This is a genomic window from Pseudorhodoferax soli, from assembly GCF_003337555.1.
Classification (GTDB): Bacteria; Pseudomonadota; Gammaproteobacteria; order Burkholderiales; family Burkholderiaceae_C; genus Pseudorhodoferax; species Pseudorhodoferax soli.
The window spans coordinates 113,095-168,063 of the sequence record NZ_QPJK01000005.1 but is presented as its reverse complement, the minus strand read 5'-3'; the positions used below and the strand labels follow the sequence as shown (position 1 = coordinate 168,063).

General features: G+C 70.3%; 56 protein-coding genes, 2 tRNA genes and 1 riboswitch (2 of these 59 cut by a window edge). Of the genes, 32 read left to right on the top strand and 26 right to left on the bottom strand.

What is annotated here, in order from left to right; genetic code table 11:
- Window positions 1-548 carry the 5' portion of a sigma-70 family RNA polymerase sigma factor gene (locus DES41_RS18715; protein ID WP_114469179.1) on the bottom strand. 130 nt of this gene lie to the left of the window's left edge, so 548 of the gene's 678 nt are visible here — the first part of the coding sequence; its start codon is at window positions 546-548; its stop codon lies beyond the left edge, outside the window.
- 120 nt (window positions 549-668) lie between these two features.
- Between DES41_RS18715 and DES41_RS18710 the strand changes: the two genes are divergently transcribed.
- The 5 genes from DES41_RS18710 (at window position 669) to DES41_RS18690 (ending at window position 6,756) form a co-directional block, all read left to right on the top strand.
- Window positions 669-2,030 carry an NAD(P)/FAD-dependent oxidoreductase gene (locus tag DES41_RS18710; protein WP_114469178.1) on the top strand — a complete coding sequence of 454 codons (1,362 nt, stop codon included), beginning with the start codon at window positions 669-671 and terminating at the stop codon, window positions 2,028-2,030.
- Window positions 2,027-2,815, top strand: coding sequence for a DUF1365 domain-containing protein (locus DES41_RS18705; RefSeq protein WP_114469177.1), 789 nt, complete (start codon window positions 2,027-2,029; stop codon window positions 2,813-2,815). The genes DES41_RS18710 and DES41_RS18705 overlap by 4 nt, the downstream gene beginning before the upstream one ends.
- Window positions 2,812-4,080 (top strand): SAM-dependent methyltransferase, encoded by a 1,269-nt coding sequence (locus DES41_RS18700; protein ID WP_114469176.1) that lies wholly within the window; start codon window positions 2,812-2,814, stop codon window positions 4,078-4,080. Before DES41_RS18705 ends, DES41_RS18700 begins: the two co-directional genes overlap by 4 nt.
- 158 nt (window positions 4,081-4,238) lie before the next feature.
- Window positions 4,239-6,017, top strand: a complete 1,779-nt coding sequence (locus DES41_RS18695) for a DUF4402 domain-containing protein (protein ID WP_114469175.1) — start codon at window positions 4,239-4,241, stop codon at window positions 6,015-6,017.
- 184 nt (window positions 6,018-6,201) lie between these two features.
- On the top strand, window positions 6,202-6,756 hold the full coding sequence (locus DES41_RS18690) for a fasciclin domain-containing protein (RefSeq protein ID WP_114469174.1): 555 nt from the start codon (window positions 6,202-6,204) through the stop codon (window positions 6,754-6,756).
- A gap of 150 nt (window positions 6,757-6,906) precedes the next feature.
- On the opposite strand, the gene DES41_RS18685 is transcribed toward DES41_RS18690, so the two are convergent.
- From DES41_RS18685 to DES41_RS18630, 13 genes are all read right to left on the bottom strand, one after another.
- The gene (locus DES41_RS18685; RefSeq protein WP_114469173.1) at window positions 6,907-8,115 is read right to left on the bottom strand and encodes a PP2C family protein-serine/threonine phosphatase; all 1,209 of its coding nucleotides are present in this window, start codon (window positions 8,113-8,115) and stop codon (window positions 6,907-6,909) included.
- A complete protein-coding gene (locus tag DES41_RS18680; RefSeq protein ID WP_114469172.1) occupies window positions 8,084-8,965 on the bottom strand; it encodes a patatin-like phospholipase family protein in 882 nt (293 codons plus the stop codon). Before DES41_RS18680 ends, DES41_RS18685 begins: the two co-directional genes overlap by 32 nt.
- On the bottom strand, window positions 8,962-9,306 hold the full coding sequence (locus DES41_RS38450) for an STAS domain-containing protein (RefSeq protein WP_170168218.1): 345 nt from the start codon (window positions 9,304-9,306) through the stop codon (window positions 8,962-8,964). The genes DES41_RS18680 and DES41_RS38450 overlap by 4 nt, the downstream gene beginning before the upstream one ends.
- 11 nt (window positions 9,307-9,317) lie before the next feature.
- Window positions 9,318-9,794 carry an ATP-binding protein gene (locus DES41_RS18670; protein WP_114469171.1) on the bottom strand — a complete coding sequence of 159 codons (477 nt, stop codon included), beginning with the start codon at window positions 9,792-9,794 and terminating at the stop codon, window positions 9,318-9,320.
- On the bottom strand, window positions 9,791-11,209 hold the full coding sequence (locus DES41_RS18665) for an ATP-binding protein (protein ID WP_114469170.1): 1,419 nt from the start codon (window positions 11,207-11,209) through the stop codon (window positions 9,791-9,793). Before DES41_RS18665 ends, DES41_RS18670 begins: the two co-directional genes overlap by 4 nt.
- Window positions 11,206-11,565 carry a response regulator gene (locus tag DES41_RS18660; RefSeq protein WP_114469169.1) on the bottom strand — a complete coding sequence of 120 codons (360 nt, stop codon included), beginning with the start codon at window positions 11,563-11,565 and terminating at the stop codon, window positions 11,206-11,208. The genes DES41_RS18665 and DES41_RS18660 overlap by 4 nt, the downstream gene beginning before the upstream one ends.
- A 1-nt stretch (window position 11,566) precedes the next feature.
- The gene (locus DES41_RS18655; protein WP_170168217.1) at window positions 11,567-13,003 is read right to left on the bottom strand and encodes an ATP-binding protein; all 1,437 of its coding nucleotides are present in this window, start codon (window positions 13,001-13,003) and stop codon (window positions 11,567-11,569) included.
- Window positions 13,004-13,177: 174 nt separating this feature from the next.
- Complete coding sequence (locus DES41_RS18650; RefSeq protein ID WP_211333017.1) at window positions 13,178-14,890, bottom strand: acetyl/propionyl/methylcrotonyl-CoA carboxylase subunit alpha; 1,713 nt, start codon at window positions 14,888-14,890, stop codon at window positions 13,178-13,180.
- Window positions 14,890-15,024 carry a hypothetical protein gene (locus DES41_RS39580; RefSeq protein ID WP_281277216.1) on the bottom strand — a complete coding sequence of 45 codons (135 nt, stop codon included), beginning with the start codon at window positions 15,022-15,024 and terminating at the stop codon, window positions 14,890-14,892. The genes DES41_RS18650 and DES41_RS39580 overlap by 1 nt, the downstream gene beginning before the upstream one ends.
- The gene (locus DES41_RS18645) at window positions 15,021-16,592 is read right to left on the bottom strand and encodes a 5-oxoprolinase subunit B/C family protein (protein ID WP_114469525.1); all 1,572 of its coding nucleotides are present in this window, start codon (window positions 16,590-16,592) and stop codon (window positions 15,021-15,023) included. The genes DES41_RS39580 and DES41_RS18645 overlap by 4 nt, the downstream gene beginning before the upstream one ends.
- A complete protein-coding gene (locus DES41_RS18640) occupies window positions 16,592-17,350 on the bottom strand; it encodes a LamB/YcsF family protein (RefSeq protein WP_114469166.1) in 759 nt (252 codons plus the stop codon). The genes DES41_RS18645 and DES41_RS18640 overlap by 1 nt, the downstream gene beginning before the upstream one ends.
- Before the next feature lie 11 nt (window positions 17,351-17,361).
- Entirely contained in the window at window positions 17,362-18,021 is a 660-nt protein-coding gene (gene pcp, locus DES41_RS18635; RefSeq protein WP_114469165.1) for a pyroglutamyl-peptidase I, read from the bottom strand.
- A 23-nt stretch (window positions 18,022-18,044) separates the two neighbouring features.
- Window positions 18,045-19,016, bottom strand: coding sequence for a Bug family tripartite tricarboxylate transporter substrate binding protein (locus DES41_RS18630; RefSeq protein ID WP_114469164.1), 972 nt, complete (start codon window positions 19,014-19,016; stop codon window positions 18,045-18,047).
- A gap of 186 nt (window positions 19,017-19,202) precedes the next feature.
- Here DES41_RS18630 and DES41_RS18625 point away from each other — a divergent pair, with 186 nt between their 5' ends.
- Both DES41_RS18625 and DES41_RS18620 read left to right on the top strand, forming a co-directional pair.
- On the top strand, window positions 19,203-19,889 hold the full coding sequence (locus DES41_RS18625; RefSeq protein WP_114469163.1) for a GntR family transcriptional regulator: 687 nt from the start codon (window positions 19,203-19,205) through the stop codon (window positions 19,887-19,889).
- Window positions 19,890-19,921: 32 nt separating this feature from the next.
- A complete protein-coding gene (locus DES41_RS18620; RefSeq protein ID WP_114469162.1) occupies window positions 19,922-20,797 on the top strand; it encodes a M23 family metallopeptidase in 876 nt (291 codons plus the stop codon).
- Between the two features lie 100 nt (window positions 20,798-20,897).
- On the opposite strand, the gene DES41_RS18615 is transcribed toward DES41_RS18620, so the two are convergent.
- From DES41_RS18615 to pdxR, 3 genes are all read right to left on the bottom strand, one after another.
- Entirely contained in the window at window positions 20,898-21,404 is a 507-nt protein-coding gene (locus tag DES41_RS18615) for a DUF1993 domain-containing protein (protein ID WP_114469161.1), read from the bottom strand.
- Between the two features lie 74 nt (window positions 21,405-21,478).
- Window positions 21,479-22,894: an aspartate ammonia-lyase gene (aspA, locus tag DES41_RS18610; protein WP_114469160.1), complete on the bottom strand. Its 1,416-nt coding sequence runs from the start codon at window positions 22,892-22,894 to the stop codon at window positions 21,479-21,481.
- A gap of 85 nt (window positions 22,895-22,979) precedes the next feature.
- Window positions 22,980-24,470 carry a MocR-like pyridoxine biosynthesis transcription factor PdxR gene (gene pdxR / locus DES41_RS18605; RefSeq protein ID WP_114469159.1) on the bottom strand — a complete coding sequence of 497 codons (1,491 nt, stop codon included), beginning with the start codon at window positions 24,468-24,470 and terminating at the stop codon, window positions 22,980-22,982.
- 97 nt (window positions 24,471-24,567) lie between these two features.
- Between pdxR and gabT the strand changes: the two genes are divergently transcribed.
- From gabT to DES41_RS18560, 9 genes are all read left to right on the top strand, one after another.
- Entirely contained in the window at window positions 24,568-25,851 is a 1,284-nt protein-coding gene (gabT, locus tag DES41_RS18600; protein ID WP_114469158.1) for a 4-aminobutyrate--2-oxoglutarate transaminase, read from the top strand.
- Window positions 25,852-25,870: 19 nt separating this feature from the next.
- On the top strand, window positions 25,871-27,331 hold the full coding sequence (locus DES41_RS18595) for an NAD-dependent succinate-semialdehyde dehydrogenase (RefSeq protein ID WP_114469157.1): 1,461 nt from the start codon (window positions 25,871-25,873) through the stop codon (window positions 27,329-27,331).
- 28 nt (window positions 27,332-27,359) lie between these two features.
- Window positions 27,360-27,719 carry a dicarboxylate/amino acid:cation symporter gene (locus tag DES41_RS18590; protein ID WP_281277220.1) on the top strand — a complete coding sequence of 120 codons (360 nt, stop codon included), beginning with the start codon at window positions 27,360-27,362 and terminating at the stop codon, window positions 27,717-27,719.
- A gap of 10 nt (window positions 27,720-27,729) precedes the next feature.
- On the top strand, window positions 27,730-28,632 hold the full coding sequence (locus DES41_RS18585) for an amino acid ABC transporter substrate-binding protein (protein ID WP_114469524.1): 903 nt from the start codon (window positions 27,730-27,732) through the stop codon (window positions 28,630-28,632).
- 31 nt (window positions 28,633-28,663) lie between these two features.
- Window positions 28,664-28,770: riboswitch (TPP riboswitch) on the top strand.
- Between the two features lie 87 nt (window positions 28,771-28,857).
- On the top strand, window positions 28,858-30,984 hold the full coding sequence (locus tag DES41_RS18580; RefSeq protein ID WP_114469156.1) for a TonB-dependent siderophore receptor: 2,127 nt from the start codon (window positions 28,858-28,860) through the stop codon (window positions 30,982-30,984).
- 45 nt (window positions 30,985-31,029) lie between these two features.
- Window positions 31,030-31,105, top strand: a tRNA-Asn gene (locus DES41_RS18575).
- Window positions 31,106-31,122: 17 nt separating this feature from the next.
- A tRNA-Asn gene (locus tag DES41_RS18570) sits at window positions 31,123-31,198 on the top strand.
- A 203-nt stretch (window positions 31,199-31,401) separates the two neighbouring features.
- Window positions 31,402-31,632, top strand: a complete 231-nt coding sequence (locus tag DES41_RS18565; RefSeq protein ID WP_342769666.1) for a hypothetical protein — start codon at window positions 31,402-31,404, stop codon at window positions 31,630-31,632.
- A complete protein-coding gene (locus tag DES41_RS18560) occupies window positions 31,619-31,852 on the top strand; it encodes a hypothetical protein (protein ID WP_056673431.1) in 234 nt (77 codons plus the stop codon). The genes DES41_RS18565 and DES41_RS18560 overlap by 14 nt, the downstream gene beginning before the upstream one ends.
- A gap of 30 nt (window positions 31,853-31,882) precedes the next feature.
- Here the strand turns inward: DES41_RS18560 and DES41_RS18555 are convergent, their stop codons facing one another.
- Window positions 31,883-32,425, bottom strand: a complete 543-nt coding sequence (locus DES41_RS18555; RefSeq protein ID WP_114469155.1) for a glycine zipper 2TM domain-containing protein — start codon at window positions 32,423-32,425, stop codon at window positions 31,883-31,885.
- A 99-nt stretch (window positions 32,426-32,524) separates the two neighbouring features.
- On the opposite strand from DES41_RS18555, the gene DES41_RS18550 reads away from it, so the two are divergent.
- Together DES41_RS18550 and DES41_RS18545 are read left to right on the top strand one after the other, a co-directional pair.
- Window positions 32,525-33,535, top strand: a complete 1,011-nt coding sequence (locus DES41_RS18550) for an aldo/keto reductase (protein ID WP_114469154.1) — start codon at window positions 32,525-32,527, stop codon at window positions 33,533-33,535.
- A gap of 278 nt (window positions 33,536-33,813) precedes the next feature.
- Window positions 33,814-34,446: a response regulator gene (locus DES41_RS18545; RefSeq protein ID WP_056673440.1), complete on the top strand. Its 633-nt coding sequence runs from the start codon at window positions 33,814-33,816 to the stop codon at window positions 34,444-34,446.
- A 73-nt stretch (window positions 34,447-34,519) separates the two neighbouring features.
- On the opposite strand, the gene DES41_RS18540 is transcribed toward DES41_RS18545, so the two are convergent.
- The 3 genes from DES41_RS18540 to DES41_RS18530 form a co-directional block, all read right to left on the bottom strand.
- The gene (locus tag DES41_RS18540) at window positions 34,520-35,257 is read right to left on the bottom strand and encodes a hypothetical protein (protein ID WP_147282890.1); all 738 of its coding nucleotides are present in this window, start codon (window positions 35,255-35,257) and stop codon (window positions 34,520-34,522) included.
- A gap of 122 nt (window positions 35,258-35,379) precedes the next feature.
- Window positions 35,380-35,886 carry a disulfide bond formation protein B gene (locus DES41_RS18535; RefSeq protein ID WP_114469152.1) on the bottom strand — a complete coding sequence of 169 codons (507 nt, stop codon included), beginning with the start codon at window positions 35,884-35,886 and terminating at the stop codon, window positions 35,380-35,382.
- A 111-nt stretch (window positions 35,887-35,997) separates the two neighbouring features.
- Complete coding sequence (locus tag DES41_RS18530) at window positions 35,998-36,222, bottom strand: hypothetical protein (RefSeq protein WP_170168209.1); 225 nt, start codon at window positions 36,220-36,222, stop codon at window positions 35,998-36,000.
- 182 nt (window positions 36,223-36,404) lie between these two features.
- On the opposite strand from DES41_RS18530, the gene DES41_RS18525 reads away from it, so the two are divergent.
- Window positions 36,405-37,001, top strand: a complete 597-nt coding sequence (locus DES41_RS18525) for a TetR/AcrR family transcriptional regulator (RefSeq protein WP_114469523.1) — start codon at window positions 36,405-36,407, stop codon at window positions 36,999-37,001.
- Entirely contained in the window at window positions 36,998-38,398 is a 1,401-nt protein-coding gene (locus DES41_RS18520) for an MATE family efflux transporter (RefSeq protein ID WP_114469150.1), read from the top strand. Before DES41_RS18525 ends, DES41_RS18520 begins: the two co-directional genes overlap by 4 nt.
- 4 nt (window positions 38,399-38,402) lie before the next feature.
- Here the strand turns inward: DES41_RS18520 and DES41_RS18515 are convergent, their stop codons facing one another.
- From DES41_RS18515 to DES41_RS18500, 4 genes are read right to left on the bottom strand one after another with little or no spacing between them, the layout of a single operon-like run.
- Entirely contained in the window at window positions 38,403-38,957 is a 555-nt protein-coding gene (locus tag DES41_RS18515) for an NADPH-dependent FMN reductase (protein WP_114469149.1), read from the bottom strand.
- 48 nt (window positions 38,958-39,005) lie between these two features.
- Entirely contained in the window at window positions 39,006-39,794 is a 789-nt protein-coding gene (locus tag DES41_RS18510; RefSeq protein WP_114469148.1) for a MetQ/NlpA family ABC transporter substrate-binding protein, read from the bottom strand.
- A 49-nt stretch (window positions 39,795-39,843) separates the two neighbouring features.
- A complete protein-coding gene (locus DES41_RS18505; RefSeq protein WP_114469147.1) occupies window positions 39,844-40,515 on the bottom strand; it encodes a methionine ABC transporter permease in 672 nt (223 codons plus the stop codon).
- Complete coding sequence (locus DES41_RS18500) at window positions 40,508-41,560, bottom strand: methionine ABC transporter ATP-binding protein (protein ID WP_114469146.1); 1,053 nt, start codon at window positions 41,558-41,560, stop codon at window positions 40,508-40,510. The genes DES41_RS18505 and DES41_RS18500 overlap by 8 nt, the downstream gene beginning before the upstream one ends.
- Window positions 41,561-41,666: 106 nt before the next feature.
- Between DES41_RS18500 and DES41_RS18495 the strand changes: the two genes are divergently transcribed.
- Window positions 41,667-42,632, top strand: a complete 966-nt coding sequence (locus DES41_RS18495; RefSeq protein ID WP_245965773.1) for a DMT family transporter — start codon at window positions 41,667-41,669, stop codon at window positions 42,630-42,632.
- Here the strand turns inward: DES41_RS18495 and DES41_RS18490 are convergent.
- Entirely contained in the window at window positions 42,526-43,662 is a 1,137-nt protein-coding gene (locus DES41_RS18490; protein ID WP_114469145.1) for an MFS transporter, read from the bottom strand. The two genes, DES41_RS18495 and DES41_RS18490, sit on opposite strands and share 107 nt — an antisense overlap.
- A 75-nt stretch (window positions 43,663-43,737) precedes the next feature.
- Here DES41_RS18490 and DES41_RS18485 point away from each other — a divergent pair, with 75 nt between their 5' ends.
- The 11 genes from DES41_RS18485 to DES41_RS18435 all read left to right on the top strand — a co-directional run.
- Window positions 43,738-44,628 (top strand): LysR family transcriptional regulator, encoded by an 891-nt coding sequence (locus DES41_RS18485; RefSeq protein ID WP_114469144.1) that lies wholly within the window; start codon window positions 43,738-43,740, stop codon window positions 44,626-44,628.
- A 189-nt stretch (window positions 44,629-44,817) separates the two neighbouring features.
- The gene (locus DES41_RS18480) at window positions 44,818-46,728 is read left to right on the top strand and encodes an aconitase family protein (protein WP_114469521.1); all 1,911 of its coding nucleotides are present in this window, start codon (window positions 44,818-44,820) and stop codon (window positions 46,726-46,728) included.
- Between the two features lie 32 nt (window positions 46,729-46,760).
- Window positions 46,761-47,729 carry a tripartite tricarboxylate transporter substrate binding protein gene (locus DES41_RS18475; protein ID WP_114469143.1) on the top strand — a complete coding sequence of 323 codons (969 nt, stop codon included), beginning with the start codon at window positions 46,761-46,763 and terminating at the stop codon, window positions 47,727-47,729.
- A gap of 124 nt (window positions 47,730-47,853) precedes the next feature.
- On the top strand, window positions 47,854-49,023 hold the full coding sequence (locus tag DES41_RS18470) for an ABC transporter substrate-binding protein (RefSeq protein ID WP_245965772.1): 1,170 nt from the start codon (window positions 47,854-47,856) through the stop codon (window positions 49,021-49,023).
- A gap of 7 nt (window positions 49,024-49,030) precedes the next feature.
- Window positions 49,031-49,948, top strand: coding sequence for a branched-chain amino acid ABC transporter permease (locus tag DES41_RS18465; protein WP_114469141.1), 918 nt, complete (start codon window positions 49,031-49,033; stop codon window positions 49,946-49,948).
- Window positions 49,949-50,275: 327 nt separating this feature from the next.
- On the top strand, window positions 50,276-51,238 hold the full coding sequence (locus DES41_RS18460; protein ID WP_114469140.1) for a branched-chain amino acid ABC transporter permease: 963 nt from the start codon (window positions 50,276-50,278) through the stop codon (window positions 51,236-51,238).
- Window positions 51,235-51,984 (top strand): ABC transporter ATP-binding protein, encoded by a 750-nt coding sequence (locus tag DES41_RS18455; protein WP_114469139.1) that lies wholly within the window; start codon window positions 51,235-51,237, stop codon window positions 51,982-51,984. The genes DES41_RS18460 and DES41_RS18455 overlap by 4 nt, the downstream gene beginning before the upstream one ends.
- Window positions 51,984-52,694, top strand: a complete 711-nt coding sequence (locus DES41_RS18450; RefSeq protein WP_114469138.1) for an ABC transporter ATP-binding protein — start codon at window positions 51,984-51,986, stop codon at window positions 52,692-52,694. The genes DES41_RS18455 and DES41_RS18450 overlap by 1 nt, the downstream gene beginning before the upstream one ends.
- 93 nt (window positions 52,695-52,787) lie before the next feature.
- The gene (locus DES41_RS18445) at window positions 52,788-54,149 is read left to right on the top strand and encodes an aspartate aminotransferase family protein (RefSeq protein ID WP_114469520.1); all 1,362 of its coding nucleotides are present in this window, start codon (window positions 52,788-52,790) and stop codon (window positions 54,147-54,149) included.
- 2 nt (window positions 54,150-54,151) lie between these two features.
- Window positions 54,152-54,817, top strand: coding sequence for a GntR family transcriptional regulator (locus tag DES41_RS18440; RefSeq protein ID WP_114469137.1), 666 nt, complete (start codon window positions 54,152-54,154; stop codon window positions 54,815-54,817).
- Between the two features lie 11 nt (window positions 54,818-54,828).
- Window positions 54,829-54,969 carry the start of a class II aldolase/adducin family protein gene (locus DES41_RS18435; RefSeq protein ID WP_114469136.1) on the top strand. It continues 537 nt past the right edge of the window, so only the first 141 of its 678 coding nucleotides appear in the window; its start codon is at window positions 54,829-54,831; its stop codon lies beyond the right edge, outside the window.

Genomic DNA, 54,969 nt, shown 5'->3' with positions numbered 1-54,969 from the left:
TAGTAGGACAGCTGCAGCACCAGCGCCTGCTCGGCCGGCAACTGGCGCAGCGCGGCCTGCACCTGGCGTTCCATGCGCTGGGTGTGCAGCTGGGCCGCGGGCTCGGGCGCGGCATGCGCCAGGGCGTCGATGTCGACATCGTCCGCCTGCAGCGCGGCGGCACCGCCCTGGCGGCGGAACCGGTCCACGCGCAGGTTGCGTGCGATCGTGAAGACCCAGGTGGCGGCGCCGGCCTGGGCGCCATCGAACAGCGCGGCCTTGCGCCACACCAGGACCATGGTCTCCTGCGCCAGGTCTTCGGCCAGCGCGTCGTCGGTGCCGGCACGCAGCAGGTAGCTCTTGATGCGCGGCGCGAAGTGGGTGAACAGCTGGCCGAAGGCCTGGCGGTCGCCCGCGTGCGCGACCGCGCGCACCCAGCCGGCCAGGTCCTCGGGGCTGGGCGTTGCGTTGCGGGAACCGGGAGGTGGCACGATGGACAGATGGCTGGGACGCAGCCCGGACACGACGGACTCCGTCGGTGCGGATGAAGAGGGCTGCAGGGGGTGCATGATCGATCTTACGCAGCGGGCCCCGCATCGGATCACTGTGGGCCGCCTGCGCAGATCCAAAAGGGCTGCGGGCGCGTAGAAGCCGCAGAACATGGCCCCAGGCCCCCAAGGATCTTGCGCATGCGCCCAGCACACACCTCGTCACCTGCACCGGCCGCCATGGCCGGCACCCAGCCCCTGCGCGTGGCCGTGGTCGGCAGCGGCATCGCCGGCCTCTCGGCGGCCTGGCTGCTCGGCCAGCGGCACGAAGTCCATGTGTTCGAGGCCGACCGCCGGCCGGGCGGGCACAGCCACACGGTCGATGCGCCGGGCCCGGGCGGAACCGTGCCCGTGGACACCGGCTTCATCGTCTACAACGAACCGGCCTACCCCAACCTCACGGCCCTGTTCGCCCATTTGAACGTGGCGACGCAGGCGACCGACATGTCCTTCGGCGTGAGCCTGGACGGCGGCGCGCTCGAGTACGCGGGCACCAACCTCAACGGCCTGTTCGCCCAGCGCAGCAACCTGCTGCGCCCGCGCTTTTGGCGCATGCTGCGCGAGCTGATGCGCTTTTACCGCGAGGCCCCAGGCCACGCTGCCGCAGCGGGCCTGCAGCCGCTGGACGAATACCTGGACGCGCACGGCTACGGCAGCGCGCTGCGCGAAGACCACCTGTACCCCATGGCCGCGGCGATCTGGTCCACCCCGGCCGCGCAGGTCGGCCGCTACCCGACCGCCGCCTTCGTGCGCTTCTGCGAGAACCACGGCCTGCTGCGCGTGAGCGGCCGGCCGCGCTGGCGCACCGTGCGGGGCGGCAGCCGCAGCTATGTGCGCGCGCTCACGCAGGGTTTCGGCGAGCGCCTGCACCTGGACAGCGCCGTGCTCGAGGTGCAGCGCCATGCCGAAGGCGTGCGCCTGCGCACGCGCGAGGGCTGGCACCCCGGGCGCTTCGACCAGGTGGTGCTGGCCTGCCACGCCGACCAGGCCCTGCGCCTCTTGCCCGACGCCAGCAGCGAGGAACGCCACCTGCTGGGCGCCTTCGGCTACACCCGCAACCTGGCGGTGCTGCACAGCGACCCGGCGCTGATGCCGCGGCGCCGCGCCGTTTGGTCGGCCTGGAACTACCTGGCCGACCGCGCGCGCCCCGATGCGCTGTGCGTGACCTATTGGATGAACCGGCTGCAGGGCATCGCCAAGGACCGTCCGCTGTTCGTCACGCTGAACCCCCCACGGCCGCCGCGGCCCGAACACCTGGTGCGCACCGAGGTCTACGCGCATCCGGTGTTCGATGCCGAGGCGCTGCGTGCGCAGGCCCGGCTGTGGTCGCTGCAGGGCCAGCGGCGCAGCTGGTTCTGCGGCGCCTACTTCGGCGCCGGCTTCCACGAGGACGGGCTGCAGGCCGGCCTGGCCGTGGCCGAGGCCCTGGGCGGCGTGCGCCGCCCCTGGAACGTGGCCAACGAATCCGGCCGCATCGTCCTGTCCGGCGCCGTCGCCGCATGAGCAGCGCGCTGTACACCGGCGTGGTCTCGCACCAGCGGCTGCGCCCGCTGCGCCACCGCCTGCGCTACCGCGTGTTCTCGCTGCTGCTGGACCTGGACGAGCTGCCGGCCCTGGCCGCCCGGCTGCGGCTGTTCTCGCTGGACCGCTTCAACCTGTTCAGCTTCCACCGGCGCGACCACGGCGCCGGCGAGCCCGAGGGCCCGCGCGCCCATGTGGAACGCCAGTTGCGCGCGGCCGGCCTGCCCGTGGGCGGCGCGATCCGCCTGCTGGCGATGCCGCGCATCCTCGGCTATGCCTTCAACCCGCTCGCGGTTTACTTCTGCCACGCGCCGGCGGGTGCGCTGCAGGCCATCCTGTACGAGGTCAACAACACCTTCGGCGAACGGCACAGCTACCTGATTCCGGTCGATCCCGCGCAGGACAGCGCCTGGGTCAACCAGCGCTGCGACAAGCGCATGCACGTCTCGCCGTTCCTGCCGCTGGACATGCACTACCGCTTCCGCGTGCGGCCGCCGGGCGAGCAGCTGTCCATCGGCGTGCAGACCCACGATGCCCAGGGCGCCGTGCTGCTCGCGCGGCTGGACGCGCGGCGACGCCCGCTCACCGACGGCGCGCTGCTGCGCGCCTTCTGCACGCACCCGCTGCTCACGTTCAAGGTGATCGCCGCCATCCACTGGGAGGCGCTGCAGCTGTGGTGCAAGGGTGCGCGCCTACACCCCCGCCCGCCCGCCCCGGCCGAGCCCGTCAGCTTCGCCACCCGCCCTTCGCCCGACCACACCCCATGAAGCCTGCCACCGACCTGCTGCCCCACGCTGCCGCGCCCAGCACGCCTGCAACCTTGCTGCAACGCCTGCTGCGCCAGGCCCTGCGCAGCCAACTGGCCGACCTGGCCTGCGGTGAACTCACGGTGGTGTTGCCGCACGGCGAGCGCCTGCTGGCACGCGGCGCCGCGCCCGGCCCCCACGCCCAGCTCGTGCTGCACCGCTGGCGCCCGCTGCTGCGCTTGGCCGCCGAGGGCGACCTGGGCCTGGCGCGCTCCTGGCGCGATGGCGATTGGTCCACGCCCGACCTGGTGGCGCTGCTGCAGTTCGGCGCGGCCAACGACCAGCAGGCCGGCACGCGGCTGCAGGGCAAGGCCTGGGCGCGCAAGCTGGCCCGGCTGGCCCACCTGCGCCGCGCCAACACGCGGCGCGGCAGCCGCGACAACATCGCCTTCCACTACGACCTGGGCAATGACTTCTACGCCCAGTGGCTGGATGCCAGCATGCTGTACTCCAGCGCGCTGTACCTGCGGCCCGACGCCTCGCTCGAGGAAGCGCAGGCCGCGCGGCTGGACCGCATCGTCGCGCTGGTCGATGCGCCGCCTGGCGGCGGGGTGCTGGAAATCGGCTGCGGCTGGGGCGCGCTCGCGCTCGCCCTGGCGCAGCGCCGCGGTGCGCACGTGACGGGGCTCACGCTGTCGACCGAGCAGCTGGCCTTCGCGCGCCAGCGCGCGGTGTCCGAAGGCTGCGCGCGCCAGCTGGACCTGCGCCTGCAGGACTACCGCGACGTGCAGGGCCGCTACGCGCGCATCGTCTCCATTGAGATGGTCGAGGCCGTGGGCGAGGCCTGGTGGCCCACCTACTTCGCCACGCTGCGCGAGCGCCTGGCGCCGGGTGGCCATGTGGTGCTGCAGGCCATCACGATCGCCGATGCGCACTTCGAGGGCTACCGCAGCGGCGCCGACTTCATCCAGCGCTGCATCTTCCCGGGCGGCATGCTGCCCTCGCCCACCGCGCTGCGCGAACAGGCGGCACGCGCCGGCCTGGTGCTGCAGACCGAACTGCTGTTCGGCGACAGCTACGCGGCCACGCTGGTCGAATGGCGCAGGCGCTTCCTCGCGGCCTGGCCGGCCATCGCCGCCCAGGGCTTCGACCAGCGCTTCAAGCGGCTGTGGGAGTACTACCTCTGCTACTGCGAGGCCGGCTTTCGCAGCGGGCGCGTGGATGTGGGCCTGTACACGCTGCGCCACGCCGCCGATGCGCCCGCCCCGGGCAGCGCTGCGCACTGACCGCACCAGGCGGCAGCCGGGCGCAGCTCCGCCTCCCTGACCTCCTGGCGCGGCGCAGCGGCCTGCGCGGCATGACTCGGGACACTGTCTGCCGGGCGCGGCGCTGCCTATGCTGCATGCGCTTCGGCGTTCGCCGACGGCACCCACACGGAGGTTCCATGCACCATGCCGCCGACGAGGCCCGCACCCGGCCTGCCCACCCTTCCCGCCACGCCTGGCTGCAGCGCGCCGCCATCGGCCTGGCCGTGGCCGTGCTCGCGGCTTGCGGCGGTGGCGGTGGCGGCGACGGGGACGACGGCGCTGCGGCAGAAAGCCCAGGGCCGGGCACCGGCACCGGCACCGGCTCGGCCGCCATCACCGTCGACGCCAACCCGATGCGCGCCACGCTGAGCGCAGACACGGCGCGCACCGTCACCCAGCGCGTGCCGCTGGACGGCGGCACGCTGTCGGTCACCGGTGCCGACGGCGCGGTCTACACGCTCACGGTGCCGGCCAATGCGCTGACGGAGCCCACCGACATCAGCCTCACGCCGCTGGCCAGCCTGGCCGTCGAGGGGCTGGCCAGCGATGCCGCCTACGGTGTGCAGCTCGGCCCGGAGGGGGCCCGGTTCACCAACCACGTGACGCTGGCCATCACGCCGCCACCCGGCGCCAGCGTGCCCATCGAACGCCAGCTGCCGATCGGCTGGAGCGGCGCGGACAACACCGTGGCCCTGGCCGCACTCGACCCGAGCACACGCGAGGTCAACCTCAAGCTGCTGCACTTCAGCGGCTACGCGCTGCTGCTGGCGCGCCAGGGCACCAACGCCACGCTGGAGCCTGCTCGCCACCGCCTGGGCGGCGATGCCGAGTCCCGGCTGCAAAGCCTCACGGCCGAGCGGCTGCTGCAGGAACGCCAGCGCCAGCTGCTGGGCCAGACGCAGGCCCAGCTTAACCTGGACGACATCTTCGCGGCCTACGACGAGGAGGTGCTCAAGCCGCGCATCGCAGCCGCCGGCAGCAGCTGCGCGGCCGGCCGGCTCGCCATCCAGACCGTGCTGGGGCGCAGCCGCCAGCGCCAGCTGCTGGGCTACCCGGACGACGCCTACAGCCAGAGCGCGCTGTACGGCGACCTCATGGCCCAGGCCACCGCCGCCTGCACGCGCGAGGAGTACGCGCTGTGCCGCGACGAGCACATCATCACGCGCATGCTGCCCTACTACCTGGGACTGTCGCGGCAGGCCCAGCTGCTGGGCCTGGCCGGCAGCCCCGGCGTGGCCGACCCGGCCTGGCTGCAGGATGCCGAGGCCGCCACGGCCAAGTGCCTGAACTTCGAACTGCAGATCGATTCGCAGATGGTGCTGAGCGAGGGCTCGGGCGTGGACGCCCACACCGTGCGGGAGAACGTCAGCGCGCGCGTGCTGCTGCCCTTCAACATGGGCATCGCCTTCTACGAGAGCGGTGGCTCCTACGTGGCCACCTCGCCTGCGGCCTTGCCGCTCGTCTCCAGCGGCTACAGCGTGGCCTATCCGCACACCTGCGCCTCGGTCAACAGCACGGCACCGGTCGATGCGACCGTGTGGGGCGCCCTGGGCTTCACCGCGCGCCAGGGCGGCGTGGCGCAGCGCGCCGAGGTGGCCGATTTCTACCTGACGCCTGCGGTGGCGCCCACCGGCCTGGGATCGGGCTACAGCGTGACGCTGCGCGCGCCGCGCGATCCCGCGGGCTGCGACCAGCCTTCCACCTCCAGCGACTACGAGAGCTGGGTCACCGCGGGCTACCCGACCTGGATCGAGCCCTTCGCCGACCCGACGCTGGCCATGGCGATCCGCAACTGGCGCATCGTCGGGGGCGACGTGATGGCCACCAAGGAGTTCACCACGCGCAGCGATCCCGATGCGAGCGAGAACGTGACCGTGAACACGCAGATGGTGCTGTTCCACAAGCCCGCACCGTGAGGGGCCGCGGCAGGATCGAGAGGCCGTGTCCGCCTCTCGACCGGCCCTCCGGCATGTCCCGTTTTGTAGGACGTGATCGCGCATCGCAGTCGATTGCACGGCGCCACCAATCCACGGTGGCGCAGGGCGCGTAAGTGCAGTGCAGCCGCGCATCTCCGCGGCGGCCATTGCAACAGGAGACCCCATGCAACGCTTTTCCAAACTCGCTTCGATCGCTCTTGCGACCGTGCTGTCGGTCGGTGCAGTCAACGCCTTCGCCCAGGTCACCGTCGGCGGCGCACCGATGCTGCCCACCAAGGACATCATCGACAACGCCGTCAACTCCAAGGACCACACCACCCTGGTGGCCGCAGTCAAGGCAGCCGGCCTGGTGGACACCTTGAAGGGCCCGGGCCCGTTCACCGTGTTCGCGCCCACGAACGCCGCATTCGCCGCCCTGCCCGCAGGCACGGTCGACACCCTGCTCAAGCCGGAGAACAAGGGCATGCTGACCGGCATCCTGACCTACCACGTCGTGCCGGGCAAGGTGGACGCCAAGTCGCTGGTGAAGATGATCGAGGACGGCAAGGGCTCGGCTTCGCTCAAGACCGTCGCCGGCGGCACCCTGACGGCCAAGGCCAGCGGCGGCAAGGTGATGGTCACCGACGAGAAGGGCGGGACGGCGACCGTGACCATCGCCGACGTCATGCAGTCCAACGGCGTGATCCACGTCGTCGACAAGGTGCTGTTGCCCAAGTAAGGGCGCTGCCGGTGGCGCGGGTGCACAGACGCACCGCGCCATTGCAGCCGGCAACGCACAAGCCGCTCGCAGGAGCGGCTTTTTTCATTCAAGGGTGCGTGTCGGGCCCGCCTGGTCGGCGACCGTCCTCGCCGGCCGCGCTGCGCTGCTTCATTCGCGCACCAGGCCGAACAGTGTCACGTCGTCGTGCGCCTCGAAGCCGCCGACATGGGCCGCCAATGCCGCGCACACGCCGTCGACCAGTGGCTGGGCGCCGACCGCCGGAGCGGCCAGCGCGCGCACCAGCGCTTCCTCGCCGAAGGTGCCCGACGGGCCACGCGCCTCGGTGGCGCCGTCGGTGTAGAGCAACAGCCGGGCGCCGGGCTCCAGCGAGAGCGAACGCACCGTGCAGCGCTTGCCCGCCATCAGCCCCACGGCCGGCCCGGTGGTGCCGAGCCGCTCCATCTCGCCGCCCGCGTGCTGGCACAGGAACGGCGCCTCGTGGCCGGCGTTGAGGTAGTGCAGCTGCCCGCTGCCCGGCTCCAGCAGCGCGAAGAACAGCGTGGCGAACATGTTCTCGTGGCCATGCACGTTGGCGATGTAGTCGTTGGTGAAGGCCACGCTGCGCACCAGCGTGGCCTGCGGCGTTTCCGCTGCGACGGTGTGGCTGGCCACCGCACGCAGCAGCGTGCGGAACAGCGCCATGTACAGCGCCGCGCCCACGCCCTTGTCGCACACATCGGCCACCAGCATCGCCACCGCGCCCGTGGGCAGCACGTAGGCGTCGTAGAAATCGCCGCCGACCTGGCGCGCCGGCACGCAGCTGGCGCCCAGCGACCAGCCGGCCAACTGCGGCAGCTGCGCCGGCAGGAAGCCCAGCTGGATGCGCTGGCCGATCTGCAGCTCGCGCGAGAGCGCCGCGAGCAGCTGGCTCCTGTGGTCCTGCAGCCGCTTCTTGGCCAGCGAGGATTCGATGCGCGCCTGCAGCACCACCGGGTTGAAGGGCTTGGAGACGTAGTCGTCCGCGCCCAGCTCCAGGCAGCGCACCACGCTGTCGGTCTCGTCGATGGCCGAGACCATCACCACCGGCAGCTGGGCGAGCCGCGCATCGGCGCGGATCTGCTGCAGCGCGGTGTAGCCGTCCATCTCGGGCATGGTGATGTCCAGCAGCACCAGGTCCCAGTCCTGTGCGCGCAGCTGCGCCAGCGCATCGCGGCCGTTGTTGGCGGTGCCGGTGGCATGGCCCAGCCGCGCGAGGCGGCGCACCAACAGGTCGCGGTTGAGTTCGAGGTCGTCGACCACCAGGATGCGCATGGGCCGCTCGGGGCCCGCGCCACCCGCTCCGCCCTCAGGCGACGGCAAGGCGCTGGCGGTCGGCATCGAACAGCGCCTGCAGGTAGGGCAGCTGCTGGCGCGCGGCCGCCTCGCCCTCCTGGATGATGTAGGGCACCTTGTGGGTGTCGAACAGGCGCACGCGTTCCTTGAACTGCGGCACGATGAGGATCATTTCCGAGTGGTGCGTGGCGCTGTGGAAGGCCACGCGCGACTTCTGCAGGTTGTTGGCCAGGATCGCGCTGAGCTGCGACGCGAAGCGGCCGGCGCTGCGGATGTTCTCCTGGTAGGGCGTCTCGAATCCCAGCGCGACGATGACGCGGCTGCCGTTCTTCATCGCCACGCTGACCGGCATGGGATCGGCCAGGTAACCGTCGACCAGCAGGCGCCCGCCCAGGGCCACGGGCTTGAAGGCCAGCGGCAGAGAGGCGCTGGCACGCAGCGCCGAGACCAGGTCGCCGCGCGAGAGCTCGACCAGATCGCCGTTGGCGAAATCGGTGGCCGTGATGTGCAGCGGGATCGGCGCGTCCTCGATGCGCCGGTCGCCGAAGACCTCGCGGAACGCGGCCAGCATCGGCGCATCGTCGCGCAGGCCGAAGGTCTCCGCGCGGAAACCGAACAGCTTGGGCGCCAGCAGGCGCAGCATGCCCATGTGGTTGCGCTTGGAGGTGACCTTGCGCGTCCAGGCGCGCAGCGTGATGTCGGTCATGCGGGCCGCGTCGAAGCCGAAGGCCACGCCGGCCGCGAACAGCGCGCCGCCGCTGCAGCCGACCACCCGGTCGATGCCGATGCCGGCATCGGCCAGCGCCTTGACCACGCCGATGGAGGCCGCGCATTTGACGCTGCCCGAGCCGATCACCAGCGTCACCGTCGGCTGGCGGGCCAGCGCCCCGGTCATGCCGCGCCCCCGAAGCTCGCCACCGCGTCCGGCACGTCCGCGAAGATGTTGAGGATGCTCGTGAACCCGGCGATCTCCAGCACCCGCGCCACCGGCGGCTGCAGCGCCGCCAAACGCAGGTCGCCGCCACCCAGGCGGCAGCGCTTGACGGTGCCGAGCAAGGCGCGCAGGCCGGCGCTGCTGGTGTAGCTGACCTGCGCGAAGTCGGCGACCAGGTGCACGGCGCCCTGGTCGATCGCCTCGGCAAAGCGCTGCGTGAGCGCATCGGCACTGAGGCTGTCGACGCTGCCGGCAATGGCCAGGACGAGGACCGTGTCGTGTTGGGTCGTGGCGATCTGCAAGTGTGTTCTCCTCAAAGTCGATTGGATGGGGCCGGCGCAAGCTGCTTCTCGATGGTCAGGACATTGCCTTGCCGCGGGTCGCGCCGGTAGTGCTGGCGGTCCGACAGCTGGCGCACCAGGTGCACACCCAGGCCACCGGGCGCGCGCGCCTCGGCCGCGGCACGGGTGTCGACCGGCGCCATCGCCAGCGGATCGAAGGGGCGGCCCTGGTCGGTGAGCGTCAGCACGAGGCGGCGCCCGGCTCCGTCCTGCACGGCCTGCACGGCCAAGGCCAGCGGCCCCGGCTGCCCGACCGGATAGGCGTGCCGCATGACATTGACGCACGCCTCCTCGGTGATCAGCTGCAGGTCGTGCAGCGCCTGGGCGTCCAGCCGCAGGTGCTGGCCGGCACGGGCCACCAGGGCCAGCAGCTGCGGCAGGTTCACCATCTCGGCACGGCAGGCGACGCGGTCGGAGTACCCCTGGTCCACGCCGCCGCGGCCTGTCATGGGGCGCGCTCCTGCAGCGGCAGCCAGACCGTGAAGCAGGCGCCCTCGCCGAGCGTGCTGGCCACCTCGATGTCGCCCCCCATCAGCCGGCACATGCGGCGGCTGATGGCCAGCCCCAGGCCCGTGCCGCCGAAGGCCCGCGTGCTGCCCGCATCGGCCTGCAGGAAGGGCTGGAACAGGCGCGCGATCTCGTCGGCATCCAGGCCGATACCGGTGTCCTCCACATCGAAGCGCACCTGCCGCGCGCCGCCCGGCCCGGTGCGCGTGCCGGCGCGCAGGCACACGTCGCCGCCGAAGGTGAACTTGGCGGCGTTGGAGACCAGCGCCACCAGCACCTGGCGCAGGCGCAGGGCATCCACATGCAGCACCGCCAGCCCCGGCGCGACCACGACCTCCATGCGGTTGCTGTTGGCCTGCATCAGCGGCTGCGTGGCCGCCGCCACGGAGGCCAGCAGGCCGCGCAGGTCGCAGTCCTCCGCGTTCAGCTGCACGGTGCCGGCGTCCAGCCGGGTGAGGTCGAGCACCGCGTTGATCATGGCCAGCAGGTCCTTGGCCGAACCCTTGATGCGGCCCAGGTCGGCGCGGGCGCTGGGCGGGACGGTGTCGGCCAGGTCTTCCTCGAGCAGCTCGGTGTAGCCGATCACGGCATTGAGCGGCGTGCGCAGCTCGTGGCTCATGTTGGCCAGGAAGGCGCTCTTGGCCTTGTTGGCGGCCTCCGCCTCGGTGCGCGCCTGCTCCAGGTGGACGGCCTGCGCCTCGATCTCCTGGTTGCGCTGCTGCAGGGCCGAGCGGATGCGGGCCGTGCGCTGCGATTCCGCATGCACCGCATGGCCGAACAGCGTGAGGTACAGCGCCGCGCCCGCGGCCGACAGGGCGACGGTCAGCAGCGAGGTGTCGGGGCGCACCTCGAAGCCGTTCAGGGCGCCGCCCACGGCCACGCCCGCCACCATCAGCGCCAGCCCGCGCAGCGCATGGCGCACCCCGCCCGAACCCAGGTTGGACGCGTGCATGGCACCGCCCAGCGCCACGATGATCCAGGGGTTGAAGCCCGACAGCCCGCCATAGGCCCCCATCAGGAACGAATCCACCAGCAGCGCACGCAACTCGCTGCGCTTGCTGTCCCTGGCGCGCCGGCTCAGCCAGTGGGCCAGGTGCGGCCACACCAGCATCACTACCGCCACCCACCACATCTGGGCCGGCGGACGCATCATGAAGACCGAGCCCAGCAGCAGGCCGCCGGCCAGGTGGGCGCCGATGCGCACGGGGTAGTTCACGCGCACCGAGCCGTGCAGGCGGCGCGCGGCCGGCGCAGCGGTGCCGGCTGCGGGGGCCGCGAGGGCCGCCGTGGATGCCGTGGATGCCGCGGCCGCTGCGCTGGCTCCGGCCGGTGCGGACAGCGGCGGCAGTGCGGTCACAGCAGGCCTTCGATCTTGCCCAACAGGCGTTCGAACTCGATGGGCTTGGTGTCGAAGTCGTCGCAGCCCGCGGCCAGCGCGCGTTCGCGGTCGCCCTCCATGGCGTGCGCGGTGAGCGCGATCACCGGGATCGCGTGCAGCGCCGGATCGGCCTTGAGGCGGCGCGTGGTCTCCCAGCCATCCATGAGCGGCAGGCTCATGTCCATCAACACCAGCGCCGGCCCGGTGCTGGCGGCCATGTCCAGCGCCTGCAGGCCATCGACGGCCATGACCACCTCGTAGCCGCGGCGCGCCAGCCGGCGCGACAGCATGTCGCGGTTGAGCTCGTTGTCCTCGACCAGCAGGATGCGCGGCATGTCAGTCGTCCACCGCGCGTTCGCTCATCGGCAGGTGCGCCAGCACCGACGCGCGGAACTGGCTGCCCGCGCCGGCCTGGCTGGTGGCCGTCACGTCGCCGCCCAGCAAGCGGCACAGCCGCCGGCTGATGGCCAGGCCCAGGCCGGTGCCACCGTAGTGGCGCGCGGTATCGGCATCGGCCTGCACGAAGGGCTGGAACAGCCGGCCCAGCTGCGAGGGCGTCATGCCGATGCCCGTGTCGCGCACCTCGAACACCACGGTCGGCCGGCCGACCGCATCGTGCCCGCGCGTGACCTCGATGCCGATGCGGCCATCGCGCGTGAACTTGGCCGCGTTGGAGATCAGGTTGAACAGCACCTGGCGCAAGCGCATGAGGTCCGACTGCAGCGTGCCCACGCCGGGCGCGCAGCGGATCTCCAGGCGGTTGCCGTTGGCGGCGAGCAGTGGCTGCGTCGTCGAAGCCACCTGGTCCAGCAGGCCGGCGACCTCGAAGCGCTCGACGCTGAGCTCGATGCGGTCGGCCTCGATCTTGGACAGGTCCAGCACGTCGTTGATCATCTGCAGCAGGTGCCGCGCCGCACCCCTGATGCGGTCCAGGTCGCCGTGCGCCTCTGCCAGGTCGCTGCGCGCGGCGAAGTCCTCCTGCAGCATCTCGGTGTAGCCGATCACCGCATTGAGCGGCGTGCGCAGCTCGTGGCTCATGTTGGCCAGGAAGCTGCTCTTGGTGCGGTTGGCGGCCTCGGCCTGCTCGCGTGCGCGCTCGGCCACCATGCGGGCCTCTTCGGCAACGGCGCGGGCCAGCTCCAGGGCGTCCTGGTGCTGCTCGATCACGCGGTTGCGCGCGCGCAGTTCGCGCTTGGCGGCAATCGCCCGCCGCGTCTGGAAATGCGAGACCAGGCCGAAGGCGGCGGTGTAGGTGACGACGGCCAACGCCGTCATGGCCTGCGCCAGGACCGGCACCGGCCAGACTTCGAAGCCCGCCACGAGCCCGGCCGACACCAGGCCGCCGAGGAAGGCGACGACACCGAGCAGCCCCAGCCGCACGCCACCGATGCTGAGATTGGCCGCGTTGATGGCGGTGAACGAGACGGTGCAGATCCACAGGTCGAGCCCCGTCAGCAACGAGAAGGCGCCCATCAGCGCGCTGTCGATCAGCAGGTTGCACTGTTCGGCGCGCTTGCTGTTGCGCACGCGGCTGGCCGCGAGAAAGGCCAGGTGCGGCCACAGCAAGGCCGTGCCGCACATCAGCACCCAGACGCCGAGCGGCACGTCGCGCGCGTGGAACGCCGAGACCGCCACGGCGCCGAAGAACGCATGCCCCACCACGCGCAGCCCGTAGTCCAGCCGCACCGTGGGGTGCGCACGGCGCGGCGGCGCCGGCGGGGGCGGCGCGATGTGCGGAGCGGCGATCAGCGGAAGGTCTTGGGCGGGGTCCATGGAAGGCAGCACCGGCCATCCATGGGCGCGGCGACGCGGCGGACTATGACCGCTCGCACCCTCCATGCGTCAGGTCCGGCGCGGGGCAGAGCCGCAAATGTCCACGATTGGGTGGACAAAGTCTCGTCGCGGCGGGAAAACACCTATAGCGCAGCCCCACCTGGCGAACGCTCCTCAATCGATGCGAGCGAGCAAGGCACCGGCCGCCAGGTAGGCGCCCGGCGCCACGCCACGGACCAGCCGGCCCGCCCGGTGCGCCAGCACCTGGGTTTCCATCTTCATGGCCTCCATGACGGCCAGCAGATCGCCCTCGGCCACGCTGGCGCCATCGTCCACCTTCCAGGCCACCACCGTGCCGGCCACGGGGGCCAGCAGGGCCGTGGCGTCCACCGCGGCTTCGGCCGCCGGTGCGGCCTGCGCGGCCTGCAAGCCACCCAGCAGCGCGGCCGGCAGCCCCAGCTGCACGCGCCGGCCGTCGATCTCGATGGCGGTGCGCAGCAGCGTGGTGTCGGCTGGCGGTGCGGCTGGCACGGCAGCCGCCAGGTCGTTCGCGAAGTCGGTCTCGATCCAGCGGGTGTGCACCGCAAAGCCCTCGCCCGTGAAGTCGGCGTGGTCCATCACGGCGCGGTGGAAGGGCAGCACCGAGGCCAGTCCTTCGATGCGGAACTCCTTGAGCGCGCGGCGCGCCCGTGCGATGGCCTGCTGGCGCGTGGCACCGGTCACGATGAGCTTGGCCATCAGGGAGTCGAAGCTGCCGGGCACGACCGAGCCGGCGACCACGCCGGTGTCCACGCGCACGCCGGGGCCACCGGGCGCCTCGAACACCGTCACCGGGCCGGGCGCGGGCAGGAAGCCGCGGCCCACGTCCTCGGCGTTGATGCGGAACTCGAAGGCGTGGCACTTGGGCACCGGCGTCTCGGTGATGGACAAGCGCAGCCCATCGGCCACGCGCAGCTGCTCGACCACGAGGTCGATGCCGGCCGTCTCCTCGGTCACCGGATGCTCCACCTGCAGCCGCGTGTTGACCTCCAGGAACGAGATCGACCCCGTGGCGCTGAGCAGGAACTCCACCGTGCCCGCGCCCACGTAGCCGGCGCGGGCGCAGATGTCCTTGGCCGATTGGTGGATGCGCGCGCGCTGCGCATCCGTCAGGAACGGCGCGGGGGCCTCTTCCACGAGCTTCTGGTTGCGCCGCTGCAGCGAGCAATCGCGCGTGCCCAGCACCACCACGTTGCCGTGCGTGTCGGCGATGACCTGGGCCTCGACGTGGCGCGGCTTGTCCAGGAACTGCTCGACGAAGCATTCGCCGCGGCCGAACGCGGCCACGGCCTCGCGCAGGGCCGATGCGTACAGGTCGGCCACCTCGTCCATGGCGCGCGCCACCTTGATGCCGCGGCCGCCGCCGCCGAATGCCGCCTTGATGGCGATGGGCAGGCCGTGCTGTTCGGCGAAGGCCAGCACCTCGTCGGCGCCCTGCACCGGGCCGGGCGTGCCGGCCACCAGCGGTGCGCCCACCTCCAGCGCCAGCTTGCGCGCCTGGACCTTGTCGCCCAGCGCGGCGATGGCGGCGGGCGGCGGGCCGATCCAGACGAGCCCGGCGTCGAGCACGGCCTGGGCGAAGCCCGCGTTCTCGGACAGGAAGCCGTAGCCGGGGTGGACAGCGTCGGCGCCGCTCTTCCTGGCGACATCCAGCAGTTTGTCGATCGACAGGTAGGTGTCGGCCGGGCGGCTGCCGGCCAGGCCCCAGGCTTCGTCGGCCACGCGGGTGTGCAGCGCGTCGAGGTCCGGGTCGGCGTAGACGGCGACGGAGCGCACGCCGTAGTCGGCACAGGCGCGGGCGATGCGGACGGCGATTTCGCCCCGGTTGGCGATGAGAACCTTCTGGATCATTGCGCGTCCTTGGGTGTACAGATGGTGGGGCAGGCGATATCGCCGTCGCCTGCTGCGCAGGCACTGCAATGTGGTGAAACGGTCGCTTCGCTCCCGTTTTCCCCACGGTTCGCGATCAGGACTTTTTTCATGGCTCGATGGGCGCGAACGCGCGGATGGGGTTGAAGCGGATGCGTGCACCGATCGGGATCTGCCCGGCCAGGTCGAGGTGGTGCGGCGCAACGGCGGCGATCACCGGGTAGCCGCCGGTGAGCGGGTGGTCGGCCAGGAACAGCACGGGCTGGCCGCTCGCGGGCACCTGGATCGCGCCCAGCGCCGTGCCCTCGCTGGGCAACTCGTCGTGGCGGCTGCGCGCGAGCGGCTGTTCGCCCGCCAGGCGCAGGCCCACGCGGTTGGACTGCGGCGTGACGGTCCAGCTCTGCGCCGCGAGCAGGGCGACGGCGTCGTCGGTGAACCAGTCGGTGCGCGGACCGGGCACCACGTCGAGCACCACGGTCTGCTCCAGTGTCGGCAATGCGGCGGGCAACTCGGGCGCGCCCACCACGCCCTTCGCGGTGGGCTGGATGGCCAGCATTTCGCCCGCGCGCAGGGGCTCGGGCCCCACCTTGGCCAGGGTGTCGGTGGCGCAACTGCCCAGCACCGGCGCGATGGCGAAGCCGCCGCGCACCGCGAGGTAGGAGCGCAGGCCGGCTGCGGGTGTGCCGATCTCCAGGCATTCGCCATCTGCCAGCGCGAGCGCCTGCCCGCGCGCCTGCGGCCAGCGCCGGCCACCGGCGTCGACGCGTGTGAGGGGGCCCTCGGCACCGGCCACGGCCAGCACCGTGTCGCCATGGCTGCGCAGCGCGAAGCCGCCGTCCACGATCTCCAATGCCGCCGCGCCCGCGGCGTTGCCGACCAGCCGGTTGGCAGCACGCAGCGCGCCCTGGTCCAGCGCGCCCGAGGCCGAGACGCCCTGCCCGGCCTGGCCGTGGCGGCCCAGGTCCTGGAACAGCGCCTGCAGTCCGGGGCGCAGGATCTCCAACGCCGGGCCGTCGTGCCGAGGCGCCTGTGCCGGCGGCGGCACGGCGGTGCGCATCGGTGCAGGCCGCCCCGTGGCGTCGACGAAGCGCACGCGGAAGCCGGGCTGCAGCAGTGCCGGCACCGGCCGCGCCAGATCCCACATCGGCGTGTGCGTGACGCCGATCAGCTGCCAGCCGCCGGGGCTCTGCTGCGGATAGACCGCGCTGAAGTCGCCGGCCAGCGCCACGGAACCGGCCGGCACCTGGGTGCGCGGCGTCTTGCGGCGCGGCACCTGCAGGCGCGGGTCGCCGCCGCTCAGGTAGGCGAAGCCCGGCGCGAAGCCGGTGAAGGCCACGGTGTACTCGCTGCCGGTGTGCCAGGCGATGACCTGCTCGCGCGTGGCGCCCAGCAACCGGGCCACTTCGTCCAGGTCTTCGCCGCGGTAGTCGACCGCGATCTCCACCAGCTGGCCCGCGCGTTCGGCGGCGCGGTCCAGCCGGCGGCTGGCGATCGCCGTGGCCAGGGCCTGCGCCGACACCGCGCTGGGCCGGAAGCGGACCAGGATGGTGCGTGCCGCGGGCACCAGTTCCTGCACGCCGGGCAGCGGCTCGGCCTGCAGCGCGGCCAAGAGGGCCAGCGTCTGCGGCAGGTCGTCCAGCTCGACCAGCAGTGCGTCGAGGTTGACAGGCAGGAAACGCATCATGCGGCGAAGGCCTGCACGGCCACGCCGGCGTGCTCCAGCACCGCGCGCACCTGGCGTGCCATGGCCACGGCACCCGGGCTGTCGCCATGCACGCAGATGGAATCGGCCTGCACGCGCACGGTGCTGCCGTCGATGGCCTCCACCACGCCCTCCTGCGCCAGGCGCAGCATGCGCGCGGCCACGGCGTCGGGGTCGTGCAGCACGGAGCCCGGCTCGCGGCGCGAGACCAGCGTGCCCTCGGGCGTGTAGGCGCGGTCGGCGAAGGCCTCGGCCACCACCGTGAGCCCGGCCTCGCGCGCCCAAGCGACGAGGGGCGCGCCCGCCAGTGCGACCAGCACCAAGGTGGGGTCGATGGCGCGGATCGCAGCGATCACGTCGCCCGCCTGGCGCCGGTCGTGCGCGATGGTGTTGTACAGCGCGCCATGCGGCTTGACGTAGCGCACCCGCGTGCCGGCGACTTTGGCCAGGCCCTGCAGCGCGCCGATCTGGTAGACCACATCGGCCTGCAGGTCGGCGCTGGCCACGTCCATGTTGCGCCGGCCGAAGCCGGCCAGGTCGGGGTAGGCCACGTGGGCGCCCACGGCCACCCCGCGCTCGGCGGCGGCACGCAGTGTCTTGAGGATGCCGGCCGCGTCGCCGGCATGGAAGCCGCAGGCCACGTTGGCGCTGGAGACGATGGACAGCATGGCGGCGTCGTCGCCCATGGTCCAGGCGCCCAGGCTCTCGCCGAGGTCGCTGTTGAGGTCGATGTGCATGGAGCTTCCTTTCAATGCAGTTGTCCGCCGCCGGCGACGATGTCGTTCTCGAAGGCCAGCGCCGTGCGCAGGGTCACGCGCAGGGCTTCGACCTGCGTCGCCAGCGCCATGCTGGGCGCACCCGGATGCCGGGCCGCGTGCTCGGGCAGGCAAGGCACGTGCACGAAGCCGCCACGCACGCCAGGCAGGCCCGCGAGCCGGAGCATCAGCGCATAGAAGACATGGTTGCAGACGAAGGTGCCGGCCGTGTTGGAGACCGAGGCCGGCAGGCCCGCCGCACGCAGCGCCTGCACGATGGCCTTGATGGGCAGCGTGGAGAAGTAGGCGGCGGGGCCGCCCGGGACCACGGCCGTGTCCACGGGCTGGCGGCCGGCGTTGTCGGGGATGCGCGCATCGTCGCAATTGATCGCCACGCGCTCGGGCTGCCACTCGGTGCGCCCGCCTGCAAGGCCCAGGCCCACGACCAGCCGCGGCCGCCACCGCGCCAGGGCCTCGTCGAGCCGCTCGGCCGCCAGGCCGAACACGCAGGGCAGTTGCACGGCGCGCACGGTGGCGCCGCCGCAATCCCAACCCTCCAGCGCACGCGCGACCTCCCAGGACGGGTTGAGCGGGTCGTTGTCGAAGGGCTCGAAGCCGGTCACGAGAACGGTGGGCGTGGCGTTGGGCGTCATCGGTGTCCTGGGGTTGAAGACGATCAGTCGACCTTGATGCCGGCGTCGTCGATCACCTTCTTCCACCGGGCCGCATCGGACTTGATCAGGGCGGTCAATTGTGCGGGCGCGCCGCCCACCACATCGAGGTTCATCTCGGCCAGCTTGGCCTGCACGTCCTTCTCGGCCAGGATCTGGTTGATGGTCTGGTTGAGCTTGGCCACGATGGCTGGCGGCGTGCCCGTCGGCGCGACGAAGCCGTACCAGAAGGTCACGTCCAGGTCCTGCCCGCCGGATTCGGCGACGGTGGGCAGGTCCGGGTAGCTGGCCAGGCGCTTGTTGCTGGTGACGGCCAATGCACGCAGGCGGCCACCCTTGACCATGGGCATCGCCTCGGGCACGAGCGCGATCATCAGCTGCACCTGCCCGCCCATGACCTCCTGCAGCGCTGGCGCGCCGCCCTTGTAGGGCACGTGCACCGGGTCGACGCCGTTGGCGCGCTTGTAGTACTCCATGCCCAGGTGGCTGGGCGTGCCGGCGCCGGCCGAGGCGTAGCTGACGCTGCCGGGCTTGCCCTTGAGGTAGGTGCCCAGCTCGGCCATGGTCTTCACCGGCACCGAGGAATGCACGACCACCACGCTGGGCACGGTGGCGGCGAGCACGATGGGCACCAGGTCCTTCTGCACGTCGTAGGGCAGCTTGGGGTAGAGCCCGGGGTTCACCGCCAGGCCGCTCAGCGTGGACAGCAGCAGCGTGTAGCCGTCCGGCGCCGACTTGGCCACGTGCGTGATCGCGATCTGCTCGCTGGCACCGGGCCGGTTGTCCACCACCACCGGCTGGCCCAGTTGCTTGCCCAGCCGCTCGGCCACCAGCCGGGCCAGCGTGTCGGTGGACCCGCCCGCCGCATAGGGCACGACGATGCGGATGGGCTTGGCCGGATAGTCGGCAGCCATGGCGGACAGTGGCAACCAGGCCAGCAGGGCAGCGGCGGCAAGCAGGGGACGGCGGTTGAACATCGGTGGCTCCAGGCGGGACGAAGGCTCGAGAAGTGACAACAATCGCATCAGAATGAGAGAACAATGAAATTGTGATTGTTGAACAATCGTAATTTGATTGGTGAGCGAATTCAAGATGGGCACGCCAGAAATATTCAGGGGTGTTCCACATTCCTGCCAGCGGTGGTTTCTGCTAAAAGGCCTGCCATGCCGACCCCTGCCCTCACCGCCCCGTCCGACCAGAACCTTGCAGAACGCCTGGCCGCCCAGCTGCGCCAGCAGATCGCCGAGGGCGCGCTCGCCCCCGGCCAGCGCCTGCCCGAGCAAAGCCTGAGCGAGAACCTGGGCGTCTCGCGCAACACGCTGCGCGAGGCCTTCCGCATGCTCACGCGCGACGGCCTGGTGACGCACGCTCCCAACCGTGGTGTCTGCGTGGCCGTGCCAAGCATCGCGTCCATCATCGACATCTACCGCGTGCGCCGGCTCATCGAGTGCCAGGCGCTGGCCCAGGCCTATCCACGGCACCCGGCGAAGAAGCGCATGCGTGCGGCGGTCCAGGCCGGCCTGGCGCACCGCGACGCCGCCGACTGGGCGGGCGTGGGCACGGCCAACATGGCATTCCACATGGCCGTCGTGGAACTGGCCGACAGCGAGCGCCTGAACAGCATGTTCACCCCCATCCTGGCCGAGCTGCGGCTGGCCTTCGGCATGCTGCAGGACGCCGAGTTCCTGCATGCGCCCTATGTGGACATGAACGTGAAGATCCTGGAACTGACCGAGGCCGGCCGCTACGCGGAGGCGGCCGCGGCACTGCAGGACTACCTCGTGCATTCGGAGCGCATCGTGCTGGCGGTCTATGCGCGGCGGCTGGCGGAGACCGGCGCCCCGGGCTGAGAGGGCATTGGCGCGCCGGCCACAATCGGTCCATGCCTTCCCGCACCTCCCGCCCTACCCGCCGAACCGCCCTGCTCTGCGCCGCCGGCCTGCTCGCCCTGCCGCGCCTGCAGGCCGCACCGGCCAAGAAGCCCCTGCCACCGCCGCCGGATGTCTGGCCGCGGCCAGCGCTCGTCCCTGGCGGCGTGGCCCGGCTGTCGCTCGGGCCGTCCGCCACCCGCCCGCAAGCCCATTCCGGAGAGCTACCGCTGTTGGTCGTCGGCGATGCCATCGAGTGGACCGCGCTGGTCGGCATCGCGCTGGCGGCACCGCCCGGCGAAGCCGCGATCACGGTGGCCGCGCCGGGCGAAGCGGCGCGCCGCGTGCCTTACCGCATCGTGGCCAAGAAGTACCAGGAGCAGCGGCTGACGGTCTCGCCGCGCACCGTGGACCTCTCGTCCGAAGACCAGGCCCGCTACGAGCGCGAGCGTGAGCACCTGGCCGGCGTGATGGCCACCTTCAGCCCGGCGGTGCCGGCGCAACTGCACATGCAGGTGCCCGTGCCGGGCCGGCGCTCCAGTTCGTTCGGCCTGCGCCGCATCTTCAACGGCCAGGCGCGCAATCCGCACAGCGGCATGGACATCGCGGCCGCCACCGGCACGCCCGTGCGGGCGCCGCTGGACGGCCGCGTGGTCGACGTCGGCGACTATTTCTTCAACGGCGGCACCGTCTGGCTGGACCACGGCGCGGGGCTGCTCAGCATGTACTGCCACCTGAGCGCGATGGACGTGAAGCCGGGCGACCAGCTGCGCGCGGGCGACGCGTTCTGCAAGGTGGGCGCCACCGGCCGCGTGACCGGGCCGCACCTGCACTGGTCGGTGATGCTGAACCGGGCCATGGTGGACCCAGCGCTGTTCATCGACGCCTGAGCGCGCTGGCGCCCAGATCGGCGGCGTAAAAAAACCCGCCGGAGCGGGTTGGACGACGCGCACGCCGTAGTTGCGTTCAAGCCGCTGCGCGCGGCCCGGCTCAGGGCTGGCCGAGGTAGTCGCGCTTGCCGATCTCCACGCCGTTGTGGCGCAGGATGTTGTAGGTGGTCGTGACATGGAAATAGAAGTTGGGCACAGCGTGGCCCAGCAGGAACTGCATGCCCACGTAGTGGGTTTCCTTCTCGCCGCGCCGCGTGACGATGGGCTTGTCTTCCGTGCCGTCGATCTTGTCGGCCGGGACGCTCTGCAGGTAGGCAATGGTCTTGGCGATGCGCTCCTTCAGCTCGGCCAGCGTCTTCTCGTTGTCCTCGAACACGGGCGCGTCCACGCCGGACAGCCGGGCGATGACACCCTTGACCGTGTCACAGGCGATCTGCACCTGGCTGGTCAGCGGCAGCATGTCGGGGAACAGGCGGTAGCCGGTCAGCGTGCCATCGGCGATCTTCTTGGCGTCGATGTGGGCCTGCGTCTTGTCCAGGATCTTCGACAGGTTGCCAAGGATGTTGACGAAGCGCGGCACGCTGGCCTGGTACATGGAAATGGTCATGGGGGGAGTGTCTCGGGTGGTTCCTGGCACGAGCGCCGGGGCGGGCGCATCTTATGCCGAGGCTTGCATCCGGATCAGGGCCGGGTCAACGGCGTGGGCCGCGTGAGCACCTCGGGCCGCAGGATCTCGTCGAGCTGCTGCTTGGTCAGCAGGCCCTTGGCCAGCACGATGGCGTAGACGCTGCCGCCGGTGGCGTGCGCCTCCTGCGCCACGGCCGTGGCGTTGGCGTAGCCGATGTAGGGGTTCAGTGCGGTCACGATGCCGATGGAGTTGGCCACCAGGCCGCGCAGGTGCTCCACGTTGGCCGTGATGCCGTCCACACAGCGCGTGGCCAGCGTGACGCAGGCGCTGCGCAGGTGCGCCACGCTCTTGAACAGGCTGTGCGCGATGATGGGTTCGAAGGCGTTGAGCTGCAGCTGCCCGGCCTCGGCCGCGAAGCTGACCGTGATGTCGTTGCCGATCACCTCGAACGCCACCTGGTTCACCACCTCCGGGATCACCGGGTTGACCTTGCCCGGCATGATGCTGGACCCGGCCTGCATGGCCGGCAGGTTGATCTCGTTCAGCCCCGCGCGCGGGCCGCTGGACAGCAGCCGCAGGTCGTTGCAGATCTTCGAGAGCTTGACCGCCACGCGCTTGAGCACACCCGACAGCTGCACGAAGGCGCCGCAGTCCTGCGTGGCCTCGATCAAATTGGGCGCCGTGACGAGCGGGATGCCGGTGATGCGCTGCAGGTGCTTGAGCACCAGCGGCGCGTAGTCTGGGTGCGCCGTGATGCCGGTGCCGATGGCGGTGGCGCCCATGTTGATCTCGCAGATCAGCAGCACGGCCTCGCGCAGGCGCTGCTGGTCCTCCTCGATCATCACGGCGTAGGTGCCGAACTCCTGGCCCAGTGTCATGGGCACGGCGTCCTGCAGCTGGGTGCGGCCCATCTTCAAGACGTCCTTGAACTCCTCGGCCTTGCGCGCGAACGACACGCGCAGCACCTCCATCGCATCGACCAGGCCGGCGATGCCGAACCAGGTGGCGATCTTGAGCGACGAGGGGTAGACATCGTTGGTGCTCTGGCCGATGTTGACCTGCTCGTTCGGGTGCAGGTGCTGGTACTGGCCCTTGGCGTGGCCCAGCAGTTCCAGCGCCCGGTTGGCGATGACCTCGTTGGCGTTCATGTTGGTCGAGGTGCCGGCGCCGCCCTGGATCACGTCGACCACGAACTGGTCGTGCAGCTGGCCGGCCAGCAGCTCATCGCAGGCGGCGGAAATGGCGTCGCAGCGCGGCGCGTCGAGCAGTCCCAGCTCGTGGTTGGCGTGGGCGGCAGCCTGCTTGACGCACGCCAGGGCCTTGATGAGTTCGGGGTAGATCGAAATGGTGGTGCCGGTGATCGGGAAGTTCTCGACGGCGCGCAAAGTGTGCACGCCGTAATAGACGTCGGCAGGCACCTCGCGGTCGCCCAACAGGTCGTGCTCGATGCGAAACGCGGGGGTGCTCATCAGGGGCTCCTTGGTGGTGGTGGCCGCAGTGTAGGAGCGCGCCTACGGCCATGGCATGCCGAGTTTGCATGCCGAGCTACGAGCCTCAGACATGCCGCGCGAGCACGGCCGCGAGGCGATCGAAGGCGGCGCGGATCTCCGGCTCGGTCACGGCGCCGTAGCCCAGCACCAGGCCTTTGTGCGGCGCGGGGCGGCGCAGGCTGTACATCGACAGCGGCCGCGTCATCACGCCGGCGGCCAGGGCCTCGTCCGCCACGGCGGCGTCATCGGCCGCGTCGGGCAGGCCCAGCACGAGGTGCAGCCCGGCATCGCTGCCCAGCAGCGGCAGGCGCGTGCCGAAGCGCGCCGTCACAGCCTCGATCAGCGCGGCCCGGCGTGCGGCATAGACGCCGCGCATGCGCCGGATGTGGCGCGCGTAATGCCCCTCGCGCAGGAAGCGCGCCAGCACCACCTGCTGCAGCGTCTGGCCCTCACGGTAGAGCTCGTTCAGCGCCCGCGTGAAGCTCTCGACCAGGTCGCGCGGCAGCACCAGGTAGGCCAGCCGCAGTGAGGGATACAGGGTCTTGGAGAAGGTGCCCAGGTAGAGCACGCGGCCCTGCTCGTCCAGGCCCTGCAGCGCGGGCAGCGGCCGCGCGGCGAAGCGGAACTCGCTGTCGTAGTCGTCCTCGACGATCCAGACGCGGTGGCGCGCGGCGTAGTCCAGCAGCTGGCGGCGCCGGCCGTGGCTCATCAGCACGCCGGTGGGGTACTGGTGCGCGGGCGACAGGAACATCAGCCGCGGCGGCTTCTCCAGTTGCTGCGCGCTCGGCGCCAGGCCTTCGGCGTCCAGGTCCACGGGCTCCAGCGCGAGGCCGGCCGCACGGAACATGGCGCGCGCTCCCCAGTAGCCCGGGTCTTCGAGCCAGACCCGGTCGCCGCTGTCGGCCAGCAGATGCGCGACGAGGTGCAGCGCCTGCTGCGTGCCGCTGGTCACCACCACCTGCGCGGCATCGCAGGCCACACCGCGCGTGCCGCCCAGGTAGTCGGCAATGGCCTCGCGCAGGGCCGGGTGGCCCGCGCCCGTGGCGTAGCTCAGGTGCGCGGGCGTGACTTCGCGCCAGGCCTGGCTCTGCAGGCGGCTCCAGACCTTGGCCGGGAACATGCGCACCTCGGGCACGCCGGGCGTGAAGGCCCCCCATTGCATGGGGCTGGCCAGCGCGCCCTGCACGAGGTCGGCGCCGCGCTGCGAGAGCGGCGATGCGACCGGGCCGCCACCGCGCAGCGCGGCGCGCACGCGGCCGACGAAGCCCGGCGCAGCCTCGGCCACGTAGGTGCCGCGGCCGACGCCGGCCTGCGCCAGGCCCTCCAGCACCAGCTGTTCGTAGACCTGCACGACCGTGTTGCGCGCGATGCCGAGGGCTTCTGCCATGGCCCGCGTGGGCGGCAGCTTGTGCCCCGCGGGCAGGGCCGACTGGCGGATGCCGCCCTGCAGGATGCGGTACAGCTGCTGGTGGTTGTACTCGCCGTTGCCGGGCGCGAACTGCTGCAGCACGAAGTCCGGCAGCGCCTGCGCCTCCTGGCCTGAAATTGGCTCCATTGGATTTTAATAAATTGGTTCTTTCAATGGAATCAATGTATTCGTAGACTGGGCTCGTGTCCAGCCAACCCCAGGCCTTGCAGGCCAGCACCCCGTCATGACCACCGCCCTTGAGACCAGCACCAACCAGCAGATCGACGCGCGCCGCGTCGCCGCCACACCGCGCGGCGTGGGCATCGGCTTCCAGATTTACGCCGAGCGCGCCGAGAACGCGCAGATCTGGGATGTGGAGGGCCGCCGCTACATCGACTTTGGCGCCGGCATCGCGGTGCTCAACACCGGCCACCGCCATCCGCGCGTGATGCAGGCGGTGAAGGACCAGCTCGAGCGCTTCACGCACACGGCCTACCAGGTGGTGCCCTACGAAAGCTCGGTCGCGCTCGCGGAGCGCCTGAACGCGCTGACGCCCGGCCAGCATGCCAAGAAGACCGCCTTCTTCACCACCGGCGCCGAGGCCGTGGAAAACGCCATCAAGATCGCGCGCGCCCACACGCGCCGCCCCGGCGTGATCGCGCTGACCGGCGCCTTCCACGGCCGCACCTTCATGGGCATGGCGCTGACCGGCAAGGTGGTGCCGTACAAGACCGGTTTCGGCCCGTTTCCGGGCAGCATCTACCACGTGCCCGCGCCGGTGGCGCTGCACGGCACCACGGTCAAGCAGTCGCTGGCCGCGTTGACCCAGCTGTTCAAGGCCGACATCGATCCCGAACAGGTCGCGGCCATCATCCTGGAGCCGATCCAGGGCGAAGGGGGCTTCTACGTGCAGCCGCCCGAGTTCATGCAGGCGCTGCGCGAGGTCTGCGACCGCCATGGCATCGTGCTGATCGCCGACGAGATCCAGACCGGCTTCGCGCGGACCGGCAAGCTGTTCGCGATGGAGCACTACGACGTGCTGCCCGACCTCATGACCGTGGCCAAGAGCCTGGCGGGCGGCCTGCCGCTGTCGGGCGTGGTCGGCCGCGCCGAGATCATGGACGCACCGGCGCCCGGCGGCCTGGGCGGCACCTACGCCGGCAACGCGCTGGCCATCGCAGCGGCCCATGCCGTGCTGGACGTGATCGAGGACGAGCAGCTGTGCGCGCGCGCCGAGCGCCTGGGCCAGCGCCTGAAGTCGCGCCTGGCCGCGCTGCGCAAGACGGTGCCGCAGATCAGCGACGTGCGCGGCCTGGGCTCCATGGTGGCGATGGAATTCGCCCAGCCCGACGGCACGCCCGACCCGGCCTTCACCAAGCTGGTGCAGGACCGCGCCCGCGATGCCGGCCTGCTCCTACTGACCTGCGGCGTGCACGCCAACGTGATCCGCTTCCTGTTCCCGCTGACCATCGAGGATGCGCTGCTCGACGAAGGCTTGGACATCCTGGCCGCCGCGCTGCAAGCCTGATCGCAAGGAGCACACCACCATGCTGAAACTCAAGGACCCCAGCCTGCTGCGCCAGCAGGCCTTCATCGCCGGTGAATGGGCCGACGCCGACAGCGGCAAAACCACGGCCGTGACCAACCCGGCCAATGGCGAGCAGATCGGCACCATCCCGATGTGCGGCACGGCCGAGACCGAACGCGCCATCGCTGCCGCGGCCGTGGCCCAGCGCGCCTGGCGCGACGTGCCGGCCAAGGAGCGCGCGGCCGTGCTGCGCAAGCTCAACGACCTGATGCTGGCCAACCAGGACGACCTGGCGCTGATCATGACCACCGAGCAGGGCAAGCCGCTGACCGAGTCCAAGGGCGAGATCGCCTACGCGGCCTCGTTCATCGAGTGGTTCGCCGACGAGGCGCGCCGCGTGTATGGCGACGCCATTCCCGCCACCAGCGGCGACAAGCGCATCTTCGCGCTCAAGCAGCCGATCGGCGTCACGGCCGCCATCACGCCCTGGAACTTTCCGACCGCCATGCTCACGCGCAAGGCCGGACCGGCGCTGGCGGCAGGTTGCTCGATGGTAGTGAAGCCGGCCACGCAGACGCCCTACTCGGCCCTCGCCTTCGCCGAGCTGGCCGCACGCGCGGGTGTTCCGAAGGGCCTGCTGTCGGTGCTGACCGGCTCGGCCTCGGAGATCGGCGGCGAGATGACGCGCAGCCCCGTGGTGCGCAAGCTGACCTTCACGGGTTCGACCGAAGTGGGCCGCACGCTGATGCGCCAGTCGGCCGACACCATCAAGAAGCTCTCGCTGGAACTGGGCGGCAACGCGCCCTTCATCGTGTTCGACGACGCCGACATCGACGCTGCGGTCGAGGGCGCGATGGTGTCCAAGTACCGCAACACCGGCCAGACCTGCGTTTGCGCCAACCGGCTGTACGTGCAGCGTGGTGTGCTGGAGCAGTTCACGCAGAAGCTGGTGGTCAAGGTGCAGGCGCTCCAGGTCGGCGACGGCCTGCAAGCCGGCGTCACCCAGGGCCCGCTGATCGACGCCAAGGCCGTCGCCAAGATCGAGGAACATGTGGCCGATGCGGTGGCCAAGGGCGGCAAGGTGTTGACCGGCGGCAAGCCGCATGCGCTGGGCGGCCTGTTCTACGAACCCACCGTGGTCGGCGGCGCCACGGCCGACATGCTGTTCGCCAAGGAAGAGACCTTCGGCCCGCTGGCGCCGATCTTCGCGTTCGACACCGAGGCCGAGGTGCTGGAGCTGGCCAACGACACCGAGTTCGGCCTGGCCGCGTATTTCTACAGCCGCGACATCGGCCGCGTGATGCGCGTGGCAGAGCGGCTGGAGTCGGGCATGGTGGGTGTCAACACCGGCCTCATCTCCACGGCCGAAGCGCCGTTCGGCGGCGTCAAGCAATCGGGCCTGGGCCGCGAAGGCTCCAAGTACGGCATCGAGGAATTCCTCGAGACCAAGTACGTCTGCCTCGGCGGGCTCGACAAGTAAGTTCGCACACCACGCCGCCGCACCCGCGCTGCACGGGGCGGCGGCGCGCAGTCTCTACAGCATCGAGCTGCCGCTGGGCACGCAGATCACGATGCTGTTGATCCTGATGCTGACCTCCAAGGGCATGGCCGGCGTGCCGCGGGCCTCGCTCGTGGTGATCGCCGCCACGCTGAACCAGTTCAACATCCCCGAGGCTGGCCTGTTGCTGATCCTGGGCGTGGACACCTTCCTGGACATGGGCCGCTCGGCGACCAACGCCGTGGGCAACTCCATCGCCACGGCCGTCGTCGCCAAGTGGGAAGGCGAGCTGCTGCCCGAGGCCGAGGCCAATGCGAAGGCCCTGGACCGCGAAGCCGCCGCCACGCTCGCCCAGCCCGCCCATGCCTGAGGCCGACCACATGCACACCGCAAGAACGGCATGGGGCGCGGCCTGCCTCAGCATCGCGCTGGCAGGCAGTGCGCTTGCGCAGGAGGTCCAGTTGAGCGGCACCCTCGCCAAGGTGCGTGCCAGCGGGACCATCGCGCTCGCGCACCGCGATTCCTCGGTACCGTTCTCCTATCTCAATGCGCGCCAGGAGCCCATCGGCTACTCGGTCGAGCTGTGCAAGGCGCTCGTGGACTCCATCGCCGATGCCGTGAACAAGACGCTGACGATCACCTGGGTGCCGGTGACCTCCGCGTCGCGCTTCGATGCGATCGCGAGCGGCAAGGCCGACCTGGAGTGCGGCTCCACCACGAGCAACCTGGAGCGGCAACAGCGCGTGGCCTTCTCGCCCGTCATCTTCGTCTCCGGCACCAAGCTCATGGTCAAGGCGGGCTCGCCCGTGCGCTCGTTCCGCGATCTTGCAGGCAAGAAGGTCGCGGTCACGGCCGGCACCACGAACGAGAAGTCGCTGCGCGACCTGGTGCAGAAGTTCAAGCTCGACACGCAGATCATGGTGCAGCCCGACCATGCCGCCGGCTTCGCCCAGGTGGCCAGCGGCGCGGCCGATGCCTTTGCGACCGACGACGTGCTGCTCTACGGCCTGATGGCCGAACAGGCAGCCAAGGGCGGCAAGTACCAGGTGGTCGGCGAATTCCTCTCCTACGACCCCTACGGCATCATGTTCCGCAAGGACGATCCGCAGCTGGCCCGCGTGGTCCAGGAGAGCTTCCAGCGCCTGGCCGAGGACGGCGAGATCGAGCGCCAGTACACGCGCTGGTTCCTGCGCCGCCTGCCGTCCGGCGCCAGCATCAACCTGCCGATGAGCCCGCAACTCGAGGCCATTCTGGAGACCATGGCCGTCAACAGGCCGAAGTAGCTGGCCTAGAATCCAGCCCGCGCCCGCAAGGGCGCCTCGCTAGGGGTGTCGTGCGCTGCCAAGGCAGCGTGTGACTGAGAAAGTCCCTTTGAACCTGATTGAGGTAATCCTCGCGCAGGGAAGCATTGACCAGATTTGGGCCGCGCCCCCGCCACGGTGGCATCTCGCACGGCCGTCAGAAGATCCGGCAGGCCGACCTGCTATGACGTCGAAAGCGTTGTGGCAATGAACCGTTTTTCCTTCAGACCGCACGCCCTGGCAGGTGCCGTGGCGGTGCTGTTCGCCTCGGCAACGGGTGCGCAAACCACCGCTCCCACGCTGCCCACGGTGAGCGTGGAAGCCAGCAAGCAGGCCCCGCAGGCCGACGTGACCGGCTTCGGCGACCAGCCGCTCAGCGAGCTGCCGATTTCCGCCGTCGTCATCGATGCCGCAGCGCTGCAGGCCAGCGGCGCCCGCCGGTTAGCCGACCTGACCAGCTTCGACGCTTCGGTCACCGACGCCTACAACTCGCCCGGCTACTGGGACTATCTGAGCATCCGCGGCTTCACGCTGGACAACCGCTTCAACTACCGCCGCGAGGGACTGCCGATCAGCGCGGAGACCTCGATCCCGTTGGACAACAAGGAGCGCGTCGAGATCCTCAAGGGCACCAGTGGCATCCAGGCCGGCACCAGCGCGCCGGGCGGGCTGGTCAACTATGTGGTCAAGCGGCCGACCGAGGCCGACCTGCGCAGCGCGACGGTGGAAGTCTCCGGACGCGGCGGCGTTCTCGGCGCCATCGACCTGGGCGGCCGCTTCGGCGTCGATCGCGTGTTCGGCTACCGCTTCAACGTGGCGCACGAGACGCTGCGCCCGCGCATCGAGGACCTGGATGGCCGTCGCAGCCTGGTCGCGCTGGCGGCCGACTGGCGCGTGGGCCGCGACACGCTGGTCGAAGCGGAGGTCGAATGGAGCCGCAAGTCTCAGCCCAGCCAGGCCGGCTACAGCCTGTTGGGCAACCGGCTGGCGCCAGTGCCCAGCCCGCACCTGAACCTGAACAACCAGCCCTGGTCGCAGCCTTCGGTGTTCGGAGCGCTGACGGGCACGCTGCGCGTCGAGCAGGCGCTGAATGCGGACTGGCGCTGGTCGGCACAGATCGGGCAGCAGCGCTTGAAGACGGACGACCGGCTGGCGTACGCGTTCGGCTGCGATGCCGAGGGCGACTACACGCGCTATTGCAGCGACGGCACCTACGACATGTACGACTTCCGCAGCGAGAACGAGCAGCGCCGCCTCACTGCTGCGCAGGTGAAGCTCAAGGGCAAGTTCACGACGAGCAGCGTCGCGCATGACGTGTCGGTGGGCCTGCTCTCCTCGCGCGTGCGCAACCGCTTCCAGGACCAGGCTTACAACTACGTGGGTACAGGCAATGTGGACGGTTCGGCCATCACGTCGCCCGATCCGACATTGACCGACCCCAGCACCAACCGCGACGAGCGCTCGCTGGAGTTGTCTCTGCAGGACACCATCCGCTGGTCACGGCAATGGACCACCTGGTTGGGGCTGCGCTACACACACCTGGACCGCACAAGCATGCGGACCGACGGCTCGGGGCCGCCTCCCTACGACAGCAGCCTCACAACGCCCTGGCTGGCGTTGGGCTACCAAATCGAAGGAGGCCCCTTGCTCTACGCCAGCTATGGCCAGGGCGTCGAGTCCGTGCAGGTGCCAGACCGGGAGGCGTACCGCAACAGGGGCGTTGTGCTCCCGGTGCGCAAGTCGCATCAGCAGGAAGTCGGCGCCAAGGGCGGAGATGCCGCGTGGAACTGGCAACTCGCCTGGTTCCGCATCGTCCGTCCGATGACGAACATCGACGCCTGCGGCAACCAGTGCACCGGCGCCTACGACGGCGAAGCCGTTCACCAAGGCCTGGAAGGCGCGCTGGGCTGGCGCGGCGGTCCCTGGCGGTTGGACGGTGGCGCCACCGTGCTCGACGCCAAGCGCCGCGGCAGCACCGAGACGCCGGCCTTCAACGGCACCCGGCCCGTCAACGTTCCCAAGCTGGTGCTGCGCGGCCGGGCGTCGTACGCCGTTGCCAGCATGCCCGGCCTCGCGCTGGACGGCACGGTGGTGCACGAAGGACGCCGCTCGGTGCTCCCCGATGCGTCGATCGAGTTGCCATCGTGGACCCGCTTCGATGCCGCGTTGCGCTATGCGACCAAGCTCGGCGGCACCGACACGCATTGGACGCTGGGCGTCGAGAACCTGCTCGACCGCCGCTACTACAAGGAATCGCCGACCCAGTTCGGCCACGTCTACCTGTTCACGGGCACACCGAGGACTTTGCGGCTTGCGATGCAGGCAGCGTTCTAGGCACCGGAGAGTCCAAAAAAAGACGCTATAATCGTGGGCTACCGTTCCTCAATAGCTCAGTTGGTAGAGCGCCGGACTGTTAATCCGTAGGTCCCTGGTTCGAGCCCAGGTTGAGGAGCCAAAAATTCACCGATCTTTTCCTCAATAGCTCAGTTGGTAGAGCGCCGGACTGTTAATCCGTAGGTCCCTGGTTCGAGCCCAGGTTGAGGAGCCAGAAAAGCCAAGGCCCCGTATCGCAAGATGCGGGGCCTTTTGCTTTGCCGCTTGCATTGGCGGCCTGCGGCGCCATCTACCGTGACATGAAGACACACACCTCAGCCCTAACCGAACTCGCCCCCGTCCGCGTTCTGGCCGCGCTGCTGGAACGGCTGGAGCACAGCCGCGTCGCCGTCGATCCTGCGCAGTACCCAGGCCGTCGTGGCGCGCCTGGAAACGGCGTTGCGAGATGTGAAACCGAGCGATGCACTGCGGGATTTGCTGGCCGAACATCCAGCAGCCTCCGAGTTGTACGAAAATACGCTCTACGAGGTCGCTGGCCTGTGCCGTTCGCCATTGGATGCATCCGTGGCGGCCGAGCAGCAGGCAAGGGCCGTGATCCAGCGCGCAATGCAAACACCCAGGGAGAGTTCCGCCAATGGCCAAAGCTGAAGTGAAAACCGCAATCTTGGCTGACGGGCTACGCTACAAGACCAAGGTCTCCGGTTCGCCCTTCACCGCAGGTACATCGATGGGCGGCTCCACGATGTCATGCTTTCTGTGCGGCAAGCACCGCCTGCGTTCCCAATTGGGCACGCGCAAGGTCATCGGCAAGTCGCAAGCCGTCTGCGCACCGTCGTGCAAGGAACTGGACGAACTGCTCGCCCGCTGAGCCCGGCAGCGCCTGCGCTGCCTGTTCGTTTCAATGTTCGAAATTGCTTTCGCCACCGCTTGGTGACGCGGTTTGCTGCGTCCGCGCCCCGGGCTGCATGGAGTTGCTGGGCGTGACCTGCACTGACAGCGTCGGCCCGGGGTCCTGCGGCAACTGAACGCTGTATTGCCGGCCGGCGTACTGGTAGTGCACGTCGTAGGCCACCACCTGCGGCTGCATCACGCCCTGCAGCGTGCAATGCCGTACCTGCTGCATCTGTGGCACGGGCCGGTCTTCGATGCGCTCGCTCCACAGGGCACCCAGCACGACACCGAACAAGGTCGCCAATGCGCGGCCCTCACCGCTGCCGAAGCGGTTGCCGACGACACCACCTGCCACCGTGCCCAACAACGCGCCGGTGCCGGTGTCAACTTGCGGCGCCACCTCCTGCGCGATGCGGCACACCTGCTGCGCGACGGTGCGCTGCTGCACCACAGGCACCGCTGACAGCACCAGGGCCTGCTCCTGCGCCACGGCGGGCACAGCCGCCCCGGCCGAGGCCGCCAGTACCATGCGGATCCATCGCTTGTTCATCGCGGCAACTCCAAGGCCAGACCCGCTGGGGACGGAAGCGTCATTATGGTGACGGCCCGGCGAGCATGCGCCATCCACCTGCGTGACACCGGAGCACCCATGCACTACCGCCCCCTCGGCAAGAGTCCCCTGCGCGTTTCCACCCTGTGCCTCGGCACGATGATGTTCGGCGACCAGACAGCGCTGGCAGAGGCCAGCGACATCGTTGCCCACGCCCAGGAGCATGGCGTCAACTTCCTCGACACGGCCGACGTCTACAAGCAGGGTGCCTCCGAGGAGATGCTGGGCCAGATCCTGGCCGGACGGCGCCAGCATTGGATCGTCGCAACCAAGCTGGGCAACAAGATGGCCGATGCGCCCAACCACAGCCACTACTCGCGCCACTGGGTGATGACCGAGGTGGAGAACAGCCTGCGCCGGTTGCGCACCGACCACATCGACATCTACTACCTGCACCGCGACTACGACGGGCTGGATCTGGAAGAGCCGCTGCGCGCCATCGACACCTTGCTGCGCGCCGGCAAGATCCGCTACTGGGGGCTGTCGAACTTCCGCGGCTGGCGCATCGCCGAAGCCGCGCACCTCGCACAACGCCTGAACATGCCTGGCCCCGCGGTCTGCCAGCCCTACTACAACCTGCTCAACCGCATGCCCGAGGTCGAGATCCTGCCGGCTTGCCGCCAATACGGGCTGGGCGTCGTGCCCTACAGCCCGATCGCGCGCGGCATCCTGTCGGGCAAATACTTGCCAGGCGCCGCGCCGGCCGCTGACAGCCGCGTGGGCCGCGGTGAGAAGCGCGTGATGGAGACCGAGTTCCGCGACGAATCGCTGCAGGTCGCGCAGGCGCTGCAGGCCCATGTGCAGGGCCGTGGCATCACGCTCGCACAGTTCGCGACGGCCTGGGTGCTGGGCAGCGGCGCAGTCTCCTCGGTCATCGCCGGGCCGCGCACGCTGGCGCAGTGGAAGGACTACCTGCCCGCCCTGGACCATGCGCTGACCGCCGAGGACGAGGCCACCGTGGACCGGCTCGTGCCGCCCGGCCACCCCTCCACACCCGGCTACACCGACCCCTCCTATCCCGTGATCGGCCGGCAAGCACGCGCCGGTTGAGCTCGCAACAGGCGAACACGACAAATGTCACGCCCGGTCCGACGGACTGCCGCGCGATGTCTTGTGGCTGCCATGGGCGCCGCCTACAGTCACGGCGACGGCGGTGCGGCCAGTGCCCGCACCAGACAGATCGGCAGTCCAACGTGCCGGCGCCGTCGCCACATTTCCATTGCGCGCCAGCCGCGCAGCCTGATTTGGCCGCTGTCCTACAGACGCTCCAGAGCGGCCAAAGTACAACTCCCCCCACAGCAACAACACGCTTCACCGGAAGGAGCCAGATGATCAAAGTCGGCATCGTGGATGACCACGCCATCGTGCGTTCAGGTCTGCGGCAGTTCTTCTCGGACCACGTGGATCTCCGCGTGGTCGGCGAAGCTGCCAGCGGTCGCGAAGCCATCGACCTGGTCCGCAACACAGAGATGGATGTGCTGCTGATGGACCTTTCCATGCCCGGACAAACCGGCATCGACGTGCTCGCCATGATCCGCGCCAAGGCGCCGGATCTCGGCATCCTCATCCTCTCGGGCTATCCGGAGGAGCACTACGCCATGAACCTGATCCGCCAGGGCGCCAGCGGCTACCTCAACAAGGAATGCGACCCGATGGAGATCGTGAACGCGATCCGCACCGTCGCCATGGGGCGGCGCTACATCACCCCTGCGGTGGCCGAACTGCTGGCCCAGCAGATCAACCGCAAGGGCGATGAGGCGCCGCACGAGCAGTTGTCCGAACGCGAGTTCCAGGTGTTCCTGAAGCTGGCCAAGGGCGAGACCGCAGGCGACATCGCCAAGACCCTGTCGCTGAGCGTGAAGACCGTCAGTACGTACCGCACGCGGTTGATGGAAAAGCTCAACCTGAGCTCCAACAGCGACCTGACCTACTACGCGCTCAAGAACAAGCTGATCGATTGATCGGTTTCATCAAGCCAAAAGAAAAGGGGCTCGTACATCGAGCCCCTTTTTCATTCCACGGCAAACCGTGGGATCAGGCCCAACGCACGTCCGCATCCTGCGCGGCCGTCAGCACGTCGAACTGCAAGCGCACGGTCTGCGGGCCCAATTGCAGGCGCACGCCCTCGGCTCGCGCCAGCGCCTCGACGTCCGACCAGGTCAGCGGCCGGTAGGCCTTGGCGCGCTGGGCCGGACCTTCCGCTTCGGGCGTGGGTTGCAGCGACATCGACAGGTTCACCACCTTGCCATCGACACCCGCCTCGATGCGCACCTGGGCGGGCGTGTCCGTGGCATCGGTCAGCGCCATCAGGCAGGCCGGGACCAGCGTGCGCAAGCCCAGGCGCGCGACGCGCGCGTCCTCGGCCTGGGTTGCGTCCAGCACCGTGAAACCGCGGAACGACAGCTCGGTGGTCAACAGGTGCAGGCAGTCGGCCACACCTTCGTTCAGCGCCACCTGCTCGCCCTCGTGCGGCGCCAGCCAGCCCATCAAGGCCACGCCTTCGCTGCTGGCAGAGCGGGCCAGCGTGTTCATCTCGCTGCAGTTGCGACGCAAGGCCTCCAGGTTAGGCGCCGGCGCCTGCACGCGCCGCTCCACCAGTGAGGCAATCATGCTGACAGGCTGCAACGCTCCCGCGATCTGATGCCGGATGGCGGAACCCATCCGGCGCAGCACCGCGTAGCGGGCTGCCTCGTTGGCCAGGGACAGCGCGTCGTCGTTCGCCAGGCTGGCTGGCGGTACCGCTTCGAAAGCATGCAACGCGGCTGATGACATGAACCGACACTCCCCATTTGAATCGATGCGGCTACGGTAGCGCACGACCCGTGAGTTGCGGTCAGGTTTGGGCACAAGCCTCTGTAGGCCGGCGCCGACACTTCTTGCAACAGATGTGCTGGTCAGCGGGCCGCGCTGCGGCGCCACAGAAGCGCCAGCATCGCAAGGCCGATGCCGACGAAGCACAGGAAAGACCAGTTGGCGATGGAGCCGCCGAGGAAGGTCCAATCGATCGCCGCGCAATCGCCGCCGCCGGCGAAGATCATGGGCACGGCGCGCTTGAGCGGGAAGGTTTCGATCATGCCGTAGAAGTCGCGACCGCAGCTTGCGATCTCCGGCGGGTACCACTGCAGCCAGCTCTGCCGCGCCGCGACGAAAGCGCCGAAACCGGCAATCAGCAAGGTCAGCATGCCGCCGGCCAGGTGGGCACCGCGCGACCGCAGCATGGCGGTGAGCCCCGCCACGACGGCCACGAGCACGAGCGCGTAGCGTTGCACGATGCACATGGGACAGGGCTCCAGGCCCACGCCATGCTGCAGGTACAGGCCAAAGGCCAGCAAGGCGATACAGAACAGACTCACCAGGGCCAGCACCGTACGCGGTGACTGGTCCAACATTCGCAGCAGCATTCCCACCCTTTCTTGCGACGCTTCTTGTAGCGCGTGTCCTCCGGCGGAGGGCATCACGGTATTGTCGGCGATGGGATTGCTGCGGCCGGGCTTTGGTTCCCGGCATGAACCTCAATCGTCGCGGCGCCAGCGCCGGCCGTGGCCATAGCCGCGGTCGTCGTCATAGCGGGGCCGGCCCTCGTAGCCAGGGCGCACGATCACCACCGGCGGACCGACAACCGGGGGAGCCACCACCACCGGGCGGCGGTAGCCGTAATAGCCGGGGCCGACCGGCGCCACCACGCAGCCGCTCAGCGCAGCAACGGCCAGCACGGCAAGCAGGGACAGACGTTTCATGCAGATCTCCAACGAAGCAAACCAGATGTGCATTCAACGGCCTGGCGACCGCCCGGACGACATCCGGCGCATGAACTTCTGTAAAGACCGGTAGCCATGCGTTCGAACGAAAACATGATGGCCAACATTTATTCACGCAATCCATTTATGATGAACGTCATTTATCAATGACGGAGCGGCGCATGCCACGCGTATCCCAGCAACAGACCGACCAGAACCGCATCGCGATCGAGAAGGCCTCCGCGCGCCTGTTCCGCGAGAAGGGCCTGCACGGCGTCAGCGTCGCCGAAGTGATGGCCGCTGCCGGCCTCACCCATGGCGGCTTCTACGGGCACTTCTCGTCCAAGGACGGCCTGGCCGCCGTGGCCTGCGCAAACGCCTTCGCGCATTCCAGTGCGCGCTGGGACCAGCGCTTCACCGAACTGCCCGAACGCGAAGATCGCAGGCGGGCCTATGTCGAGGGCTACCTGGCAACGGCCACGCGCGACCGCCCCGGCAGCAGCTGCACGGCCGCCGCACTGGCCGGTGACGTGGCCCGCACCGATGCCGACGCGCCCGTGCGCGCGGCCTACCTGGACGGCGTGAAGTCCATGGTCGCCCGCCTGGCCAGCGTGCAGCCCGACGCCGGCTCGCCCGCGGCAGAACAGCGCGCGCTGGCCGACGTGGCCACGCTCGTCGGCGCGCTGCTGCTGTCCCGCGCCACCAAGGGCGACCCGATCTCCGAAGCCCTGCTGGCCAGCGCACGCGCGCGCCTGCTGCAAGAGGGCCTGGCGCCATGAGCGCGGTTGCCACCCCCACGGCTGCCGCGCCAGGCAAGGCCGTGCTCGCCGCCCACGCCCGCTCCCAGCGCCTGCTGCATGGCCCGGTGCTGGCCACCTTGCTCCTGCTGGCCGCGCCCAACCTCATCGTGATGCTGGCGCAGGCCGCCGCCAACTTCCTGGAGAGCTACTTCGTCGGCCTGCTGGGCGTGGACGCACTGGCCGGGGCCGCGCTGGTGTTCCCGCTGATCATGCTGATGCAGACCATGTCGGCCGGCGGCATGGGCGGCGGCATCTCCTCGGCCATCGCCCGCGCCACCGGCGCTGGCGACACCGAGAAGGCGCAGGCGCTGGCGCTGCACGCCCTTGTCATCGCGCTGGCCTTCGGCGTGGCCTGCATGCTGGGCGGGCTGCTGGGCGGGCCGCTGCTGTACCGCGCCATGGGCGCCACGCCGGTGGTGCAGGAGGCCGCCCTCGCCTACTCCAACGCGATCTTCATCGGCGCCGTGTTCCTGTGGCTGGCCAACGGCATGGCCAGCGTGCTGCGCGGCAGCGGCAACATGGCGCTGCCGGCGATGGTGCTGTCCGGCGGCGTGCTGCTCTTGCTGCTGGCCTCGCCGGTGCTGATCTTCGGCTGGGGCCCGGTGCCGGCCATGGGCATCACCGGGGCGGGGCTGGCGCTGGTCGTCTACTACGTCGTCGCCGCCGCGGTGATGCTGGTCTCGGTGCTGCGCGGCAACGGCGGCGTGCAGCTGCGCCTGCACCACAAGCTGCGCTGGGCGCTGTTCCGCGACATCCTGGGCGTGGGCGCGCCGGCCATCGTCAACAACGTCACGCTGAACCTGTCGGTGCTGACGGCCACGGCACTGGTCAGCCCGCTCGGCAGCGAAGCGCTGGCCGGCTTCGGGCTGGGCATCCGGCTCGAGTACCTGCAGATTCCTATCGTGTTCGGCTTCGGCGCCGCCATGGTCGCCATGGTCGGCATGAACACCGGCGCGGGCCAACTGGTGCGCGCACGCCGTGTGGCCTGGACAGGCGCGTTGCTCGCCGCCGCCGTCACCTCGCTCGTGGGCCTGGCAGCGGCGCTGTTCCCGGCCGCCTGGCTCGGGCTGTTCACGCACGACCAGGAGGCCATCCGCGTCGGCACCCAGTACCTGCAGGTGGTCGGGCCGGCGTACGGGCTGTTCGGACTGGGACTGTCGCTCTACTTCGCCTCGCAGGGCGCGCGGCGCATGGGCTGGAGCATCGTCGCGGGGGCTGCGCGGCTGCTGGTGGTCTACCTGGCCGGGCACCTGGCGCTGCGGCTGGGGGCCGGCCTGCCCACGCTGCTGGTGATCATGGTGGCGGCCCTGGCGTTCTATGCCTTGCTGAACGCCTGGCCCTGGTTCGCGCGGCCGCAGGACCGGCCGCGCGCCTGAGGGATCAGCCCGCGGTGTGCAGCCGCACCCAGGCCAGGTACTTGTCGAGCCAGCCCTGCAGGAATGCGCGGCTGGCCTCGCCGACGCTGCCGTCGGCGTTGAACAAGCCGTCCTTGGCCTGCACGAAGGCCTCGGGCTGGCCGAGGGTGGGCACGTCCAGGTAGGCCAGCACATTGCGCAGGTGCTGTTGCGCCAGCGCCGTGCCGATGGCGCCGACCGACACGCCGATCACGCCCGCGGGCTTGCCCGGAAACGCACTCTTGCCATAGGGGCGCGAGGCGTGGTCGATGGCGTTCTTCAGCACGCCCGGAATCGAGCGGTTGTACTCGGGCGTGATGAACAGCAGGCCCTGCGCCGACTGGATCTCCGACTTCAGCCGCGTGACGCTGGCGGCAGGGTTGCCGTCGTCGTCCTGGTTGTACAGCGGCAAGTCGTCGATGCGCAGCTGCTCGAACGTCACATCGCCGGGCGCGAGCTTGGCCAGCGCGACGGCCAGCTTGCGGTTGAACGAGTCCTTGCGCAGGCTACCGACGACGACGGCGATCTTGATCTGGGCCATGGGGCTGTCCTTTCAGAGTGTGTGAAGGGCGCCCACCTTAGCCGAGATTCAGAAACCCGCCAGCACCGCACCCTTGAATTCGGTCTGGATGAACTTGCGCACCTCGTCGGAGTGGTAGGCCTTCACCAGCTTGCCGACCCAGGGCTTGTCCTTGTCCTGCTCGCGCACCACCAGCACGTTGACGTAGGGCGACTTGGCGCTCTCTTGCGCGATCGCGTCCTTGCCCGGGTTCAGGCCGGCCGACAGCGCGAAGTTGGTGTTGACGGCCGCGGCGTCCAGGTCGTCCAGCGAGCGCGCCAGCTGCGCGGCCTCGAGCTCGACGAAGCGCAGCTTCTTGGGGTTCTCGATCACGTCCAGCGGCGTGGCCTTGAGGCCGGCCGAGGGCTTGATCTTGATCAGGCCCTTGTCCTGCAGCACCAGCAGCACACGGCCGCCGTTGGTCGGGTCGTTCGGAATGCCGAAACGCGCGCCTTCCTTCAGGTCCTTCAGGTCCTTGACCTTCTTGGAGTACAGGCCGATCGGGTAGTTGACGGTCTGCGCGACGGAGACCAGCTTGTAGCCGCGGTCCTTGACCTGCAGGTCCAGGAAGGGCTGGTGCTGGTAGCTGTTGGCGTCCAGGTCGCCAGCGGCCAGCGCGGCATTGGGCTGGATGTAGTCGCTGAACTCGACGATCTGGACCTTCAGTCCGTCCTTCTCGGCGATGCGCTTGACCTGGTCGAAGATCTGCGCGTGCGGGCCGGCGGTGACGCCGATCTTGAGCGGCTTGTCCTGCGCGATGGCGGTGGTGGAGGCCAGCAGCGCGAGGGCGATGGTGGAGATGAATGTACGTTTTTGCATGAGAAGCTCCCTGAAGAAAAGAATCAATGCCGGATGCGGCGCAAGAACATCAATGCCGGATGCGTCGCACCAGCCAGTCGCCGGCGCTCTGCACCAGCTGCACGAAGACGATCAGCACGAGGACCACGGCGGCCATGACCTCGGGCAGGAAGCGCTGGTAGCCGTAGCGGATGCCCAGGTCACCCAGCCCGCCGCCGCCGATGGCGCCGGCCATGGCCGAGAAGCCCGTCAGGCTGACCAGCGTGATCGTCAGCGCGGCCACGATGCCGGGCAGCGCCTCGGGCAGCAGCACCTTCCAGACGATCTGCGACGTGGTCGCGCCCATCGCCTGGGCGGCTTCCACGAGGCCGTGGTCGACCTCGCGCAGCGCCGTCTCCACCAGCCGCGCGACGAAGGGCGCTGCTGCCAGCGTGAGCGGCACCACGGCCGCGGCCGTGCCGATGGACGAACCCGTCACGAAGCGCGTGAACGGGATGATGGCCACCAGCAGGATGATGAAGGGCGTGGAACGCACCGCATTGACGATGCCGCCGACGATGCGGTTGACGGGCGCGTTCTCGCGCACGCCGCCGCGGTCGGTCAGGCGCAGCAGCACACCCAGCGGCACGCCGATCAGCCCACCGGCCAGGCCCGAGATGCCGACCATCACCAGCGTCTCCCACATCGAGGTGGCGAACATGTCCAGCAGCGGGCCGTTGAAGGTCTCGAGGAAATCAAACATGGGCAGCCTCCTGCACCAGGGGTTGGACGTTCACACCGGCCTGGCGCAGGTGTGCGATGCCCGCCTGCAGCTGGTCGGCCGCGCCGCGCGCAAACACCGCCAGCGTGCCGAAGGGCTGGCCCTGCACCTCGTCGATCTGGCCGTGCAGGATCGACAAGTCCAGCCCGAAGCGGCGCACCAGCTCGCTCAGCAGCGGCTGGTCCGCACCATCGCCGGCAAAGGCCAGGCGCAGGCCCTGCCCTTCGCCGGCCGGGCTCGCGCCCATCAGCGTGCGCAGGCGTGCCAGCACCGAGTCGGGCAGTTCCTGCGGCACGATTTCCTCGATCAGGCTGCGCGTGGTGGCGTGCTGCGGCTTGGAGAACACGTCGATCACGCGGCCCTGCTCGACGATGCGGCCCGCGTCGATCACGGCCACGCGCTCGGCCACCTGCTTGATGACCTGCATCTGGTGCGTGATCAGCACGATGGTCAGGCCGAATTCCTGGTTGATCTGGCGCAGCAGCCCGAGGATGGAGCGCGTGGTCTCCGGGTCGAGCGCCGAGGTGGCCTCGTCGGACAGCAGCACCTTGGGCCGGTTCGCGAGCGCCCGGGCGATGCCCACGCGCTGCTTCTGCCCGCCGCTGATCTGCGAGGGATGGCGCCTGGCCAGTGCCGACAGGCCCACCAGGTCCAGCAGGGGCTCCACCCGCTTCTTGATCTCGCCATCGGACAGGCCCGCGATCTCCAGCGGCAGCGCCACGTTGTCGTAGACGGTGCGCGAACTCAGCACATTGAAATGCTGGAACACGATGCCGATCTCGCGCCGCGCCACGCGCAGCGCAGCTTCGGGCAGCGTCGTCATCTCGCGGCCGTCGACCAGCACCTGCCCGGCCGTGGGCCGGTTCAGCAGGTTGATCACGCGCACCAGAGAACTCTTGCCCGCGCCGCTGCGGCCGATGATGCCGAACACCTCGCCGGCGGCCACCTCCAGGTCGATGCCGCGCAGCGCCTGCACCGGCCCACTGCTACCCTGGTAGGTCTGGGTGATACCCCTCAACTCGATCATTGCTTGCGATGGTCTCCACAACCGTGGAAACCCTTATTCACTGGAAGGGGCGTGAATCTACGCTCTTTTCTATAAAACTCATAAGAATAGAAAGTTCGTTGCTTATATGAGATCGAACGGAATCCTGCTCCACGTGCTCGGCCTGTGGGTGCTGTCGGGGCTGGATGCGAGCGGCAAGTACCTCGCGCTGCTGGGGGTGCCGGTGCTACTGGTGGCTTGGGTGCGCTATGCCGTGCACACGGCGCTGTCCAGCGCCATCCTGCTGCCGCGGCGCGGGCTCGGCCTGCTGCGCACCGGCTCGCTGCGTGGCCAGCTGCTGCGCGGCGTGCTGATGATTGGCTCCACGCTGCTGTTCTTCTCGGTCCTGAAGCGCGTGCCGCTGGCCGAGGCCACGGCCATGAACTTCATGGCGCCGATCTTCCTGATGGCGCTGGCACCCTGGCTGCTGCGCGAGCCGCACCGCCTGCACCGCTGGCTGGGCGTGGCGCTGGGCTTTGCCGGCATGCTGCTGGTGGTGCGGCCGGGCGCGGGGCTCGACACCATCGGCGTGCTGCTGGGCGTGGCCACGGCGCTGACCTTCGCGGCCTTCCAGATCGCCACGCGCCGCCTGGCAGGCGACGATCCGCTGACGACCAACTACTACGGCGGCCTGGTGGGTACGGTGGCGTTGACGCCACTGCTGCCCTGGATCTGGGAGCTGCCGCCGCTCAGCGGCTGGCAATGGGCGCTGCTGCTGTCCACCGGCATCACCGGCGCCATCGGCCACGGCCTGCAGTCTGCTGCCTACGCCCGCACCCCGGCCACGCTGCTCGCCCCCTACAGCTACCTGCAGATCCTGTCGGCCGTGGGGCTGGGCTGGGCCGTGTTCGGCCAGCTGCCGGACGCCACCTCGGCCTTGGGCATCGCGTGCATCTGCGGCGCCGGCATCGCCGTGGCGCTGGTCGAACGCCGGCTCAACCGCCGTCTCAAGCACCCAATGCGCGCCGCGCCAGTGCCGCCTGCAACAGCGCACAGCCCACCACCAGGCCCAGGGCCAGCGTCAGCGAACTGCCATGGGCCACGAAGCCGATGATGGACGGCCCGACCATGAAGCCGCAGTAGCCCAACGACGCCACCGCCGAAATGCCCTGCGCGGGCGCCACGCCCGGCACCTGCGCCGCCGCGCTGAACAGCACCGGCACCACGTTGGCCAGGCCCACGCCCACCAGCGCGAAGCCGGCCAGGGCCAGCGGCACGCTGTTGGACAGCAGCACCAGCGCCAGCGCCACGGCCGCCAGGCAGGCGCTGGCGCGCAGCAGCCCCACGGAGGACCAGCGCGCGCGCAGCCGGTCTCCCACGAAGCGCGTGGCCGCCATGGCGGCCGAGAAGCTGGCATAGGCCAGCGCGGCCTGCTGCTGCGGCGCGCCGCGCTCGCTGGCCAGGAACAGCACGCTCCAGTCGTAGATGGCGCCCTCCACCACGAAGCCCAGCGCCGCCAGCAGCCCCACCAGCGCCAAGCGCCCGCGCGACAGCGCGAAGCGCCCATGCGCTTCTTCTGCAAGGGCCTGGCCCGGCGGCATCTGCCGCACGCTCCAGGCCACCAGCGCCATGCTGAACGCCGCCACGCCGAGCAGTTGCAGGTTCGGCGCCACGCCGGCCGTGAACAGCAGCCCGCCCACGCCCGCCCCCACCATGCCGCCCAGGCTGAACATGCCGTGGAAGGCGCTCATGAGCGGCCGGCCGGCCTGGCGTTCGAGTTCCGAGGCATCGGCGTTCATGGCCACGTCGAGCAGGCCCGTGGCCAGGCCGAACAGGCCCAGTAGCGCCCAGAGCAGCACCAGGTGGGGCATGTGCAGCAACAGCATCAGGGCCAGCGCAGACAGCAGCGCGCCCCACCAGGCCACGCGGCGCGCGCCATGGCGCGCAATGAGCCAGCCGGCCTGCGTGAGCCCCAGCACCGAACCCACGCCAGCCGCCAGCACCAGCCCGCCGATGGCGCCCACACCCAGCCCGTAGACGGTCTTCACCGTAGGGATCTGCACGCCCCAGGTGGCGAACATGCAACCGGCCGCAAAGAACAGGAAGCGCGCAGCCCAGTGCGCGCGCACAGTCGAGGAAGTCATGGCGCCAACGATAGCCGAGCGCCATGACCGGCCCCGTGTCCGGCGCCGGCCGGTGCCCCTACACTGCCGCTCGCCATGGCCACCCGCCGCCTCGACCCCTACAGCCTGCGCCTGTTCGCCAGCGCCGCCGAGGAAGGCTCGATCGCGCGCGCCGCTGCACGCGAGCACCTGTCCGCCTCGGCGCTGTCGCGCCGCATCGCCGACCTCGAACATGCCTTCGGCGTGCCGCTGCTGGTGCGCTCGCCGCTGGGCATCCGGCTCACCGATGCCGGCCGGCTCGTGCACGAGCGCGGCCTGCAACTGGAGGCCGGGCTGGACGCCTTGCTGCGCGAGGTGCAGTCGCACGACGGCCGCGTCAGCGGCCTGGTGCGGCTGTGCGCCAACGAATCCTCAGTGATCGGCTTTCTGCCCGAGCGGCTGCAGCGCTTTCGCCAGGCCTATCCGCTGGTCTCCATCGCACTGCAGGAGCGGCTCAGCGACGAGGTGCTGCGCGCCTGCCTGGACGATGCGACCGATGTCGGCGTGGCCGTCGCCCACGCGGTGCCGGCCGGGCTCAACGCCTGGGACTTCGCCGACGACCCGCTCGCCGTGCTGCTGCCCACCGCCCACCCGCTGGCCACCGCCGACAGCCTGCGCTTCACCGAGGTGGCCCAGCACCCGCTGGTCTGCGTGCAGAGCGGCGGCGCGCTGGACCGCCAGTTGCGCGAGCGCGCCAGCGCCGCCGGCCTGCAGCTGCAGGTGGCCGTGGCCGTGCACAGCTTCGACGGCGTGGCCCGCATGGTCGAGGCCGGCCTGGGCCTGGCCATCCTGCCGCGCAGCGCGGCGCGTGCCTATGCCGGCGCGCCGCAGTTCGCGCGGCGGCCCTTGGCCGAAGACTGGGCGCCGCGCATGCTGCGGCTCTATGCGCTGCACAAGACGCCGCGGCCGGCGGCCGTGGCCGCGCTGATCGACGCGCTGCGCGCCTGAGGCCGCCCACCGGGGGTTGGCCCGGACATGCGCGCAGCGCATGCCCCCCGGCGCAAATGCGCACTTGGTCGGGTGCGCCGCGCGCTCCTACAGTCCGCGCCACCACCACCACGGTGGGCGACGGAGACCCAGCGTTTGAAACCCGATCTTGCAGGCCGCGTGCTGTACCTCGCACGCAACCCGGCCGCCATGGCCGACCAGATGGCCGGCCGCCCCATGACGCTGGCCCAGGCCGGACCCTTGCGCGACGAGGTCTCGACCGACGAGATCACGCCGGTCGCCATCCTGGCCCACTACGACGACGCGCTGGGCCGCTACCCCTACACCGGCTTCACGGTCGATGGCCAGCAGCCCATTGCCGCCGGCGCCGTGCGCGCCGGGGGCTTCTCGGTCACGGTGGCCGGCGCGCGCTACGGCAAGGGCTCCTCGCGCGAGCACAGCCCCGCCGCCGAGAAGCTGGCCGGCATCCGGCTCGTGGTGGCCGAGAGCTTCGAGCGCATCTACCGCCAGAACGCCGACAACATCGGCCTGTTCACGTCCACCGACCTCGGCCTCATTCCGCGCATCGAGCGCGGCGAGGCCATCGCCATCGACGAACTCGTGACCGGGCGCGACGCGCTCGCCGCGGCCATCCTGCGCGCGGGCGGGCTGCTGCGCTTCGGCCAGCTGCACATGCAAGGCATCCGGCCAGCCGCCGATGCAGGGGGCACCGGGCCGCGCACGCTGTTCGAGAAGATCGTCGCGCGCCACGCACTGGCCACGCCGGTCACGCCGGCGCACCCGGCCGCTGGCGACGGCGCCTTCGTGCGCGCGGACCGCCGCTTCATCCACGAGTACTACACCGGCATGTGCGCCCACATGCTGCAGGCCAGCTTCGGCCCTGCGCTGCAGCTGGCCGACCCGTCCACCATCGTGGTGTTCGAGGACCACACCGCCTACGTGGCGCAGAGCCCCGCGCACCTGCGCATGGGCCTGGTGCCCAACATCCGCGCCATGGTGCAGGCGCAGCGCGACTTCGCGCAGGCCCACGGCCTGACCCTGCACCGCACGCTGACCGACGAGGAGGCCGCCGCGCCCGGCGCGCAGCACAACGAGGCCGGCATCTCGCACGCCATGGTGGCCGAGCGCTATGCGTTGCCGGGCGAGCTCGTGGTGGGCACCGATTCGCACACGCCGCACAGCGGCGCGCTCGGCTGCGTGGCTTTCGGCGTGGGCACGACCGACATGGCCAACGCCTTCGTGACGGGCGCGGTGCGGCTGACCGTGCCGCAGTGCCTGCGCGTGGAACTGCAGGGCCCGCTGGCCGCCGGCACCACGGCCAAGGACGTGCTGCTGCACCTGCTGGCCCAGCCCGGCATCCGTGCCGGCGCCGGGGTGGGCAAGGTGTTCGAGTTCTGCGGCAGCGCGGTGGCCGCCATGTCCATCGACGAGCGCGCCACGCTGACCAACATGGTGGCCGAGCTCGGCGGCTTCACGGGCATCGTCGCGCCCGATGCCGAGACCGTGCGCTTCCTCCAGGAGCGCCGCGGCGTGGACTTCGTGCTGCAGGACTGGATGGCGAGCGACGCGGACGCCGCCTACGCCGGCCACATCGTGCTGGACTGCAGCGCGCTCTCGCCCATGGTGGCCCGCCCGGGCGACCCGGGCAACGGCGTGCCGCTGGCCGCGCTGGACGCGCCCGTGCGGCTGGACATCGCCTACGGCGGCTCGTGCACAGCAGGCAAACGCGAGGACTTCGACCACTACCACGCCGTGCTGTCCTGGGCCGCCGCGCGCGGCCTGCGCGTGGCCGAGGGCGTGCAGCTGTACCTGCAGTTCGGCACCACGGCCGTGCGCGACTACTGCACCGCGCAGGGCTACCTCGCGGCCTTCGCGCAGGTCGGCGCGCAGATCCTGCAGCCTTCCTGCGGCGCCTGCGCCAACTGCGGCCCGGGTTCGTCCACCGATGCCGGCCAGATCACGGTCAGCGCCATCAACCGCAACTTTCCGGGGCGTTCGGGCCCCGGCAGCGTCTGGCTGGCAAGCCCCCCCACGGTGGCGGCCAGTGCCATCGCGGGGCGCCTGCTGTCCTTCGCCGACCTGCAGGCCGCGCAAGGCTGAGCACTGCTTTCGCAACCACAACGGAGACAACGATGAAACACCCCGCGATCGCGCGGCGTGGCGCCCTGGCGCTGCTCGCCGCCAGCCTGGCCGCGCCCGCCTGGGCCCAGGGCGACAAGCCCATCCGCCTCGTCGTGCCGCTGACCACCGGCTCCACCGTGGACACCATGGCCCGCGCCATGGGGCCCGCGCTGGCCAGGCGCACAGGCCACCCCGTGGTGGTGGAGAACCTGCCCGGCGCGGGCGGCATGACCGGCACGCTGCAGGTGGTCAACGGCGCCAAGGACGGCTCGGTGCTCGCCATGGTCTCGTCCAACCACGTGATCAACCCGGGCATCTACAAGAAGCAGCTGTTCGATGCGATCGCCGACATCACGCCGATCCGCGTGATCGGCAGCGTGCCGCTGGTGCTGGTCGTGCATCCCTCCGTGCCGGCGAAGAACACGCCCGAACTCATCGCGCTCATGAAGGCCAAACCCGGCCAGCTGAACCTGGGCTCGGCCGGCAACGGCAGCACGCTGCACCTGGCCGGCGAACTGTTCGGCCAGGAGGCCGGCGTGCAGATCAAGCACATCCCTTACCGCGGCACCGGCCCCTTGACCACCGACCTGCTGGGCGGCCAGGTCGACATGGCCTTCGTCTCGGTCACGGCCGTGGCGCCGCACATCAAGGCCGGCAAGCTGCGCGCCATCGCCATGTCGAGCACGGCGCGCTCGGCCCTGCTGCCGGAGGTGCCCACGCTCGCCGAGTCCGGCCTGCCGCGCTATGGCTTCGACGCCTGGATCGCCGTGGTCGGCCCGGCCGGCATGGCACCGGCCGTGGTGCAGAAGACCGCTGCCGACCTGCAGGCCGTGCTGGCCAGCAAGGAGGTGGCCGATGCGCTCGCGGCCCAGGGCATCGTGACCGTGCAGAGCTCGCCCGAGCAGGCCTTGCCCTTCTTCCAGGCCGAGCTCGACAAGCACCTGCGCCTGGTCAAGCTTTCGGGGGCGTCCGTCGACTGAGATCCCGCGGCGCTCTGCGGGTTAGCCACCAAGGTGGCTGCACTCTTTTGGTGAACAATGCGGCCCGCCGATGGCGCGCCGGGCGCTCCAGTCCGTCGGCCAGACCAACGACCAGGAGATCGACTTGAAACCAACGCTTCTCGCCAGCGCGCTCGCGTCCGTGGCGCTGACCTTCTCGGCGCCGGGCCAGGCCCAGACCCCCGTCAAGATCGGCTTCATGGCCGAACTCTCGGGCCCGCAGGCCGCGCTGGGCCAGGACATGCTGGACGCCTTCATGCTGGTGGTGGAGCAGAACGGCGGCAAGCTCGGCGACGTGCCGGTCAACGTGCTGCGCCGCGACAGCCAGTTGAAGCCCGAGGTCGCCAACCAGATCGCCGACGAGCTGATCGAGAAGGAAAAGGTGCCCATCGTCGCCGGAATCACCTTCTCCAACATCATGATGGCCGTGAGCAAGAAGCTGACCTCGGCCGGCGTCGTCGTGGTGGGCGGCAACGCCGGGCCGGCGCCGTTGGCGGGCGCGCAGTGCGCCCCCAACCTGTTCGTCGTCTCCAAGCAGAACGACCAGTTCGCCGAGGCCATGGGCAAGTACGCCACCGACAAGGGCTACAAGCGCATCATCGCGATGACGCCCAACTACCAGGCCGGCAAGGACTACGTGAGCGGCTTCAAGCGCGTCTACAAGACGCCGCTGGCCGACGAGATCTACACGCCTTTGAGCCAGCTGGACTTCTCCGCCGAGCTCTCGCGCATCGCGGCCGAGAAGCCCGATGCGGTCTACGCCTTCTACCCCGGCGGCTTGGGCGTGGCCTTCGTGCGCGCCTACCAGCAGGCCGGGCTCACGGCCAAGATCCCGCTGCTGAGCGTGTCCACCACCGACGGCACCACGCTACCCGCCCTCAAGGACAGCGCGCTCGGCGTGATGCACGCCTCGGCCTGGGGCCCGGACCTGCCGATCCCGGCCAACCAGAAGTTCGTGTCCGACTTCGAGGCCAAGTACAAGCGCACACCGAGCGAGTACGCAGCCCAGTCCTACGACGCGGCGCTGCTGATCGACTCGGCCCTGCGCAAGACCAAGGGCAGCACCGAGAGGGCCGCGCTGCAGACGGCCCTCAAGGCGGCGGACTTCAAGTCGGTGCGCGGCACGTTCAGCTTCGGCCCCAACAACTTCCCGGTGCAGGATTTCTACGTGTTCGAGGTGGCCAAGGATGCCAAGGGCAACGCCAACCTCAAGACGGTCAGCAAGCAGCTCACGGCGCACAAGGACGCCTACGTCGGCGAATGCCCCATGAAGTGAGCCGGGCTTGATCTGGAGCCTGTTCTTCTCCCAGCTGCTGAACGGGGTGCAGCTCGGGATGCTGCTGTTCCTGCTGTCGGCCGGCCTCACGCTGGTGTTCGGCATCATGAACTTCATCAACCTGGCGCACGGTTCGTTCTACATGCTGGGCGCCTACTTCGCGGCGGCCGCGCTGGCGCGCACGGATTCGTTCCTGTTGGCGGGCCTGGCCGGCATCGGCGGCGCCATGCTGCTGGCCTTCGCCATCGAGCGGCTGGCGCTGCGCCGGCTCTACACGCGCGACCACCTGGACCAGGTGCTGGCCACGCTGGGCCTGATCATGTTCTTCAACGAGGCCGTGCGCATGGTCTGGGGTGCGCAGCCCGTGTTCACGGCGCAGCCGGACTGGCTCAACGGCTCGCTGCAGTTCGGTGACTTCAGCTACCCGGCCTACCGCGCCATGATCATCGTGGCCGGGCTGCTGGTGGCCGGCGGCATCCATCTCTTGATCCACAAGACGCGCGTCGGCATGCTGGTGCGCGCCAGTTCCACGCACCCCGACACCGTGGCCGCGCTGGGCGTCAACGCGCGGCTGCTCAACACGCTGCTGTTCTCGGTCGGCGCGGGCCTGGCGGCGCTGGCGGGCTGGCTGGTCGGCCCCATCGTCTCGGTGCAGTCGGGCATGGGCGACAACGTGCTGATCCTGGCGCTGGTGGTCATCGTGATCGGCGGCATCGGCTCCATCCGCGGTGCCTTCTACGCGGCGCTGCTCGTCGGGCTGGTCGACACCATGGGCCGGGCCTACATGCCGCAGATCACGCGCCAGTTCTTCGAGCGCAGCGTGGCGGATGCGGCTGGGCCGGCGCTGGCCTCGATGCTGATCTACCTGTTCATGGCGGTGATCCTGGCGGTCAAGCCGGCGGGCTTGTTTCCGGTGCGGCGATGAGCGTACGGTCGCTGGTTGCGGTCGCGCGAGACCCCGTCGACGGTGTACTCCACTCTGCGAATGTCCCCCGCCCCGGGCCGCAGGCGGCCCGGGGCTCCTCCTTGATTTCGCTGCGTGGAGCACACCATCGGCGTGGTCATGAAGCGTCACGTCGCACCAGCTCGCACGACGCGACGTGCCCAGGGCCGAGGGCATCGGGTGGCCTCTGCAGCGAAATCAAGGAGGAGCCTGGGCCGCCTGCGGCCCAGGCGGGGGACATTCGCGAAAGAGGCCACCCGGTGGCCGCGGCCCCTGCACCACGCCCAATCCAGCTCCACGCAAGGCAAGATGTTTCCTGAACCCCTCTCCTGGCGCACGCCACGCGCCTGGCTGGCCTGCGCCATCGTGCTGCTGATGCTGCTGGTGCCGGTGTTCGCGCAATGGGCCGGCTCCAGCTTCTACCTCGGCTTTGCCACGCGCATCGTGGTGTTCGCCATCGCGGCCAGCGGCCTCAACCTGGTGCTGGGCTATGGCGGCATGGTCAGCCTGGGCCATGCGCTGTACGTGGGCCTGGGCGCGTACGTGGTCGGCATCGCGGCTTTCCACGGCATAACCAACGGCTGGGCCCAGCTGGCCATCGCGCTGGCGCTGGCGGCGTGCGTGGCAGCGGTCACTGGGCTGGTGTCGCTGCGCACACGCGGCATCGGCTTCATCATGATCACGCTGGCTTTCGGCCAGATGTTTTACTTCCTCGCCGTCAGCCTCAAGACCTACGGTGGCGACGACGGCCTGCCGCTGGGCGAGCGCAGCCAGCTCGCGCCGCTGCCCGCGCTGGACGGCAAGCTCGCGCTGTACTACCTGGCGCTCGGGCTGCTGTTCCTGGTGATGTTCGCGGTCTGGCGTGCGGTGCACAGCCGCTTCGGCATGGTGCTGCGCGGCTTCCACGCCAACGAGCGCCGCATGCTGGCGGCCGGCTTTCCGCGGCTGCGCTACCAGCTCACGGCCTATGTGCTCTCGGCCCTGGTCTGCACGCTGGCCGGCTTCCTGCAGGGCAACCTCACGGCCTTCGCCTCGCCGTCCTACCTCTCGTGGCAGGCCTCGGGCGAACTGATCCTCATCGTGGTGCTGGGCGGCATGGGCACGGTCATGGGGCCGCTGGTCGGCGCCGTGGTGCTGCTCGTGCTCGAGGAACTGCTGTCGGGCTGGACGCAGCACTGGATGGCCATCCTCGGGCCGCTGATCCTGCTGGTCGCGCTGGTGTCGCGGCGCGGCATCTGGGGCGCGGTGCTGCAGTGGGAGAAGCGGCGATGAGCCGGCCACTGCTGGCCATCGAAGGCCTGGTCAAGCGCTTCGGCGGCCTCACCGCCACCGACCAGTTGCAGCTCAGCATCGCCCCGGGCGAAACCCATGCGCTGATCGGCCCCAACGGCGCCGGCAAGACCACCGTGATGGGCCAGCTGACCGGCGAACTGCTGCCCGATGCCGGCCGCGTGCTCTACGACGGGCAGGACATCACGCACTGGCCCGTGCCGCAGCGCGCCTTGGCCGGCATTGCACGCAGCTACCAGATCACGCAGCTGCTGCACGGCTTCTCGGTGCTGGAGAACGTGATGCTCGTGGTGCAGGCGCGCAGCGGCCATTCCTTCGGCGCCTGGACGCCCGTGCACCGCCAGCCTGCGCTGACCGGCCCGGCGCTGCAGGCCCTGGAACTGGCCGGCCTGGCCGGGCGCGCGCACGACGACGTGATGGCCCTGGCCCACGGCGAGCACCGCCAGTTGGAACTGGCCATGGCCCTGGCCATGCAGCCGCGCCTGCTGCTGCTGGACGAACCGCTGGCCGGCATGAGCCAGGGCGAGTCGGCGCGCATGGTCGAACTGCTGCAGGGCCTCAAGGGCCGCTACACCATGCTGCTCGTGGAGCACGACATGCAGGCCGTATTCAGCCTCGCCGACCGCGTGAGCGTGCTTGTCTACGGCCGTGCGATCGCCTGCGGCACGCCGGCCGAGGTGCAGGCCGACCCGGCGGTGCGCAGCGCTTACCTCGGAGACGAGCACTGATGCCCGCCCTGCTCCAGATCCAGGGCCTGCAGGCCGGCTATGGCGCCAGCCGCGTGCTGCACGGCATCGACCTCACGGTGGGCGATGGCCGCATCGTCACCTTGCTGGGCAAGAACGGCATGGGCAAGACCACCACGCTCAAGAGCGTGATCGGCTTGCAGCCCAAGCAGTCGGGCAGCGTGCAGTTCGGTGGGCGCGACATCACGCGCATGGCCGCCTTCGAGGCCGCGCGCCTGGGGCTGGGCTGGGTGCCAGAGGGCCGCCAGGTCTTTCCCACGCTCACGGTGCAGGAGAACCTCGTCGCCACGGCCGCCAACCGCCATGGTGCGGCCGAGCCGTTCACGCTGCAGCGCGTCTACGACTTCTTCCCGCGGCTGGCGGAGCGCGCCGGCAACCTGGGCAACCAGCTCTCGGGCGGCGAGCAGCAGATGCTGGCCATCGGCCGCGCGCTGATGACCAACCCCAGGCTGCTGATCCTGGACGAGGCCACCGAGGGCCTGGCCCCGCTCGTGCGCGACCAGATCTGGCGCGTGCTGGGCACGCTGCGCGCCACCGGCATGGCCATGCTGGTGGTGGACAAGAACCTGGGCGCGCTGCTCGATCTGGCCGACCAGCATGTGGTGCTGGAGAAAGGCCGCGTCGTCTGGCAGGGCGACGGCGCCGCGCTGCAGGCCGACCGCGCCACCGTGCAGGGGCACCTGGGCATCTGAAACGCTTGATCACAATGGCGCATGCACCATCAGCGCCATAGCGCCGGATGACTGCTTATGATCAAAAGCACCGCCACCATCCCCCAGGCCAGCATGTCCAGCAGCGCCATCTCCGCCGACCGCATTGCCCAGCTCACCGCGCGCGAACGTGCCCGCTTCGCCACTGCACGCCCGCGCAGCGCCGCGCTCGCCGCCCGCAGTGCCGAGCACCTGCTGTTCGGCGTGCCGCTGCACTGGATGAGCGACTGGGGCACACCGTTCGCGCTGCACGTCGCGCACGCGCGCGGCGCGCACCTGACCGATGTGGACGGCCACCAGCTGGCGGACTTCTGCCTGGGCGACACCGGCGCCATGTTCGGCCACTCCCCGGCCCCGGTGGTCGCGGCCCTGCAGGCCCAGGCCGCGCGCGGGCTGACGGCCATGCTGGCCAGCGAGGACGCCGCCGCCGTCGGCGAACTGCTGGCCGCGCGCTTCGGCCTGCCGCGCTGGCAGTTCGCGATGACGGCCAGCGACGCCAACCGCTTCCTGCTGCGCTGGCTGCGCGCGGTCACCGGCCGCCCCGTGCTGCTGGTGTTCAACGGCTGCTACCACGGCACCGTGGACGACGTGTTCGTCGACCTCGTCGACGGCCGGCCCGTGCAGCGTCCCAGCCTGCTGGGCCAGGTGCACGCGCTGACCCAAACGACGCGCGTGGTCGAGTTCAACGACCTGGCCGGGCTGCAGGCCGCGCTCGCGCCCGGCGACGTGGCCTGCGTGCTGGCCGAGCCGGTGATGACCAACATCGGCATGGTGCTGCCCGAGCCCGGTTTCTGGCCGGCCGCGGCAGACCTGATCCGCCGCCACGGCAGCCTGCTGGTGCTGGACGAGACCCACACCATCAGCAGCGGCCCGGGCGGCTATGCGCGCGCCCACGGCCTGGCGCCCGACGCGCTGGTGCTCGGCAAGCCGCTGGGCGGCGGCATGCCCTGCGCGGCCTACGGATTCACGGCCGAGCTGGCGGCCCGCTGCGAGGCCGCCAAGCGCGCCGCGCCGCCCGGCCACTCGGGCATCGGCACCACGCTCACGGCCAACCTGCTGGCCATGGCGGCGATGCGCGCCACGCTGTCCAGCTTGATGACGGACGCCGTCTACCAGCCCATGCTGGCGCTGGCCGGCCAGTTGGCCGACGGCCTGCGCGGCGCCATTGCACGCCACGGCCTGCCCTGGTGCGTGAGCCAGGTCGGCGCGCGCGCCGAGTTCCAGTTCTGCGCCCGGCCACCGCGCAACGGCAGCGAGGCCGCCGCCGCCATGGACGATGCGCTGGAGCACCTGCTGCACCTGGCGCTGCTGAACCGCGGCGTGCTGATCACGCCCTTCCACAACATGATGCTGGTCTGCCCCGAGACCACGCCTGCCGACGTCGATCGCCTCGTCGAGGCTTTCGACGCCGTGTTGGCCGAACTCACCCACGCCTGACGATGCCCCCAGAGCCCGCCGCCGCTTCCGCCACCCAACAGGACGCCATCTACGCGCAGCTGCGCCAATGGGTCACGGTGGGCCGCTTCCAGCCCGGCGAGCGGCTCAAGATCCGCGATCTGGCCGAGCGCCTGGGCTGCGGCCTGATGCCGGTGCGCGCCGCGTTGCAGCGCCTGGCGGCCGAGGGCGCGCTGCGCAATGTGCCCAATGCCGGCGTGGTCGTGCCCAAGCTCTCGCCGGCCGAGTTCGACGACCTGGTGCAGATGCGCATGCTGCTCGAAGGCGAGGCCGCCGAGCGCGGCGCCCTGCGCATCGACGAGCCTGGCCGCGCCGCGCTCGTGGTCCTCGGTGGGCGCATGCGCGAGGCGCTGGGCCAGGGCGACGCCGCTGGCTACCTCGCGGCCAACGAGGACTTCCAGGTGCGCCTGTACCGTGCGGCCGGCTCGCCGCTGCTGTTCGACCTCATCGCGGCGCTGTGGCTCAAGGCCGGCCCGGTGTCCAATCGCCTGTTCGAGGCGCCCGAAGCCGCCGCCGCGCTCAAGGACGCGCACGAGCCCACGCTGGCCGCGCTCGCGCGCCACGACCCTGTGGGCGTGCGCCTGGCCGTGGAGCGCGACCTGTTCATCGCCAGCCAGTTCATCCGCCGGCGCCTGCGCGCCATCCGTTGAAAGGAACCGCCATGGAACCCGATGCCCTCGAACCTGCGCAACTGCTGGTGCGCCGCGCCGCCCGCGCACTGTCGCGCCACGGCCTGCTGCACGCCTACGGCCACTGCAGCATGCGGCTCGATGCCGACCACTTCCTGGTCTGCGCCAGCCAG

Bases quoted from the DNA above. Each gene is read 5' to 3' on its own strand.
- DES41_RS39580 (WP_281277216.1), bottom strand. From the start codon at position 15,024: ATGAAAAAAGTCCTGATCGCGAACCGTGGGGAAAACGGGAGCGAAGCG.
- DES41_RS18700 (WP_114469176.1), top strand. From the start codon at position 2,812: ATGAAGCCTGCCACCGACCTGCTGCCCCACGCTGCCGCGCCCAGCACG.
- gabT (WP_114469158.1), top strand. From the start codon at position 24,568: ATGACCACCGCCCTTGAGACCAGCACCAACCAGCAGATCGACGCGCGC.
- DES41_RS18620 (WP_114469162.1), top strand. From the start codon at position 19,922: ATGCCTTCCCGCACCTCCCGCCCTACCCGCCGAACCGCCCTGCTCTGC.
- DES41_RS18440 (WP_114469137.1), top strand. From the start codon at position 54,152: ATGCCCCCAGAGCCCGCCGCCGCTTCCGCCACCCAACAGGACGCCATC.
- DES41_RS18450 (WP_114469138.1), top strand. From the start codon at position 51,984: ATGCCCGCCCTGCTCCAGATCCAGGGCCTGCAGGCCGGCTATGGCGCC.
- DES41_RS18495 (WP_245965773.1), top strand. From the start codon at position 41,667: ATGAGATCGAACGGAATCCTGCTCCACGTGCTCGGCCTGTGGGTGCTG.
- DES41_RS18695 (WP_114469175.1), top strand. From the start codon at position 4,239: ATGCACCATGCCGCCGACGAGGCCCGCACCCGGCCTGCCCACCCTTCC.
- pdxR (WP_114469159.1), bottom strand. From the start codon at position 24,470: ATGGAGCCAATTTCAGGCCAGGAGGCGCAGGCGCTGCCGGACTTCGTG.
- DES41_RS18485 (WP_114469144.1), top strand. From the start codon at position 43,738: ATGGCCACCCGCCGCCTCGACCCCTACAGCCTGCGCCTGTTCGCCAGC.
- DES41_RS18510 (WP_114469148.1), bottom strand. From the start codon at position 39,794: ATGCAAAAACGTACATTCATCTCCACCATCGCCCTCGCGCTGCTGGCC.
- DES41_RS18630 (WP_114469164.1), bottom strand. From the start codon at position 19,016: ATGTTCAACCGCCGTCCCCTGCTTGCCGCCGCTGCCCTGCTGGCCTGG.
- DES41_RS18580 (WP_114469156.1), top strand. From the start codon at position 28,858: ATGAACCGTTTTTCCTTCAGACCGCACGCCCTGGCAGGTGCCGTGGCG.
- DES41_RS18680 (WP_114469172.1), bottom strand. From the start codon at position 8,965: ATGACCGGGGCGCTGGCCCGCCAGCCGACGGTGACGCTGGTGATCGGC.
- aspA (WP_114469160.1), bottom strand. From the start codon at position 22,894: ATGAGCACCCCCGCGTTTCGCATCGAGCACGACCTGTTGGGCGACCGC.
- DES41_RS18595 (WP_114469157.1), top strand. From the start codon at position 25,871: ATGCTGAAACTCAAGGACCCCAGCCTGCTGCGCCAGCAGGCCTTCATC.
- DES41_RS18670 (WP_114469171.1), bottom strand. From the start codon at position 9,794: ATGACAGGCCGCGGCGGCGTGGACCAGGGGTACTCCGACCGCGTCGCC.
- DES41_RS18655 (WP_170168217.1), bottom strand. From the start codon at position 13,003: ATGGACCCCGCCCAAGACCTTCCGCTGATCGCCGCTCCGCACATCGCG.
- DES41_RS18645 (WP_114469525.1), bottom strand. From the start codon at position 16,592: ATGCGTTTCCTGCCTGTCAACCTCGACGCACTGCTGGTCGAGCTGGAC.
- DES41_RS18515 (WP_114469149.1), bottom strand. From the start codon at position 38,957: ATGGCCCAGATCAAGATCGCCGTCGTCGTCGGTAGCCTGCGCAAGGAC.
- DES41_RS18455 (WP_114469139.1), top strand. From the start codon at position 51,235: ATGAGCCGGCCACTGCTGGCCATCGAAGGCCTGGTCAAGCGCTTCGGC.
- DES41_RS18625 (WP_114469163.1), top strand. From the start codon at position 19,203: ATGCCGACCCCTGCCCTCACCGCCCCGTCCGACCAGAACCTTGCAGAA.
- DES41_RS18585 (WP_114469524.1), top strand. From the start codon at position 27,730: ATGCACACCGCAAGAACGGCATGGGGCGCGGCCTGCCTCAGCATCGCG.
- DES41_RS18480 (WP_114469521.1), top strand. From the start codon at position 44,818: ATGGCCGACCAGATGGCCGGCCGCCCCATGACGCTGGCCCAGGCCGGA.
- DES41_RS18640 (WP_114469166.1), bottom strand. From the start codon at position 17,350: ATGCACATCGACCTCAACAGCGACCTCGGCGAGAGCCTGGGCGCCTGG.
- DES41_RS18705 (WP_114469177.1), top strand. From the start codon at position 2,027: ATGAGCAGCGCGCTGTACACCGGCGTGGTCTCGCACCAGCGGCTGCGC.
- DES41_RS18550 (WP_114469154.1), top strand. From the start codon at position 32,525: ATGCACTACCGCCCCCTCGGCAAGAGTCCCCTGCGCGTTTCCACCCTG.
- DES41_RS18520 (WP_114469150.1), top strand. From the start codon at position 36,998: ATGAGCGCGGTTGCCACCCCCACGGCTGCCGCGCCAGGCAAGGCCGTG.
- DES41_RS18545 (WP_056673440.1), top strand. From the start codon at position 33,814: ATGATCAAAGTCGGCATCGTGGATGACCACGCCATCGTGCGTTCAGGT.
- DES41_RS18710 (WP_114469178.1), top strand. From the start codon at position 669: ATGCGCCCAGCACACACCTCGTCACCTGCACCGGCCGCCATGGCCGGC.
- DES41_RS18540 (WP_147282890.1), bottom strand. From the start codon at position 35,257: ATGTCATCAGCCGCGTTGCATGCTTTCGAAGCGGTACCGCCAGCCAGC.
- DES41_RS18660 (WP_114469169.1), bottom strand. From the start codon at position 11,565: ATGCCGCGCATCCTGCTGGTCGAGGACAACGAGCTCAACCGCGACATG.
- DES41_RS18615 (WP_114469161.1), bottom strand. From the start codon at position 21,404: ATGACCATTTCCATGTACCAGGCCAGCGTGCCGCGCTTCGTCAACATC.
- DES41_RS18445 (WP_114469520.1), top strand. From the start codon at position 52,788: ATGTCCAGCAGCGCCATCTCCGCCGACCGCATTGCCCAGCTCACCGCG.
- DES41_RS18500 (WP_114469146.1), bottom strand. From the start codon at position 41,560: ATGATCGAGTTGAGGGGTATCACCCAGACCTACCAGGGTAGCAGTGGG.
- DES41_RS18490 (WP_114469145.1), bottom strand. From the start codon at position 43,662: ATGACTTCCTCGACTGTGCGCGCGCACTGGGCTGCGCGCTTCCTGTTC.
- DES41_RS18505 (WP_114469147.1), bottom strand. From the start codon at position 40,515: ATGTTTGATTTCCTCGAGACCTTCAACGGCCCGCTGCTGGACATGTTC.
- DES41_RS18475 (WP_114469143.1), top strand. From the start codon at position 46,761: ATGAAACACCCCGCGATCGCGCGGCGTGGCGCCCTGGCGCTGCTCGCC.
- DES41_RS18460 (WP_114469140.1), top strand. From the start codon at position 50,276: ATGTTTCCTGAACCCCTCTCCTGGCGCACGCCACGCGCCTGGCTGGCC.
- DES41_RS18525 (WP_114469523.1), top strand. From the start codon at position 36,405: ATGCCACGCGTATCCCAGCAACAGACCGACCAGAACCGCATCGCGATC.
- pcp (WP_114469165.1), bottom strand. From the start codon at position 18,021: ATGACGCCCAACGCCACGCCCACCGTTCTCGTGACCGGCTTCGAGCCC.
- DES41_RS18555 (WP_114469155.1), bottom strand. From the start codon at position 32,425: ATGAACAAGCGATGGATCCGCATGGTACTGGCGGCCTCGGCCGGGGCG.
- DES41_RS18530 (WP_170168209.1), bottom strand. From the start codon at position 36,222: ATGAAACGTCTGTCCCTGCTTGCCGTGCTGGCCGTTGCTGCGCTGAGC.
- DES41_RS18560 (WP_056673431.1), top strand. From the start codon at position 31,619: ATGGCCAAAGCTGAAGTGAAAACCGCAATCTTGGCTGACGGGCTACGC.
- DES41_RS18685 (WP_114469173.1), bottom strand. From the start codon at position 8,115: ATGCCGACCGCCAGCGCCTTGCCGTCGCCTGAGGGCGGAGCGGGTGGC.
- DES41_RS18690 (WP_114469174.1), top strand. From the start codon at position 6,202: ATGCAACGCTTTTCCAAACTCGCTTCGATCGCTCTTGCGACCGTGCTG.
- DES41_RS18535 (WP_114469152.1), bottom strand. From the start codon at position 35,886: ATGCTGCTGCGAATGTTGGACCAGTCACCGCGTACGGTGCTGGCCCTG.